The organism is Achromobacter sp. RW408, assembly GCF_003184165.1.
Classification (GTDB): Bacteria; Pseudomonadota; Gammaproteobacteria; order Burkholderiales; family Burkholderiaceae_B; genus Achromobacter; species Achromobacter xylosoxidans.
The window spans coordinates 107,013-164,220 of record NZ_QHHO01000040.1 but is presented as its reverse complement, the minus strand read 5'-3'; the positions used below and the strand labels follow the sequence as shown (position 1 = coordinate 164,220).

50 protein-coding genes, 1 tRNA gene and 1 pseudogene (1 of these 52 running past the window's edge) are annotated in these 57,208 nt (G+C 67.5%); 25 read left to right on the top strand and 27 right to left on the bottom strand.

What is annotated here, in order from left to right; genetic code table 11:
* From ehuB to DK459_RS08330, 5 genes are all read left to right on the top strand, one after another.
* On the top strand, positions 1–131 hold the end of the coding sequence (ehuB, locus tag DK459_RS08350; RefSeq protein ID WP_047991190.1) for an ectoine/hydroxyectoine ABC transporter substrate-binding protein EhuB. It extends 781 nt beyond the left edge of the window; the window shows 131 of its 912 coding nt (coding positions 782–912); its start codon lies beyond the left edge, outside the window; it ends in the stop codon at positions 129–131.
* Between the two features lie 9 nt (positions 132–140).
* Positions 141–794, top strand: a complete 654-nt coding sequence (ehuC, locus tag DK459_RS08345) for an ectoine/hydroxyectoine ABC transporter permease subunit EhuC (protein WP_110134638.1) — start codon at positions 141–143, stop codon at positions 792–794.
* Positions 791–1,462, top strand: coding sequence for an ectoine/hydroxyectoine ABC transporter permease subunit EhuD (gene ehuD / locus DK459_RS08340; protein ID WP_053499655.1), 672 nt, complete (start codon positions 791–793; stop codon positions 1,460–1,462). Before ehuC ends, ehuD begins: the two co-directional genes overlap by 4 nt.
* The gene (gene ehuA / locus DK459_RS08335; protein WP_006383961.1) at positions 1,459–2,229 is read left to right on the top strand and encodes an ectoine/hydroxyectoine ABC transporter ATP-binding protein EhuA; all 771 of its coding nucleotides are present in this window, start codon (positions 1,459–1,461) and stop codon (positions 2,227–2,229) included. The genes ehuD and ehuA overlap by 4 nt, the downstream gene beginning before the upstream one ends.
* Before the next feature lie 123 nt (positions 2,230–2,352).
* Positions 2,353–3,465, top strand: a complete 1,113-nt coding sequence (locus DK459_RS08330; protein WP_110134637.1) for an NADH:flavin oxidoreductase/NADH oxidase — start codon at positions 2,353–2,355, stop codon at positions 3,463–3,465.
* Between the two features lie 67 nt (positions 3,466–3,532).
* Here the strand turns inward: DK459_RS08330 and DK459_RS08325 are convergent, their stop codons facing one another.
* From DK459_RS08325 to DK459_RS08315, 3 genes are all read right to left on the bottom strand, one after another.
* Positions 3,533–4,183, bottom strand: a complete 651-nt coding sequence (locus DK459_RS08325) for a dUTPase (RefSeq protein ID WP_035181018.1) — start codon at positions 4,181–4,183, stop codon at positions 3,533–3,535.
* 95 nt (positions 4,184–4,278) lie between these two features.
* The gene (locus tag DK459_RS08320; protein ID WP_006383957.1) at positions 4,279–4,815 is read right to left on the bottom strand and encodes a hypothetical protein; all 537 of its coding nucleotides are present in this window, start codon (positions 4,813–4,815) and stop codon (positions 4,279–4,281) included.
* A gap of 11 nt (positions 4,816–4,826) precedes the next feature.
* Positions 4,827–5,465, bottom strand: a complete 639-nt coding sequence (locus DK459_RS08315; RefSeq protein ID WP_006383956.1) for a DedA family protein — start codon at positions 5,463–5,465, stop codon at positions 4,827–4,829.
* 105 nt (positions 5,466–5,570) lie between these two features.
* On the opposite strand from DK459_RS08315, the gene DK459_RS08310 reads away from it, so the two are divergent.
* The 6 genes from DK459_RS08310 (at position 5,571) to DK459_RS08285 (ending at position 10,993) form a co-directional block, all read left to right on the top strand.
* Entirely contained in the window at positions 5,571–6,611 is a 1,041-nt protein-coding gene (locus tag DK459_RS08310) for a metal-dependent hydrolase (RefSeq protein WP_006383955.1), read from the top strand.
* Between the two features lie 204 nt (positions 6,612–6,815).
* The gene (locus DK459_RS08305; RefSeq protein WP_006383954.1) at positions 6,816–7,583 is read left to right on the top strand and encodes an IclR family transcriptional regulator; all 768 of its coding nucleotides are present in this window, start codon (positions 6,816–6,818) and stop codon (positions 7,581–7,583) included.
* 90 nt (positions 7,584–7,673) lie between these two features.
* Positions 7,674–8,378 (top strand): dipeptidase PepE, encoded by a 705-nt coding sequence (gene pepE, locus DK459_RS08300; protein WP_006383953.1) that lies wholly within the window; start codon positions 7,674–7,676, stop codon positions 8,376–8,378.
* Complete coding sequence (locus tag DK459_RS08295; protein WP_006383952.1) at positions 8,375–9,304, top strand: DUF1177 domain-containing protein; 930 nt, start codon at positions 8,375–8,377, stop codon at positions 9,302–9,304. The genes pepE and DK459_RS08295 overlap by 4 nt, the downstream gene beginning before the upstream one ends.
* Positions 9,301–9,990, top strand: a complete 690-nt coding sequence (locus tag DK459_RS08290; RefSeq protein WP_054485227.1) for an AroM family protein — start codon at positions 9,301–9,303, stop codon at positions 9,988–9,990. Before DK459_RS08295 ends, DK459_RS08290 begins: the two co-directional genes overlap by 4 nt.
* A gap of 13 nt (positions 9,991–10,003) precedes the next feature.
* On the top strand, positions 10,004–10,993 hold the full coding sequence (locus DK459_RS08285; RefSeq protein ID WP_047991185.1) for a tripartite tricarboxylate transporter substrate binding protein: 990 nt from the start codon (positions 10,004–10,006) through the stop codon (positions 10,991–10,993).
* Positions 10,994–11,099: 106 nt separating this feature from the next.
* On the opposite strand, the gene coaBC is transcribed toward DK459_RS08285, so the two are convergent.
* The 4 genes from coaBC to DK459_RS08265 form a co-directional block, all read right to left on the bottom strand.
* Positions 11,100–12,296 (bottom strand): bifunctional phosphopantothenoylcysteine decarboxylase/phosphopantothenate--cysteine ligase CoaBC, encoded by a 1,197-nt coding sequence (gene coaBC, locus DK459_RS08280; protein WP_006383949.1) that lies wholly within the window; start codon positions 12,294–12,296, stop codon positions 11,100–11,102.
* 154 nt (positions 12,297–12,450) lie between these two features.
* The gene (gene lspA / locus DK459_RS08275) at positions 12,451–12,975 is read right to left on the bottom strand and encodes a signal peptidase II (RefSeq protein ID WP_006383948.1); all 525 of its coding nucleotides are present in this window, start codon (positions 12,973–12,975) and stop codon (positions 12,451–12,453) included.
* A 2-nt stretch (positions 12,976–12,977) separates the two neighbouring features.
* A complete protein-coding gene (gene ileS, locus DK459_RS08270) occupies positions 12,978–15,839 on the bottom strand; it encodes an isoleucine--tRNA ligase (RefSeq protein ID WP_110134636.1) in 2,862 nt (953 codons plus the stop codon).
* On the bottom strand, positions 15,829–16,794 hold the full coding sequence (locus tag DK459_RS08265; RefSeq protein ID WP_026384487.1) for a bifunctional riboflavin kinase/FAD synthetase: 966 nt from the start codon (positions 16,792–16,794) through the stop codon (positions 15,829–15,831). Before DK459_RS08265 ends, ileS begins: the two co-directional genes overlap by 11 nt.
* A gap of 63 nt (positions 16,795–16,857) precedes the next feature.
* On the opposite strand from DK459_RS08265, the gene purN reads away from it, so the two are divergent.
* Together purN and DK459_RS31185 are read left to right on the top strand one after the other, a co-directional pair.
* Entirely contained in the window at positions 16,858–17,523 is a 666-nt protein-coding gene (purN, locus tag DK459_RS08260; RefSeq protein ID WP_006383945.1) for a phosphoribosylglycinamide formyltransferase, read from the top strand.
* Positions 17,524–18,481: 958 nt separating this feature from the next.
* Positions 18,482–19,852 carry an RsmB/NOP family class I SAM-dependent RNA methyltransferase gene (locus tag DK459_RS31185; protein ID WP_047991655.1) on the top strand — a complete coding sequence of 457 codons (1,371 nt, stop codon included), beginning with the start codon at positions 18,482–18,484 and terminating at the stop codon, positions 19,850–19,852.
* A gap of 190 nt (positions 19,853–20,042) precedes the next feature.
* Here DK459_RS31185 and DK459_RS08250 read toward each other — a convergent pair whose 3' ends face one another.
* Positions 20,043–20,327, bottom strand: a complete 285-nt coding sequence (locus DK459_RS08250) for a hypothetical protein (RefSeq protein WP_024069512.1) — start codon at positions 20,325–20,327, stop codon at positions 20,043–20,045.
* 435 nt (positions 20,328–20,762) lie between these two features.
* On the opposite strand from DK459_RS08250, the gene DK459_RS08245 reads away from it, so the two are divergent.
* Genes DK459_RS08245 through DK459_RS08235 form a run of 3 tightly spaced genes read left to right on the top strand, consistent with a single transcriptional unit; the run spans position 20,763 to position 24,570 of the window.
* Positions 20,763–21,971 (top strand): fatty acid desaturase, encoded by a 1,209-nt coding sequence (locus DK459_RS08245; RefSeq protein WP_006384332.1) that lies wholly within the window; start codon positions 20,763–20,765, stop codon positions 21,969–21,971.
* Complete coding sequence (locus tag DK459_RS08240) at positions 21,968–24,259, top strand: UvrD-helicase domain-containing protein (RefSeq protein ID WP_035181277.1); 2,292 nt, start codon at positions 21,968–21,970, stop codon at positions 24,257–24,259. The genes DK459_RS08245 and DK459_RS08240 overlap by 4 nt, the downstream gene beginning before the upstream one ends.
* A 5-nt stretch (positions 24,260–24,264) precedes the next feature.
* Complete coding sequence (locus DK459_RS08235) at positions 24,265–24,570, top strand: chorismate mutase (protein WP_006384334.1); 306 nt, start codon at positions 24,265–24,267, stop codon at positions 24,568–24,570.
* Between the two features lie 119 nt (positions 24,571–24,689).
* On the opposite strand, the gene DK459_RS08230 is transcribed toward DK459_RS08235, so the two are convergent.
* From DK459_RS08230 to dapC, 13 genes are all read right to left on the bottom strand, one after another.
* Entirely contained in the window at positions 24,690–26,009 is a 1,320-nt protein-coding gene (locus DK459_RS08230; RefSeq protein ID WP_054498711.1) for a cytochrome-c peroxidase, read from the bottom strand.
* 189 nt (positions 26,010–26,198) lie between these two features.
* On the bottom strand, positions 26,199–26,861 hold the full coding sequence (locus DK459_RS08225; protein WP_054436823.1) for a hypothetical protein: 663 nt from the start codon (positions 26,859–26,861) through the stop codon (positions 26,199–26,201).
* 126 nt (positions 26,862–26,987) lie between these two features.
* Positions 26,988–29,609: a TonB-dependent receptor gene (locus DK459_RS08220; RefSeq protein ID WP_110134635.1), complete on the bottom strand. Its 2,622-nt coding sequence runs from the start codon at positions 29,607–29,609 to the stop codon at positions 26,988–26,990.
* A gap of 364 nt (positions 29,610–29,973) precedes the next feature.
* Complete coding sequence (locus DK459_RS08215; RefSeq protein WP_131727668.1) at positions 29,974–30,636, bottom strand: hypothetical protein; 663 nt, start codon at positions 30,634–30,636, stop codon at positions 29,974–29,976.
* Positions 30,637–30,819: 183 nt separating this feature from the next.
* Positions 30,820–33,456, bottom strand: a complete 2,637-nt coding sequence (locus DK459_RS08210) for a TonB-dependent siderophore receptor (protein WP_110134634.1) — start codon at positions 33,454–33,456, stop codon at positions 30,820–30,822.
* Positions 33,457–33,647: 191 nt separating this feature from the next.
* Positions 33,648–36,278 carry a TonB-dependent siderophore receptor gene (locus DK459_RS08205; RefSeq protein ID WP_054498715.1) on the bottom strand — a complete coding sequence of 877 codons (2,631 nt, stop codon included), beginning with the start codon at positions 36,276–36,278 and terminating at the stop codon, positions 33,648–33,650.
* Between the two features lie 173 nt (positions 36,279–36,451).
* Complete coding sequence (locus DK459_RS08200) at positions 36,452–37,384, bottom strand: FecR domain-containing protein (RefSeq protein ID WP_038503944.1); 933 nt, start codon at positions 37,382–37,384, stop codon at positions 36,452–36,454.
* Positions 37,381–37,869, bottom strand: coding sequence for an RNA polymerase sigma factor (locus DK459_RS08195; protein WP_006386219.1), 489 nt, complete (start codon positions 37,867–37,869; stop codon positions 37,381–37,383). Before DK459_RS08195 ends, DK459_RS08200 begins: the two co-directional genes overlap by 4 nt.
* Positions 37,870–37,992: 123 nt before the next feature.
* Positions 37,993–39,927 (bottom strand): ABC-F family ATP-binding cassette domain-containing protein, encoded by a 1,935-nt coding sequence (locus DK459_RS08190; protein ID WP_102949865.1) that lies wholly within the window; start codon positions 39,925–39,927, stop codon positions 37,993–37,995.
* The gene (gene prmB / locus DK459_RS08185) at positions 39,924–40,820 is read right to left on the bottom strand and encodes a 50S ribosomal protein L3 N(5)-glutamine methyltransferase (RefSeq protein ID WP_006386217.1); all 897 of its coding nucleotides are present in this window, start codon (positions 40,818–40,820) and stop codon (positions 39,924–39,926) included. The genes DK459_RS08190 and prmB overlap by 4 nt, the downstream gene beginning before the upstream one ends.
* A gap of 10 nt (positions 40,821–40,830) precedes the next feature.
* Entirely contained in the window at positions 40,831–42,048 is a 1,218-nt protein-coding gene (dapE, locus tag DK459_RS08180) for a succinyl-diaminopimelate desuccinylase (RefSeq protein WP_020928398.1), read from the bottom strand.
* Entirely contained in the window at positions 42,048–42,869 is an 822-nt protein-coding gene (dapD, locus tag DK459_RS08175) for a 2,3,4,5-tetrahydropyridine-2,6-dicarboxylate N-succinyltransferase (protein ID WP_006386215.1), read from the bottom strand. Before dapD ends, dapE begins: the two co-directional genes overlap by 1 nt.
* Positions 42,870–42,897: 28 nt before the next feature.
* Complete coding sequence (gene dapC / locus DK459_RS08170; RefSeq protein ID WP_006386214.1) at positions 42,898–44,094, bottom strand: succinyldiaminopimelate transaminase; 1,197 nt, start codon at positions 44,092–44,094, stop codon at positions 42,898–42,900.
* Positions 44,095–44,141: 47 nt separating this feature from the next.
* Here dapC and DK459_RS08165 point away from each other — a divergent pair.
* Together DK459_RS08165 and DK459_RS08160 are read left to right on the top strand one after the other, a co-directional pair.
* A tRNA-Leu gene (locus tag DK459_RS08165) sits at positions 44,142–44,228 on the top strand.
* 228 nt (positions 44,229–44,456) lie between these two features.
* On the top strand, positions 44,457–44,732 hold the full coding sequence (locus DK459_RS08160) for a hypothetical protein (protein ID WP_006386213.1): 276 nt from the start codon (positions 44,457–44,459) through the stop codon (positions 44,730–44,732).
* Between the two features lie 102 nt (positions 44,733–44,834).
* Here DK459_RS08160 and DK459_RS08155 read toward each other — a convergent pair whose 3' ends face one another.
* The 3 genes from DK459_RS08155 to DK459_RS08145 form a co-directional block, all read right to left on the bottom strand.
* Positions 44,835–45,347 carry a hypothetical protein gene (locus DK459_RS08155; RefSeq protein WP_053499299.1) on the bottom strand — a complete coding sequence of 171 codons (513 nt, stop codon included), beginning with the start codon at positions 45,345–45,347 and terminating at the stop codon, positions 44,835–44,837.
* Positions 45,348–45,357: 10 nt separating this feature from the next.
* Positions 45,358–45,717, bottom strand: a complete 360-nt coding sequence (locus tag DK459_RS08150) for a hypothetical protein (protein ID WP_020928346.1) — start codon at positions 45,715–45,717, stop codon at positions 45,358–45,360.
* Between the two features lie 104 nt (positions 45,718–45,821).
* Entirely contained in the window at positions 45,822–46,211 is a 390-nt protein-coding gene (locus tag DK459_RS08145) for a lysozyme inhibitor LprI family protein (RefSeq protein ID WP_053089434.1), read from the bottom strand.
* Positions 46,212–46,433: 222 nt separating this feature from the next.
* Between DK459_RS08145 and DK459_RS08140 the strand changes: the two genes are divergently transcribed.
* From DK459_RS08140 to aqpZ, 6 genes are all read left to right on the top strand, one after another.
* Positions 46,434–47,891 carry a nitrate/nitrite transporter gene (locus DK459_RS08140; protein WP_006386209.1) on the top strand — a complete coding sequence of 486 codons (1,458 nt, stop codon included), beginning with the start codon at positions 46,434–46,436 and terminating at the stop codon, positions 47,889–47,891.
* A complete protein-coding gene (locus tag DK459_RS08135) occupies positions 47,888–49,444 on the top strand; it encodes an FGGY family carbohydrate kinase (RefSeq protein WP_370445589.1) in 1,557 nt (518 codons plus the stop codon). The genes DK459_RS08140 and DK459_RS08135 overlap by 4 nt, the downstream gene beginning before the upstream one ends.
* On the top strand, positions 49,441–51,120 hold the full coding sequence (locus tag DK459_RS08130) for a glycerol-3-phosphate dehydrogenase/oxidase (RefSeq protein ID WP_070541288.1): 1,680 nt from the start codon (positions 49,441–49,443) through the stop codon (positions 51,118–51,120). The genes DK459_RS08135 and DK459_RS08130 overlap by 4 nt, the downstream gene beginning before the upstream one ends.
* Entirely contained in the window at positions 51,117–52,673 is a 1,557-nt protein-coding gene (locus DK459_RS08125; RefSeq protein WP_024069447.1) for an FAD-binding oxidoreductase, read from the top strand. Before DK459_RS08130 ends, DK459_RS08125 begins: the two co-directional genes overlap by 4 nt.
* A 1-nt stretch (position 52,674) precedes the next feature.
* Positions 52,675–53,256 carry a glycerol-3-phosphate responsive antiterminator gene (locus tag DK459_RS08120; protein ID WP_006386205.1) on the top strand — a complete coding sequence of 194 codons (582 nt, stop codon included), beginning with the start codon at positions 52,675–52,677 and terminating at the stop codon, positions 53,254–53,256.
* A 142-nt stretch (positions 53,257–53,398) separates the two neighbouring features.
* Positions 53,399–54,109: an aquaporin Z gene (gene aqpZ, locus DK459_RS08115; protein ID WP_024069446.1), complete on the top strand. Its 711-nt coding sequence runs from the start codon at positions 53,399–53,401 to the stop codon at positions 54,107–54,109.
* Between the two features lie 43 nt (positions 54,110–54,152).
* On the opposite strand, the gene DK459_RS08110 is transcribed toward aqpZ, so the two are convergent.
* The 3 genes and pseudogenes from DK459_RS08110 to DK459_RS30950 form a co-directional block, all read right to left on the bottom strand.
* On the bottom strand, positions 54,153–55,370 hold the full coding sequence (locus DK459_RS08110) for a hypothetical protein (RefSeq protein ID WP_054436808.1): 1,218 nt from the start codon (positions 55,368–55,370) through the stop codon (positions 54,153–54,155).
* A 23-nt stretch (positions 55,371–55,393) separates the two neighbouring features.
* Positions 55,394–55,741, bottom strand: a complete 348-nt coding sequence (locus DK459_RS30955; RefSeq protein ID WP_233256789.1) for a nuclear transport factor 2 family protein — start codon at positions 55,739–55,741, stop codon at positions 55,394–55,396.
* A 48-nt stretch (positions 55,742–55,789) separates the two neighbouring features.
* A pseudogene (locus DK459_RS30950) lies at positions 55,790–56,359 on the bottom strand (HD domain-containing protein); the annotation flags it as partial.
* A gap of 236 nt (positions 56,360–56,595) precedes the next feature.
* Here DK459_RS30950 and kdsA point away from each other — a divergent pair.
* The coding region (gene kdsA / locus DK459_RS08100; protein WP_110134671.1) for a 3-deoxy-8-phosphooctulonate synthase at positions 56,596–57,208 on the top strand (613 nt) is incomplete at its 3' end.

The window sequence follows — 57,208 nt, the reverse complement described above, 5'->3', positions numbered from 1 at the left end:
ATGCCTTCAATGCCGAGCTGGCCAAGTTCATCGGCACCGAGGAACACAAGAAACTGGTGGCGCCGTTCGGCTTCACGCCCGAGGAACTGCCCAAGGACGTCACGGCCGCCAAGCTCTGCGCCGCGAACTAGGGGGCGCCGATGCAGCTCATATCCGAACATATCGCCGAGCTGGTGCCGCCACTGCTGGAAGGCCTGGTGGTGACGCTGGAGATCATGGCGGGCGCCGTGGTGCTGGCGGTGCCGCTGGCGCTGGTGGCCGGGGTGGGGCGCCTGTCGACCGTGCGCCCCGTGCGCTGGCTGGCGTCCATCTACGTCGAGGTGTTTCGCGGCACCTCGGCGCTGGTGCAGCTGTTCTGGTTCTATTTCGTGCTGCCGCTGTTCGGCGTGCAACTGCCGGCCATGCTGGTGGGCATCGTGGTGCTGGCGCTCAATGCCGGCGCCTATGGCGCCGAGGTGGTGCGCGGCGCGATCCGCGCGGTGCCGCCGGGCCAGCGCGAGGCCGGCGTGGCCCTGAACCTGACGCGTGGCCAGATCATGCGCCGCATCGTGGTGCCGCAGGCCATTCCGGCCATGCTGCCGCCGGCCGGCAACCTGCTGATCGAACTGCTCAAGAACACCGCGCTGGTGTCGCTCATCACGATCACCGACCTGACCTTCCGCGGCCAACTGCTGCGCAGCGAAACCCTGCGCACCACCGAGATCTTCACGCTCATGCTGCTGCTGTACTTCGCGGTGGCGCTGCTCATCACCGCCGGCGTGCGCCTGCTTGAACGGAGGGTCCGCGTCCGATGAAACCGATATTCGACTGGTCCTTCGCGCTGGAGATCCTGCCCACGCTGGGCTCGGCGCTGGTCATCACCATCCAGGCCACGGTGCTGGGCATGCTGGTGGCCGTGACGCTCGGCCTGGCGCTGGCGCTGCTGCGGCGCTCGCGCCTGGCGGTGCTGTCCTTGCCCACGGCCTTCGTGATCGAGTTCGTGCGCAGCACGCCGCTGCTGGTGCAGATGTATTTTTTGTTCTACGTGCTGCCCCTGACCGGGGTGCAGATGTCGCCGCTGGCGACCGGCATCGTGGCGCTCGGGCTGCACTACGCCACCTATTGCGCCGAAGTCTATCGCGCCGGCATCGAGGCGGTGCCGCGCGGCCAGCTGGAGGCGGCGCGGGCGCTGAACATGTCGCCGTGGCGCACCGCCGTCGGCGTGGTGCTGCCGCAGGCGATCCCGCCGGTGGTGCCGGCGCTGGGCAACTACCTGGTGGCCATGTTCAAGGACACGCCGCTGCTGTCGGCGATCACGGTGGTCGAGCTGCTGCAACAGAGCAAGATGATCGGCTCCACCACCTTCCGCTACACCGAGCCCCTGACGCTGGTCGGCGTGCTGTTCCTGGCGCTGAGCCTGATCGCGGCCTGGGGCGTGCGCGGCCTGGAGGCCCGCCTGCAACGATATGGAGGAAAGCGATGAGTTCCAGCATCACCATCAAGAACCTGCACAAGCGCTATGGCGAGCTGGAGGTGCTCAAGGGCATCAACCTGGAGATTCCGGCAGGGCAGACCGTGGCCGTGATCGGGCCGTCGGGTTCGGGCAAATCGACCCTGCTGCGCGTGCTGATGACGCTGGACCGGCCGACCAGCGGCGAGATCGAGATCGACGGCGAGCCGATGTGGACCGACGCCCAGGGCCGTCCAGCCGGCCCCAATTCCGAGCACCTGCGCAAGGTGCGCGGCAAGATCGGCATGGTGTTCCAGCACTTCAACCTGTTCCCGCACATGACGGCGCTGGGCAACGCCATGGAGGCGCCGGTGCACGTGCTGGGCCTGCCGCGCGACCAGGCGCGCGAGCGCGCGGTGGAATACCTGGAGATGGTGGGGCTGGGCGACAAGCTCGACGTCTACCCGGCGCAGTTGTCGGGCGGCCAGAAGCAGCGCGTCGGCATCGCCCGCGCGCTGGCGATGTGCCCGGAGATCATGCTGTTCGACGAGGTCACCTCGGCGCTCGACCCGGAGCTGGTGGGCGGCATCCTGCAGATCCTGCGCGACCTGTCGGCGCGCAAGAGCATGACCATGATCATCGTCACCCACCAGATGAAGTTCGCCGAACGCAGTTCCGACCGCACGCTGTTCTTCGACGAGGGCAACATCGTCGAGGACGCCGAGTCGCAGACGCTGTTCAGCGCGCCCAAGGAAGCGCGCACGCGCCAGTTCCTGGACAGCGTGATCGAGGGGCAATAAGCCGCGGTAATAAAGGGCGGGCCTCGTCCCGCCCTAAACCCCCACGCGGGCGTCGGGATTGGCGGCGCGGGCGGATGCCGGCGCTATGCTGTGCATCCGCGTCCATCGCCCGGAGCCTTACGCATGAGTCATCTTTTCAGTCCCACGTCAGTCGGCAATGTCGAACTGGCCAACCGCATCGTCATCGCGCCCATGTGCGAATACTCGGCCGACGAGGGCCGCGCCACCGACTGGCACATGATCCACCTGGGCCACCTGGCCCTGTCCGGCGCGGCGCTGCTGTTTACCGAGGCGACCGCGGTCGAGGCCGATGGCCGCATTTCCCCGGGCGACCTGGGCCTCTGGTCCGACGAGACCGAAGCCGCGCTGGGCCGCGTGGTGCAGGCGGTGCGGCGCTATTCGCCGATCAAGCTCGGTATCCAGCTGGGCCACGCCGGCCGCAAGGCGTCGAGCCATGCGCCCTGGGAGGGCGGCCAACTGGTGCCGCCGGAGCAGGGCGGCTGGCAGGGCTGGGCGCCGTCGGCGCTGCCGCACAAGGCGTCCGAGCCGGCGCCGCGCGCGCTCGACGCGGCCGGCCTGGCGCGGGTGCGCGACGCCTTCGTCGACAGCGCTCGCCGCGCCATCCGCCTGGGTTTCGACGCCATCGAGCTGCATGCGGCCCATGGCTATCTGCTGCACCAGTTCCTGTCGCCGCTGGCCAACCAGCGCGACGACAACTACGGCGGCTCGCTGGAGAACCGCATGCGCTTCCCGCTGGAAGTGTTCCGCGCGGTGCGCGAGGTGACGCCTTCGTCGGTGGCGCTGGGCGTGCGGGTATCGGCCACGGATTGGGTCGAGGGCGGCTGGGATCCGGCGCAGACCGAGGCGTTCGCGCTGCGGCTCAAGGAATTGGGCTGTGAGTTCATCGACGTCTCCAGCGGCGGCGTGTCGCCGCTGCAGAAGATCCCGGTGGCGCCGAACTACCAGGTGCCGTTCGCCGACGCCCTCAAGCGCGCGGTCGGCCTGCCCACCATCACGGTGGGCCTGATCACCGAGGCACAACAGGCCGAGGACATCCTGGCGCAAGGCCAGGCCGACATGGTGGCGCTGGCGCGTGGCATGCTGTACGACCCGCGCTGGCCCTGGCATGCCGCCGCGCAACTGGGCGGGCAGGTCGCCGCGCCGCGCCAGTACTGGCGGTCGCAGCCGCGCGAGCTGAAGGAACTGTTCGGCGAGACGCGCTTCGGCCAGCGCTAGCGGCCGAAGCTGTCGCGCAATGAAAAACGCCGCGTGACGCGGCGTTTTTTTCGGGCGGGCGTTGCGCCTACAGGCGCGAATAGGCCGCTTCCAGTTCGCGGTGCAGGACGTCAGCGAAGTCGGCGCGGGCGGCGTCGTGCTGCGCCAGCAGGCGCGCCAGCACCACGTTGTCTTCCTCGCCGTTCCAGATCTTGATGTAGGTGCCTTCCTTGTAGCCATGCTGCTGGCGGAAGATGTTCAGCACGTTCTTGGAAACGTACTGGGTATAGGCATCGTTCCAGCTCATTTCGCAGGCGGTCATGCTCTGCTCGAGCAGCTTGAAGCTGGCGCGGCCGCACACCGCCAGGCCGCCGATCAGTTCGAGCAGTTCGGGCACGTTCAGGCTGGCCAGCGCATAGCTCTTGCCGTCCAGCGTGATCGAGGCGGGGCCGGCCAGGTCGGCCACCAGCGCGGCGGCGGCGGCGTTGACGTCGCCCTTGGCCTGCACGATGGTGTGCGACAGGTAGAAATGCAGGATGTCGACCAGTTCCATCTGCACCTGGGGCAGGTCGATGGTCTGCTTCTTCCACCACTTCCAGCCGTAGTGTTCCAGGGCCTCGGCCGATTCGACGAAGGCGGCGCGCAGGAAGCGGGCGCCGCCGTTGATCCAGTCCGGATTGATCATGCTGTTCAGGTCGCCTTGCAGCTTCAGCATCGTGGCCGCCTGGGCCTGGTTCAATCCGACAACGTTATTCACTTTCACTCCGGGTATTCATGGGGTCTATGCGAGGGCGGCGGAAATGTTAGCACCATTGCCGCCGAGGCCGGGCCGCTTCAGCCGTCCTTGCGGTACGACGAGGTCTTGAGCGGCGGCAGCTTTTCCAGCGGTCGCTTGCGCGGGTCGCGCGCGCCGCTGGCCGCCTTAAACAGCATCAGCGCGAAAAAGCCCAGGAACACCGCCGGCATGAAGTCGTCCAGGTCGAAGCGCGGCGCGTGCAGCGCCTTGAAGGCGACGTTGACGGCGGCCCAGCCGGCCACGGCGCCGGCGATGGTCAGGAAGATGCCCTGCTTGCGCTGGCGCGCGCGCTTGGCCAGCGAGACCGCTTCGGCGTCGGTCTGGCCCGGGGCGACGGTGGACGGCACGCTGTCGGCGCGGTGCGATTGCGGCGGCGCCGTCTTGCCCCAGGCCAGGTCATTCAGGGATCCCGGGCTCGGGGCGGGCGCCGGCGTGGGCGTGGCGACCGGCGCGGTCGCTTGGCGCCTGGTCTCGGCCTTGCTCGGCACCCGTCCGGGCGTGGCGCCGCCCGCGCGCGACAGGTTTTCGATGTAGCGCGCGAAGTCGCCGTTCTTCGGCTCCATGTCGATGGCCATGCTGTTCTCCGCTAATTGCCGCGACGGATGCGCGCCGGCTGCCGGCGTTTGCGCATCATCGCGACCAGGAGTCCGCATCCTAGCAGCACCGAGAGTCCCGCGCCGATCATCATGGCGATCTGTTGCGCGTTTTCGGCCGCGCCCAGGCTGCGCGCGGTGATGTAGCCGGGCGCCAGCATCAGCGGCATCCACAGGATCGCCGACAGCACGTTGGCCATCTGGAAGCGGCCGTGGGCCATGCCCATGACACCGGCCACCGTGGGGATGGTCGAGCGGATCGGTCCCAGGAAGCGGCCGACCAGCACCGAGGCGAAGCCATAGCGGTAGAAGAACAGGCGCGCCCGTGCCACGGCGGTACGCTGCTGCTTGAGCGGCCAGCGCCGCAGCACGTTGGGGCCGGCCCAGCGCCCCAGCCCGTAGGACAGCGCATCGCCGACGATGGCGCCGGCGATGCCCCATGCCATGATGCTCCACGGATCCAGCGTGCCGGCGCCGATCAGGCCGCCGGTCAGCAGCATCAGCGCGGTGGCGGGAATGAACAGGCCCAGCAGCACCATCGATTCTCCCAGCGTCAGCAGGAAGGTGATGGGGCCGGCCCAGGCCTGGTTGGTCTCGATCAGCACGCCGATCTTGTCGATGTATTGGTCCATGAGGCGGAAGTTGAAAATTAGCTGAACGCAATCGGGTATCTTAACGCCTGCATTGTGGACGCCGCGTGAAAGCGGTGCGCCACAGAAGGCTATCGTCGGAGTTCTATGGATTCGGTTACACAAGCCGTGCTGGGCGCGGGCATACAGGGGGCGCTGCTGGGGCGCGTGCAGGGGCGGCGGGCGCTCATCTACGGCGCGGCGCTGGCCACCGTGCCGGACCTGGACGTACTGATGCGCTACCCGGATCCGGTCTCGCTGATGACCTACCACCGGGGCTTCTCGCATTCGATCTTCGTGTTGACCGGCCTGGCGGCGCTGCTGACATGGTTGATACGCAAGTACTGGCCGCAGGCGCAATACAGCGCGGGGCGGCTGTTCCTGACCCTGTGGCTGGTATTGGTGACGCATCCGCTGCTGGATGCTTTCACCGTCTATGGCACGCAGCTGTTCTGGCCATTGCCATCGATCCCGGAAAGCTGGTCGGCCATCTTCATCATCGACCCCGTCTATACCGTGCCATTGCTGTTGGGGGCGGTGTACGCGGTGATCGTCGGCATGACCCGCAACGCCCGCCGCTTCCTGGCCGGGGCGCTGATCTTCAGCACCGCCTACCTCGGGTTCGGGCTCGCCGGCCGCATCGCCGCCGAACACCGGGTGCGCGATGCGATGCAGGCGCAGGGCATCGCCATTACCGAGCTGCGGGCTATTCCCATGCCGCTCAATACCTTGCTGTGGCGCGTCGTCGCCAAGACGCCCGACGGCCATTACTACGAGGCCGTCAGCAGCTGGTTCGACCGCGAGCCACCGGAATGGCTGCGCCTGCCGCTCAACCCGGAACTGGGACAGGCGCTGGCCGATATGCCGCTGCTGCAGCGCCTGCGCTGGTTCACCGATGATTGGCTGCGTTATGACGCCGTGGGCGATGCGCTGGTGGTGACCGACCTGCGCATGGGCGTGGCCGGGCACTACAACTTCCGCTTCAAGATGGCCGAGCGGCAGGCCGACGGCGGCTGGCGGCCGGTGACCCCGTCCAGTTGGCCGGGCGACCGTGGCGGCTGGGCGGAGTTCAAACTGGTGCTGGGACGCATCCTGCACGCGCAACCGCCGCTGCCGCTGGCGCAATGGGCCGAGACCGCGACGCGCTAGAGCGCGCCGATCGGCGCCATCGGGAAGGCCCGCCCGACATGGCGGGCTTTTTTTCGTCCCGTCGGCATGGGGCCTGGTGAGAGGCCGCGCTTCGCGGACGGTGCTGCCGCCAACCCGAGGGACCGCCCGTATTGACCGGAAATCCGCCGTTGCATTATTCTTGTTCCCGATTAAGGAACAGTAGTTCCTATTATTGGAACAATAATGAGCATTCTCGATGGCGTCCAGCGGGTGTTGGCGCTTTACGCGCAGGGCGAGGCGGAACTGAGCTTCACCGACGTGGCGCAGCGCCTGGCCATGCCCAAAAGCACGGCTTCGCGCCTGTTGAACCAGATGCAGCACTACGGCCTGCTGGACCAGGACGCGGCCACGCGCCGCTATCGCGCCGGCGCCTTGCTGTCGCAGGCGGTGCGCGCCGGGCAGGCCGCGACGCCGCTGGACGAGGCCTGCCGCAAGGTGCTGGCGCGCCTGTCCGACGACAGTGGCCTGACCGCCTACCTGTCCACCCTGAACCAGCGCGAAACCGTGGTGCTGCAACGCCTGAACGGCTCGCATCCGGTGCAGGTGCTGTCGCCGCCGGGTTCGCGCCGCGCCGCCTCGGACACGGCCATGGGACGCGCGCTGCTGTCGCGCCTGACCCAGGACGAGTTCGACGCGCTGTACGGCACCGATCCAGCCCGCCCCCTGCCGATGGAGGGCAAGGATTGCCCGGCCACCGTGGGCGAACTGGCGCAGCGCGTGGCGCAGATCCGCGCCGACCATTACGGCGTCGCCATCGACCAGGCCATGCCTGGCATCGGCGCCGTGGCGGCGGCGGTGCGCGATCCCTCCAGCGGCGAACTGCGCGGCCTGTGCCTGTCCTTCGTGTCGTTCCAGGTCGACGCCGCCCGCGTGGCGGCGCTGCGCGAGTCGCTGACGCGGCAGGTCGCGGCGCTGGGCCGCGAATTGAACGATCCCTATTGGCTGGCCTGACGCGCCGGCGCGAACCCGATTGACCGTATTGCCCTATCCAGCCGCGCGTGCGCGACACCCCGACTTTCCCGATTCCACGGAACTCCACTCATGAACCTTCTGCTTCTCAGCAATTCCAGCAGCGACGCCGGCTACCTGGTGCACGCGTTGCCCGACATCCGCGAACTGATCGCCGCGCTGCCGGCTGGCGCGCCGGCGGTGTTCGTGCCGTACGCGGGCGTCACCCGCAACTGGGACGACTACACCACCTTGGTCACCACGGCGCTGGCCGACGCGGGCCTGGACATCCAGCCGCTGCATCGCGCCGCCGATCCCGTGGCCGCGCTGGAGAATGCCGCCGTCATCATCGTCGGCGGCGGCAACACCTTCAACCTGCTCGGCCAATTGCGCCGCCAGGGCCTGCTGAGCGTGGTGGCGCGCCGCGTGCGCGAAGGCGCCGCCTACCTGGGCTGGAGCGCCGGTTCCAACCTGGCGTGCCCAAGCATCTGCACCACCAACGACATGCCGATCACCGACCCCGAAGGCTTCGATGCGCTCGGCCTGCTGTCCTTCCAGATCAACCCGCACTACACCAATGCCCATCCTCCCGGCCATCGCGGCGAAACGCGCGCGCAGCGCCTGGCCGAGTTCTGCACGCTGAACCCGACCATGCCGGTGCTGGGCCTGCCCGAAGGCGCCGGGCTGCGCGTGCGCGGGGCCGCCATCACGCTTGTCGGCCCGCACGATGCGCCGCTGTTCATCGGCGCCGCCGAGCCGCGCGTGTTCACGCCCGGCCCGCTGGAGATCCCGGCATGAAGCAGGTCATCGACACCATCGAACTGCTGTCTTCGGCCCACATCACGGGCGAGGCGGTGGCACAGGCGCTGCGCGCGGCCGGCGACTGCGAGGTCGAGGTCACGCCGCTGGAGCGCGACGGCGCGGCCACCGAGTTCCTCTCCATCGTCATTCCGGGCGCCGACCCCGCCGCGCCGCAATTGGGCATCGTCGGCCGCCTGGGCGGCATCGGCGCGCGTCCGGCCGTCACCGGCCTGGTGTCCGACAGCGACGGCGCCGTGGTCGCCATCGCCGCCGCGCTCAAGATCATGGCCATGGCGCGCCAGGGCGACGTGCTGCCCGGCACCGTGCGCATCCGCACCCACATCTGCCCGCGCGCCGGCACCCGTCCGCACCATCCCGTGCCGATGATGCGCTCGCCGTTCCCGATGCGCGAAATGATGTCGCACGAAGTCGATCCGCGCATGGACGCGATCCTGTCCGTCGACACCACCCGCGGCAACCGCCTGGTGAACCGCCGCGGCGTGGCGCTGACGCCGGTGGCCAAACAGGGCTATCTGCTGCGCATTCCGGAGACCATGCTGGACGTGATGGGCTGGGTCAGCGGCGAGCTGCCCCTGACGCTGCCGCTGACCACGCAGGACATCACGCCCTACGAAAACGGCCTGTGGCATGTCAATTCGCTGATGCAGCCGGCCATCGTCACCGACGCGCCGGTGGTCGGCGTGGCGCTGACCGCGCAGACCGCCGTGCCGGGTTGCGCCACCGGCGTGACCAACGCCGTCGACGCCGACGTGGCGATGCGTTTCTGCATCGAGATCGCCAAGCTCTTCGGGCAGGGCGCCATGACCTTCTTCGACGCCGCTGAATGGGACGCGCTGCAGGGCCGCTATGGCTCGATGGCGCATCTGCAGACCACCGGCCGCGAACCGGGCGCCGCGCAATGAGCGCGCGTCGCCCGCGCCGCGTGGCGTTCTTCACCATCGGCCAGTCGCCGCGCAGCGACGTGGTGCCGGAAATGGCGCCGCTGCTGGGCGAACACGTGCGCATCGACGAGTTCGGCGCGCTCGACGGCCTGGATGCGGCGGCGCTGGCCGCGCTGGCGCCGCGCCCGGGCGAGTATCGCTTCGCCACGCGCATGCGCGACGGCGCCCAGGTCGAACTGGACGCCGCCGCCGCCGAGGCGCGGCTGGCAGAGGTGATGCGCGAGGCCGACGCCGCCGGCTACGACGTGCTGGTGCCGCTGTGCACTGGCACCGCGATCGCGCCGATGCGCACGCTGGTGGTCGAGCCGCAGCAGGTCGTCGACCACCTGGTCGCCGGTTTGGCGCAGCACTGCCGCAAGGTTGGCCTGGTGGTGCCGCTGCAAGCCCAGGTCGACGCCTTCCACATGGCCGTGCCGCTGGAATGCGCGACCACGGTGGCGCACGCCTCGCCCTACGAGGCCGACGCGGGACGCGCGGCGGCCAGTTTCAAGCAGGCCGGCCAGGACCTGGCCGACTGTGATTTTGTCGTCATGCATTGCATGGGTTACGCCGAGCGCATGCGGCAGGCGGTGGCACAGGCATCGGGTCGCCCGGTGCTGTTGTCCAACCGCCTGGTCGCGCAGGCGCTCGCGCAAATATTGGAATAAGGGAATCGACTTCATGTTCAGCCGTACTTTGCAACGCGCCGCGGGCGCACTGTTCGCCGCCAGCACCCTGGCGGCCGCGCCGGCCCTGGCCGCCGACGCCTGGAAACCGACCAAGCCGGTGCGCTTGCTGGTGGGCTTTGCGCCCGGCGGTTCGGCCGACACGCTGGCGCGCCTGCTGGCCGAGCCGCTGTCGCAGCGCCTGGGCCAGACCGTGGTGGTGGAAAACCTGGCGGGCGCCGGCGGCAACATCATGGCCTTCCGCCTGTCGCAATCGCAGCCTGACGGCTACACCATCGGCATCGCCGCGGCCGGTTCCATGGCCATCACCCACGTGCTCAACGCCAAGGGCACCAGCTACAAGCCGACCGACTTCACGCCCATCACGCTGGCGGCGGTGCAGCCCAACGTGGTCATCGTCAACAAGGACGTGCCGGCCAACAACCTGGCCGAATTGAAGGACTACTTCCAGAAGACGCCGACCGCCACCTACGGCACCGCCGGCGTGGGCATCTCCAATCACCTGATCGCCGAAACCATGCTGTACAAGCTGGGCGTGAAGGTGCCGCACGCGGCCTATCGCGGCGCGGCGCCGGTCATCACCGACCTGCTGGGCGGCCACATCGCGATGACGATGGACAACATCTCCACCGCCGCGCCGCTGGCGCTGCAGGGCAAGGTCAAGGCCATCGGCGTGGCCTCGCTCAAGCGCTCGGCGCAGTTGCCCAACGTGCCCACGCTCGACGAGCAGGGCCTGAAGGGCTTCGATATGCCCACCTGGCAGGGCGTGTTCGCCCCGGCCGGCCTGCCGGCGGACGTGCTGGCTGCCTATTACGCGGCGCTGCAGGACGTGCTCAAGCAACCCGCCGTGAAGGAAAAGATGGCCGGCCTGGGTTCGGAACCCGTCACCGGCATGACGCCCGAGCAGTTCGGCCAGTTCCTGGAGAACGACCGCAAGCAGTGGGCCGACATCGTGCGCGCCGCCAACATCAGCCTGGAGCAATAAGCAGGCTGTCGCGTCCGCCGTTGCCGGCAGGCGCGGCGCGCGCCGCAAACAAAAACGCCAGACTCGCGTCTGGCGTTTTTTTTTGGCGGTTCGCGGATGGGCGGGATCAGGCCGGCAGCCGCGCCGCGATCTCGGCGATCAGGCGGCGCGCGGCGTCCAATTTGTCAGCCGCCGGCAGCGGGTGCGCGCCCTGCGCGTCGAACAGCACCAGTTCGGTGGTGTCCGCGTCCATCACCTTGTGCGCCAGGTTGCCCACCAGCAGCGGGATGCCCTTGCGCTGGCGTTTGGCCTCGGCGTGCTCGGCCAGCTTTTCGGTCTCTGCCGCAAAGCCCACGCACCAGGGCCCGTCCTTCAGTTTGGCTACTTCGGCCAGGATGTCCGGGTTGGGCTCGAACTCCATCTGCGGCGCGCCGCCGCCTTCGCTGGTCTTCTTCAGCTTCTGGTTGCTGACGTTCTTGACGCGCCAGTCGGCCACGGCCGCCACGGCGATGAAGATGTCGGCATCGGCGGCGCTGGCCATCACCGCGTCGTGCATCTGGCGCGCCGTCATGACCGACAGCGCGGTGACGCCGCGCGGCACCGGCAGGGCGGTGGCGCCGGTGATCAGCGTGACGCGGGCGCCGGCCTCGCGCGCGGCGCGGGCCAGGGCGTAGCCGGTCTTGCCCGACGAGCGGTTGCTCAGCACGCGCACCGGATCGACCGGCTCGGAGGTGGGGCCGGCGGTCAGCAGCACGTGGCGGCCGGCCAGCAGCTTGGGCTGGAAGAACGCGATCAGGTCGGCCAGGATCTCGTGGGCTTCGAGCATGCGGCCGTCGCCGGTCTCGCCACAGGCCTGTTCGCCGGCGGCCGGGCCCAGGATGCTGATGCCGTCGGCGCGCAGTTGCGCCACGTTGCGCTGGGTGGCCGGGTTGGCCCACATCTCGCGGTTCATGGCGGGCGCCACCAGCAGCGGGCAGGCGCGCGCCACGCACAGCGTCGACAGCAGGTCGTCGGCCATGCCGTGGGCCAGCTTGGCCATGAAGTCGGTGCTGGCCGGCGCGATCAGCACGGCGTCGGCGCCGCGCGTCAGGTCGATGTGCGCCATGTTGTTGGGCACCCGCGGGTCCCACGCATCCACGAACACCGGGCGGCCGGACAGGGCCTGCATGGTCACGGGCGTGATGAAGTGCGTGGCGGCTTCGGTCATCACCACGTCGACGATGGCGCCTTGTTCGGTCATGCGCCGCACCAGCTCGGCGATTTTGTAGCAGGCGATGCCGCCGGTCAGGCCGAGGACGATGCGTTTGCGGGCGAGGTCGAGCATGGGCGTCGGACGGCGTTTGGATACCGTCGAATCAGGGAACGGACAGTGATTTTATTCCGCATTGCCGCATCGCGCCGTTCGCCATGCATGCAGGGGGGCTCAAATAGACAAAAACCCGGCCGAGGGCCGGGTTTCGAAGGGGTGGGGAGGCGCGTCAGGCGCGCGGCTTGCGGGCCCGCAGCAGCTCGTCCAGCACCAGCAGCACGGCGCCGCAGCTGATGCCCACGTCCGCCAGGTTGAAGGCCGGGAAATACCAGTCGCGCCAGTAGAACAGCAGGAAGTCCACCACGTGGCCATACACCACGCGGTCGATCACGTTGCCGATGGCGCCGCCCAGGATCATCGCCAGCGCCAGGCAGAAGCGCGGCTGGCCGCGGGTGCGGCGCAGGATCACGGTGATGACCACGGCGGCAACGATGCCCAGGCCGGTGAACAGCCAGCGCTGCCAGCCTTCCTCGGACGCCAGGAAGCTGAAGGCCGCGCCGCGGTTGTACAGCAGCGTGAAGTCGAAGAACGGCAGCAGGTTCAGGCGCTCGCCATACTGGTACGAGGTGTTGAAGTACACCTTGGTCAGCTGGTCCAGCACGATGATGGCCAGCGCGATGCCCAGCCAGCGGCCCACCCTTGCGGGGGGCGCGCCGGCGGACGCCGCGGTGGCCGTGCCTTGAGGGCCGGCCATGCTCAGGCCTTGTCGCGGGCTTCGCCCGAGCCGAACAGGTTGGACACGCACCGGCCGCAGATCTCGGGGTGGTCCGGGTCCTGGCCGACGTCCAGGCGCCAGTGCCAGCAGCGCTCGCACTTCTTGTGCTTGGAGGGCGTCACCTCGATGCGCGTCTCGCCTTCGCCGGCGTGCACGGTGGCGCGCGAGACGATCAGCACGAAGCGCAGGTCGTCGCCCAGGCTGGCCAGCAGTTGCTGGTCTTCGCCGCTGGCGTACAGGTCGACCTCGGCCTGCAGCGACGAACCGATGTCGCCGGCCGTGCGCACTTCTTCCAGCTTGCGCTGGACCTCGGCGCGGATGGCGCGCAGGCGCGCCCACTTGGCCGACAGGGCCTCGGCGTCCGCGAACGGCGGCAGCGCGTGGTAGACCTCGGTGAAGATGGTGACGCGGGCCGCGTCGGCCTGGTGCTTCAGGGCCGAGCCGACCAGTTCCTTCCAGGCCTCTTCGGCCGTGAACGACAGGATCGGCGCCATCAGCTTGAGCAGCGTCTGGGTGATGTCCAGCAGCGCGGTCTGGGCCGAGCGGCGGGCCACGCTGTCCACTTTCGAGGTGTACAGGCGGTCTTTCAGGATATCCAGGTAGAACGCGCCCAGGTCTTCCGAGCAGAACGTCTGCAGGCGCGAGACCGCCGGGTGGAAGTCATAGCGCTCGTAGTGGCCCTGCACCTCGGCCTGCATCTGCGCGGTCATGGCCAGCGCATAGCGGTCGATCTCGAACAGCTCGCCGTAGGGCACGGACTGCGACACGGCGTCGAAGTCGGCCAGGTTGGCCAGCAGGAAGCGCAGCGTGTTGCGGATGCGGCGGTAGCCCTCGACCACGCGCTTGAGGATCTCGTCGGAGATCGACAATTCGCCCGAATAGTCGGTGGAGGCGACCCACAGGCGCAGGATCTCGGCGCCCAGCGAATCGGACACCTTCTGCGGCGCGATCACGTTGCCGACCGACTTGCTCATCTTGCGGCCCTGGCCGTCCACCACGAAGCCGTGCGTGAGCAGCGCCTTGTAGGGCGGCTGGCCATACAGCATGCAGCCGGTCAGCAGCGACGAATGGAACCAGCCGCGGTGCTGGTCGGAGCCTTCCAGGTAGAGGTCGGCGGGCCAGCCCAGTTCGGCGCCGTGCGAGCCGGCGAAATCGCCGTCCTTGCCGCCCAGCACGGTGGCGTGGGTGCTGCCCGAGTCGAACCACACGTCCAGCGTGTCGCGGTTCTTTTCGTATTGATCGGCTTCGTCGCCCAGCAGCTCGCGCGGGTCCAGCGTCTGCCAGGCCTCGATGCCGCCTTGCTCGACGCGTTGCGCGACCTGTTCCAGCAGCTCGGAAGTGCGCGGGTGCAGCGCGCCGGTTTCCCTGTGCACGAAGAAAGCCATCGGCGTGCCCCACTGGCGCTGGCGCGACAGGGTCCAGTCCGGACGGTTGGCGATCATGGCGTGCAGGCGGGCGCGGCCCCAGGCCGGGTAGAAGGCGGTGGCGTCGATGCCGGCCAGCGCCGATTCGCGCAGGGTCGGGCCGCCGTCCTTGGGCTTGATGTCCATGCCGGCGAACCATTGGCTGGTGGCGCGGTAGATGATGGGCGTCTTGTGGCGCCAGCAGTGCATGTAGCTGTGCTTGTGCTTTTCCACGTGCATCAGCGCGCCGGCTTCCTGCAGGGCCTCGACGATCTTGGGGTTGGCGTCCCAGATCGACAGGCCGCCGAACAGCGCCAGGCTGTCGACGTACTTGCCGTCGCCCATGACGGGGCTGATGAAGTCGGTGTCCTTCATGCCGTGCTCCTTGCACGAGATGAAGTCCTCGATACCGTAGGCGGGGGCCGAGTGCACCACGCCGGTGCCGGAGTCGGCCGTGACGTAGTCGCCCAGGTAGACCGGGGCCTTGCGGTCGTAGGCGGCTTCGAACTGCGCCAGCGGATGCCGGAATTCGATGCCCGACAGCGCCGCGCCGGGGGCGGTGGCGATGACTTCGCCTTCCAGGTTCCAGGCCTTCAGGCAGGCTTCGACGCGTTCGCGCGCGACCAGCAGCAGCGGGCCGAACTTGGGCGCGGGCGACACGCGCACCAGCGCGTATTCGATTTCGGGGTGCAGGTTCAGCGCCTGGTTGGACGGGATGGTCCAGGGCGTGGTGGTCCAGATGACGATGGCGCCATCGTCGACCTTGTCCAGGCCGAAGGCCTTGGCCAGCTTGCCGTGCTCGGCGAACGGGAAGGCCACGTCCACCGCCGGATCGACGCGGTCGGCGTATTCGACCTCGGCCTCGGCCAGCGCGGAACCACAGTCGAAACACCAGTTCACGGGCTTGAGGCCGCGGAACACGTAGCCCTTGTCCAGGATGCGGCCCAGGGCGCGGATCTCGTCGGCTTCATTGCTGAAGTTCATCGTCATGTAGGGACGATCCCACTCGCCCAGCACGCCCAGGCGCTTGAAGTCCTTGCGCTGGCGGTCGATCTGCTCGAGCGCGTAGGCGCGCGCCTTGGACTGCACCTCGGCCACGGGCAGGTGCTTGCCGTACTTCTTTTCGATCTGGATCTCGATCGGCATGCCGTGGCAATCCCAGCCCGGCACGTAGTGCGCGTCGTAGCCGGCCATGTTGCGGCTCTTGACGATGATGTCCTTCAGGATCTTGTTGACCGCGTGGCCGATGTGGATGTCACCGTTGGCGTAGGGCGGGCCGTCGTGCAGCACGAAGCGCGGACGGCCGCGGCTGGCGGCGCGGATGGCCTGGTAGACGTGGTTTTCCTCCCACTGCGCAATCCAGGCGGGCTCGCGCTTGGCGAGGTCGCCCCGCATGGGGAAGGGGGTATCGGGCAGGTTGAGGGTCTTTTTATAGTCCATGAACGGCAAAATAGGCGCGCGCGTTTCGCGCGTCTTCGGCGATGGCGGCAGTCAGGGAAGGGAGATCAGGAAATTTTTCTTCGTCCCGCAGCTTTTGCAGGAATTCGACACGCACGAGTTTACCGTATGCGTTGACGGTCTCGTCGAGCAGGTGCGCTTCCAGCAGCACGCGGCCGCGGTCCTCGACCGTCGGGCGCACGCCCAGGCTGGCCACCGCGGGCAGGGCGCGTTCGGCCAGGCCGTAGACCTGCACCACGTAGATGCCGGAACGGGCCGCGCAGCGTTCGGCCACCCGCAGGTTCATGGTTGGAAAGCCCAGGGTGCGGCCCAGTTTCTGGCCGTGGATCACGTGGCCGCTGATATGGAAGGGGTGGCCCAGCAGGTGGCGGGCGCGGTCCAGGTCGCCCACGGCCAGGGCGGTGCGCACCTCGGAACTGGAAATGCGGTGGCCGTGGCGGTCGGTGACGTCGGCCAGGGTCTGCACCTCGAAGCCATGGCGCAGGCCGGCTTCGCGCAGCAGGTCGATGTCGCCGCTGCGCTTGTGGCCGAAGCGGAAGTCCTCGCCCACCAGCAGCCACTTGGTATCCATCCCCCGCACCAGCAGGTTCTCGATGAAGGCGTTGGCCGACATTTCGGCCAGGCGGGCGTTGAAGCGCTCGACCACGACCTGGGAAATGCCGTAGCGCGCCAGCGCCGCCAGCTTGTCGCGCAAGCCGGAAATGCGGGTCGGCGCCAGTTCGGGGCGCTGGTTGAGCGTGGCGAAGTACTCGCGCGGGTGCGGCTCGAAGGTCATCACGGCGGGCGTCAGGCCCCGGTCGCGCGCGACCTGGCAGACGCGCGCCAGCATGGCCTGGTGTCCTCGGTGGACGCCGTCGAAATTGCCGATGGTCAGCGCGCTGGGAGCGCGCTGGGCGGGCGGCGGAAGGGATCGGTGGATGCGCAGCGGTGGTTTCACGAGCGAGAGTTTACAATTTTGGATTACGGGATTGTTCGTCATCCCCAATTTGGATCGCTCATCTTGCCGGAAACCTCTACACCACCGCGTCGCATCGTCATCCTGATCTCGGGACGAGGCAGCAACATGCAGGCGCTGGTCCAGGCCTGTCGCCAACAGGGCTGGCCCGCCACGATCGCCGCCGTGATCGCCAGCCGCCCGGACGCCGCAGGCCTGGAATGGGCCGCTGCGCAGGGCATCGCCACCGCGGCCCTCTACCACAAGGACTACGCCAGCCGCGAGGCCTTCGACGCCGCGCTGGCCGCTGAAATCGACCTGCACGCGCCGGATTACGTCATTCTGGCCGGCTTCATGCGGGTGCTGACCCCGGGCTTCGTCAACCGCTACAGCGGCCGGCTCGTCAACATCCATCCGTCGCTGCTGCCGGCGTTTCCGGGGCTGCACACCCACGCGCAGGCGCTGGCCACCGGCGTGCGCGTGCATGGCTGCACCGTGCATTTCGTGACGCCGGTGCTGGACCACGGCCCCATCATCGCCCAGGGCTGCGTGCCGATCCTGGCCGGCGATACGCCGGAAAGGCTGGCCGAGCGCGTGTTGGAAGTCGAACACCAGGCTTTTCCGGCCGCCGTGCGCTGGCTGGCCGAAGGCCGGGTTACCCTGACGAATGACCACCGGGTGGACGTGCAGGGCGATCCCGACCGCCTGTTCACCTGGTCCGCGGCGGCCTGAGCCGACGCCCGCCGCGCAGCCGGGCCGCCGACGGCCCTGAATCGCTTTTATCGGGCGGCACCTGTCCGCCCCACTGGAATACACCATGAGCAAACCCCAATCTCCGCGTTCCCGCCCGGCAGCCCCCGGAGAGCGTGACGGCCGGTCCTTCTTCTCGCGCCCCAAGGGCGAGGCCCGCGCCGCCCAGGAGCGGGCGCCGCGCCCCGAGCGCGCCGCCGGTGGCCGGGAAGGCCGCGAAGGCCGTTCGGACGAGCGCCGCGACAGCCGTCCGACCCCGCGTCCGTCCTACGACGCGCCGCGTGGCGAAGGCCGCGGCGAACGCGGTTCCTTCGGCGGCGACCGGCGCGAAGGCGCGGGCCGCCCGACGCCGCGCCCTTCCTATGACGCGCCGCGTGGCGAGCGTGGCGCGTATGGCTCGGACCGCCGCGAAGGCCAAGGCCGTGGCGGTGAACGGGGTTCCTTCGGCTCGGACCGCCGTGAAGGCCAGGGCCGCCCGGATTCACGTCCCTCCTATGGCTCCCCGCGTGGCGAAGGCCGTGGCGGCGAACGCGGCTCCTTCGGTTCGGACCGTCGCGAAGGCCAAGGTCGCCCGGATTCACGTCCCTCCTATGGCTCCCCGCGTGGCGAAGGCCGTGGCGGCGAGCGTGGTTCCTTCGGTTCGGACCGCCGTGAAGGCCAGGGCCGCCCGGATTCGCGCCCGTCCTACGGCGCTCCGCGTGGCGAAGGCCGTGGCGGCGAGCGCGGCTCCTTCGGTTCGGACCGCCGTGAAGGCCAGGGCCGCCCGGATTCACGTCCCTCCTATGGCTCCCCGCGTGGCGAAGGCCGCGATGGCGAGCGTGGGTTCCACGGTTCCGACCGCCGCGAAGGCCATGGCCAGCGTGACGCCGCCCCGCAGAAGCCGCAATTCAACCGGCCGCGCCTGTCGTATGCCGCCAGCCGCATCGACCAGGTGCAGCGCGTGCTGGGCGAGATCCTGCAATGGACCTACCCGGCCGACGCGGCCCTGTCGCACTGGCTGCGTGGCCATCCCGGCCTGGGCGCGCGCGACCGCTCGGAAGTGGCCGAAGCCGTCTACGATGTGCTGCGCCACCTGCGCCGCTACCGCCAGTTCGGCGAAAGCGGCGTCGGGCCGGCTTCGCGCCGCCTGGCCATCCTGGGCCTGGCCGCCACCCTGGGCAAGGAAACGCTGCAGGAAGGCCTGGACCCGGCCGAAGCCGAATGGCTCCAGCGCGTCCTGCAGATCGACCTGGCGACGCTGCCGCGCGCCGTCCGTGGCAGCATCCCCGACTGGCTCGACGAGCGCCTGGGCGCCATGGACAGCCCCGAAACCCTGATCGAGGCGCTCAACCGCCAGGCCAGCCTGGACCTGCGCGTCAATCCGCTCAAGGTCGAGCGCGACGCCATGCTCGCCGAACTGCAACAGAGCGCCGGCCGCTACGAACCCGTGGCCATGCCGTACTCGCCCTGGGGCATCCGCATGGAAGGCCGCCCGGCCATCAACCGCTGGCCGCAGTTCGAGAACGGCAGCATCGAAGTACAGGACGAGGGCAGCCAGTTGCTGGCCCTGCTGGTGGCCCCGCGCCGCGGCGAAATGATCATCGACTTCTGCGCCGGCGCGGGCGGCAAGACCTTGCTGCTGGGCGCGCTGATGCGGTCCACCGGCAGGCTCTACGCCTTCGACGTCTCGGCCGCCCGCCTGGCGCGCGCCAAGCCGCGCTTTGCCCGCAGCGGCCTGTCCAACGTGGTGCCGGTGGCGATCGACAGCGAAAACGATGCTCGCGTCAAGCGCCTGGCCGGCAAGGCCCAGCGCGTGCTGGTCGACGCGCCGTGCAGCGGCATCGGCACGCTGCGCCGCAATCCCGACCTGAAATGGCGCCAGCACCCCGAAGCGCTGGCCGAGCTTGGCCAACTGCAGGAACGCATCCTCAACAGCGCCGCGCGCTGCGTCGCGCCCGGCGGGCGGCTGGTCTATGCCACCTGCAGCCTGCTGGCCGAGGAAAACGAAGTGCAGGCAGAACGCTTCCTGGCCAGCCATCCGGACTTCGAGCGCCTGGACGCCGCCGAGATCCTGGCGGGCCGTTGCGACAACCTGAAGCTCGAAGGGCCGTACGTCCAGCTGCGTCCGGACGTCCACGGCACCGACGGCTTCTTCGCCGCCGTTTTCGAGCGCCGCAAGAAGAACGCCGCCGCGGGCGAGGACGCGACGCAGGCCGCCATCGAGGCCGATGCCGAGGCGCTGCCGGAAGAAGGGGCCGAAGCGGCGGTTGCGGATGCGGATGAGACTGTCCCCGCAAGCGCTGCCGCCGACCAGGACAAGCCTTCGGCTTGAATCCGCTGCCGGTCAGGCCAACGGCGGGTCCATCGATGGGCCCGCCGGCGGCGGCACGGCCGCCTTCCCGGCGGATGACTTGAGGAAGCGGCGCGGTAGCCGCGCACGGCGGCCATGCGGGGAGGCGCTGAAAGAGCAGCTCAGGGTGCCGCTTACGCACCGCTCGGGGGCGTTCGGGGTGGGGAAGCGCTCAGGGAGCCGGCGCGATGCCGAGCGTGGCGCTGTAGCGGCGTGTTCCCACCGTCTTATTCTGGTATTTGACTTCCCACGCCAGCGAATCGGACCCAGGCTGCCTGGCCTGGTAGACCAATTGCGCTATCGGCACTGTCTTATATGCGCAACGTCCCGAGTCGCTGGACTGGCCGCGGGTCTGCACGATGCTGGCGGTGCCCAGCCGCGGCTGCAGGGTGATGGTCACGCGCGGCGCGCGCAGCGCCAGGCAGTCCGACCCGCGGATCTCGTAATAGGACGCCAATACGGCTATGTCCCCGGTTTTCAGCGACTGCGCGGCGGCCGGTGCAGCCACGGACGCGATTGCGGCGCTCAAGGTGGCAACGAAATGGGGACGGGTTATTTTGCGGAACATCGTATGACGGTGGGAGCAGTGACGGCGGACCGAAGTGTGCGCCAGGCGCGTGGCGCCTGCAAGACAGCGGCCCAGCCTGACAGGAACTTTAATCGCGAAAGAAGGCCAAAACCCAGTGACTGCGCGAAGACGATTCCCTGCCAGGAAAGCGCCAGTCGCGTCGCGAACGGGCCGCCAACCCGGCCGCGAGCTTGCCGTCAAAATGTCAAAAGCAGGGCTTAGTCCTTGATTTCGCTCAACAACTATTTTGAAACTCCGTTGTCATAACGCGGCAAAGGTAAGCTAAACTTCAGGCACTCTTCAAGCGAGGCTCACTACAGCTTTATGGATTACATCCTCTCCTTCATTGCCGGCGGTTTGACCCAAGCCACTTGGTGGCAGATCGTCGTTTTCACCCTGGTCATGACGCACATCACCATTGTGTCCGTCACCGTCTTCCTGCACCGCAGCCAGGCGCACCGGGGCCTGGATCTGCATCCGGCCGTCATGCACTTCTTCCGCTTCTGGCTCTGGATGACGACCGGCATGGTCACCAAGGAGTGGGTTGCCATCCACCGCAAGCATCACGCCAAGTGCGAAAAGGAAGGCGATCCCCATTCGCCCATTCTGTTCGGCATCTGGAAGGTGCTGTTCCGCGGCGCCGAGCTCTACCGCGAAGAATCCAACAACAAGGAAACCATGGCCAAGTTCGGCCACGGCACGCCTGACGACTGGCTCGAACGCAACGTCTACAGCAAGCACAGCCTGTGGGGCGTGCTGACCATGCTTGCCATCGACATCGCCCTGTTCGGCGCGATCGGCGTCACGGTGTGGGCGGTGCAGATGGCCTGGATCCCTTTCTGGGCGGCCGGCGTCGTCAACGGCATCGGCCACTACTGGGGCTATCGCAACTACAACAGCCCGGACACCAGCACCAACGTGTTCCCGTGGGGCATCGTGATCGGCGGCGAAGAGCTGCACAACAACCACCACGCCCACGGCACGTCGGCCAAGTTCTCGGCCAAGTGGTACGAGTTCGACATCGGCTGGTGCTACATCAACATCCTGAAGTTCCTGGGCCTGGCCAAGATCAAGAAGGTCGCGCCCAAGCTCAAGCTGGATGACTCCAAGACCGGCATCGACCTGCGCACGCTGCAAGGCGTGATCACGCACCGCTACGAAGTCATGGCCCGCTACGCGGACGTGATCAAGAGCGCCGCCCGCGAGGAGCTCGCCAAGCTGAAGGCCTCGCGCCAGGACGGCAACGCCGAATGCGGCTGGAACAAGCTGCACAAGGTGCGCCGCGCCATCCACCGCAACGAGGACATCCTGCAACCGGAGCAACTCGAAGCCGTGGACAAGGCCATCGCCCAGAACAAGTCGCTGTCGACGCTGGTGCAGATGCGCCGCGAACTCGGCCGCATCTGGGAAAGCTCCAGCGCCAGCAGCGAACAGCTTCTCCATGACCTGCAGGCCTGGTGCCAGCGCGCCCAGCAAAGCGGCATCGCCGGGCTCGAGCAATTCGCTCAACGTCTGCGCCGCTACGCGGCATGATGCTAGAGAAACTCAATCCTGAACAACGCGCCGCAGTAACGTTAGAACCGCAGCACGCCCTGGTCCTGGCCGGGGCGGGCAGCGGCAAGACCCGGGTGCTCACCACCCGCATGGCCTGGCTGATTCAAACCGGCCAGGCCTCGCCTTTTGGGCTGCTGGCGGTCACGTTCACCAACAAGGCCGCCCGCGAAATGCTGGCGCGCATGTCGGCCATCCTGCCGATCGATACGCGCGGCCTCTGGATCGGCACCTTCCACGGCCTGTGCAACCGCATGCTGCGCGCGCATCATCGCGACGCCGGCCTGCCGCAGACCTTCCAGATCCTCGACGTCACCGACCAGCTCGCCGCCATCAAGCGGCTGATGAAGGCCAACGGCGTCGACGACGAAAAATACCCGCCGCGCGACGTGCAGCGCTTCATCAACGGCGCCAAGGAAGAGGGCCTGCGCCCCGCCGACGTCGAAGCCTATGACGCGCATCGCCGCCGCCTGATCGAGATCTACCAGCTCTACGAAGCCCAGTGCCAGCGCGAAGGCGTGGTCGACTTCGCCGAGCTGCTGCTGCGCGCCTACGAACTGCTGTCGCGCAACGCGCCGGTGCGCGAGCACTACCAACGCCGTTTCCGCCACATCCTGGTCGACGAGTTCCAGGACACCAACACGCTGCAGTACAAGTGGCTGCGGCTGCTGGCCGGCGGCGGCGCGGCGATCTTCGCCGTGGGCGACGACGACCAGTCGATCTACGCGTTCCGCGGCGCCAACGTCGGCAACATGTCCGACTTCGAGCGCGACTACGCGCACGGCACCGTCATCCGCCTGGAGCAGAACTACCGCTCGTACGGCCACATCCTGGATTCGGCCAACGCGCTCATCGGCCACAACAGCGGCCGCCTGGGCAAGAACCTCTGGACCGACCAGGGCGAAGGCGAACCGGTGCGCGTCATCGAGCAGCCCTCGGACGGCATGGAAGCGCAATGGATCGTCGACGAGATCCGCTCGCTGATCCACGAAGGCAGCCTGCGGCGCGAGATCGCCGTGCTCTACCGCAGCAACGCGCAGTCGCGCGTGATCGAACACGCCATCTTCTCGGCCGGCATACCCTACAAGGTGTATGGCGGCCTGCGCTTCTTCGAGCGCCAGGAAATCAAGCACGCGCTCGCCTACCTGCGTCTGATGGCCAATCCGCACGACGACACCTCGTGGATGCGGGTAGTGAATTTCCCCACGCGTGGCATCGGCGCGCGCACGCTGGAACAGCTGGCCGACGCGGCCCGCGCGCACGATTCCAGCCTGTACGCGGCCGTGGCGCTGGTGGCCGGCAAGGGCGGCTCCAACCTGGCCCAGTTCGCCCAGCTGATCCATCGCATGACCGAGGAAACGCGCGACCTGCCGCTGCCCGAAATGGTCGAGCACATGCTCGAGGCCAGCGGCCTGAACGCGCACTACAAGGCCGAGCGCGAAGGCGCCGAGCGCCTCGAAAACCTGAACGAACTGATCACGGCCGCGGCGGTGTTCGCGTCCGAGGAAAACTACGACGGCATGCCCGCCGGCGTGGTGCCCGAGCAGGCCACCTCCAGCACGCTGATGCCCGGGGTGGTCGATGCGGCGCCGGTGGCGTCCGACGGCCTGACGCCGCTGGCGGCCTTCCTGTCGCACGCCGCGCTCGAGGCCGGCGACAACCAGGCCCAGCAGGGCCAGGACGCCGTGCAGCTCATGACCGTGCACGCGGCCAAGGGCCTGGAGTTCGACGCCGTCTTCATCACCGGCCTCGAGGAAGGCCTGTTCCCGCACGAGAACAGCATCCTGGAGCAATCCGGCCTGGAAGAAGAACGCCGCCTCATGTACGTGGCGATCACCCGCGCGCGCCAGCGCCTGTACATCAGCCTGGCGCAAAGCCGCATGCTGCATGGCCAGACGCGCTACGCCATGCGTTCGCGCTTTCTCGACGAAATTCCCGAGCAGCATCTCAAGTGGCTGTCGCCCAAGGCCGGCCTGGCGCCGGCGCTCAGCGCCGGTGGCGGCTGGAACGGCAACCGCGGCGACGCCTTCGGCCGCAAGCCCACCAACACCATTGCGCCGCGTCAACCGCGCGGCACGGCCTCCGGCGTCACCGTCGGCGACAAGCAGTATCGTGTAGGGCAGGGCGTGCACCACGCCCGTTTCGGTGACGGCACCATCGTCAGCCTGAGCGGCGCGGGGCAGGACGCCCAGGCGGAGATCCATTTCCGCGATGTCGGGTCCAAGACGCTGGCGCTGGGCATCGCCAAGCTGGATATCGTTCAAGGTTGAAAGACATGGCCAATCAAGATTCCCCGAAAGCCGAACTGGCATCGCTGCGCGCCGAAGTCGACGAGATCGACCAGCAGATCATCCTGCTGCTGGGGGTGCGCTTTCGCTGCACGGACATGATCGGTGAGCTCAAGCAGGCCAACGACATGGACCTGGTGGATCCGGTGCGCGAGGACCAGCAGGTCCAGCGCATCCGGCGCCTGGCCGAAGAAGCCGGCGTGCCGCCGGCCCTGGCCGAGACCATTCTGCGCGAAGTGATCGACACCGTGGTCGATCACCACACGCGCCTGCGCGAACGTCCCTATTCGTGATGCGCGCCTGACGGCCGCTGTCCGCCAGGGCGCGGCCGTTCGCGCAGCGAAAGGTCCAATGGCCGCGGCTTTTGCCGCGGCCATTCTTTTTTCCAGCGCCGCGCTGTCGGCGGAGCGCACTACAAGGTCTTCAGGAACGCCAGCAGGGCGTCGATCTCGGCCGGGCTCAGGTCGAGCGGCTTGATGTGCGCCGACTTGCGCGGCGCATGCGGGTCCGGGGGATCGGCCGGCGGCGCTTCGCGGCCCATGCCGGCGTTGTACATCCGCAGCAGCCCCCGCAGGTCCGGGAACAGGCCGTTGTGCATCCATGGGCCGGCTTGCGCCACGTTGCGCAGGCTCGGCGTGCGGAACCTGCCCAGGTCGGCGGGATCGCGCGTGGCTTCGTAGCGCCCCAGGTCCTGGTTGCGGCGGCCGTAGAACGACAGGCCGATGTTGTGGAACTGGTGGTCGGTCAATAGCGGGCCGTTATGGCAGTTCATGCAGCGCGCCTGGGTGCGGAACAGGTGCAGGCCCAGCAGTTCGGTGTCGTCCAGCGCATCGGCGCGGCCGGCCAGGAAGTCATCGAAGCGCGTCTTCTCGGGGCGCAGCGAGGCCACGTAGGCGGCCAGTGCGCGCGCCAGGTGGTCGGCGTCGATCGCGGATGCCGGCGTCGATGCCGTCGTGGATGCCGTTGAGGTAGCCGCCGATGAAGCCGATGCAACTATTGGTGAAGCCGATGCAGCCGTTGGAGACGCCGCCACCGGCGCGCCGCCGAACGCCTCCAGGAAGCGCTTGGGATACATGTCGGTCTGCCGCAGTCGCGCCACCGCTCCGGCGGCGTCGTGGTTCATTTCCCGCGGGTCGTGCAGCGGCCCCATCACCTGTTCCCTGAGGCTGGCCGCGCGGCCATCCCAGAACAGCCGTGGCGCGAACGGCGCGGCATACAGCGGCGTGGAGCGGCGTCGGCCCATCAGCTTGTCCTCGCCCACCGCGAGCGGCAGGCCGTCGGTGAAGGCGCGCTGCGGCTGGTGGCAGGAGGCACAGGACACCTCGCCCTTGCGCGACAGGCGGGTATCGAAGAACAGCATCTGGCCCAGCGCCACGACTGCCGGCCGCGCCACGTCGGCGGCCAGTTCGGCCTGGCCGGGATTGGCGGCGGTCCATTGCAGCGGGGGGCTGGCGACGGGAGGGACCGGCGCCCATTCATGCCATTGCACGCCGGCGTCGATGGTGGGCGCGGGCCAGGCGGCCGCGGGTCCGGAATAGCGCGCGCGCAGGCAGGCGATGTTCCAGCCCGTCGGGTCGTGGCAAGCGGCGTTGGACGCCATGCCGGATGGCGTGGAGGCGGGCTGCTGGCCAGAAGCGCTGGACGCGGTGGCCAGCAGGAGGGCCAGCGGGATGGCATGCAGGACGGTGGCCAGGGCGTTCGGCCGGAGCCGGGATTTGCCACGCAGAGGCATCGATACGTTCCGTGTCGCGTTGGTGTCAGGCGTAGGACGCTGCGACGATTGCAATACCTCAGCACGCAATCGATGAATAATCTATATGGATTTCGATTTTTTGATTGATGCGTGAGATTCGATCGATGACCCGTGCCAGGCGCCTTTTGATTGGCGCCCCGTCGTGGCCGGTCCTGCCTTGCCGGTCCCTCATTCGCCAAGAAGACGGAATGCCCCGTCGGGATCCCGTTCGACGATTCCGCGCCGTTCCGCTCGCGACAGCAGGGGTTCCAGGATGTAGTCGATATACGCCATGCCATCCGGGCCCATCTTGATGCATCCCGCGCTGTCACCCGCCACCGGATAGCCGGTGTAGGCCTCGGCGTCGAGCACGAGCGCGCCGGGGCAGGGGGAGGGATGGGCGGCGGTCAGCAACCGGGTGTCGTCGGTGACATGCTTGCGGTAGAGATCGCGCGCGGTGTCCTTGAACAGGACCGGCCCGCCCCGCCCGCCGTGGTGCATGACGAAAACGAATTCCCCCAGCGGCATGTCGTCGGGGATATGGCGATTGGTGGCGGGACTGTGGTACCAGGCCACGTAGGTCGCCAGGTCGGTGTAGAAGGCGGCGATCTGGCTGCCGGGGGCGTCCTTTTCGCCGGCGGCTTGATGGTGCGCGTACCAGGCCTCGTCCGTGTACTGGAACAGGCCCGATGCGCTCGAGCCGGCGTCGGCGGAGCGCGGCGAGGCGCCGAACGCCGATTCGATATAGGCTATGTCCGCCGCGATCTGGATGGTCGGGGGGCTGAAGCCGCGCTGTCGGCCATGGTCCACGATGGCGGCTTTGACTTCGGTCTGGGATCGGCTCAATGCCATGCAAATGCTCCTGCGTGACGGCGCGGCAGGCGTCCCGATGGAGAACCCGCGCCGTGGCCGGTATGGCCACGGCGCATGTTAGGGATGAAGGCTGTGACGCTCCATGGCGCATGGTCTGATTTGTCGTCAGAAGCGGTAGCCGACCTGCAGCCAGAGTTCGCGCCCCGACTGATAGGTGCTGTTGTCGGCCGCCAGGTTGGGATTGCTTGCGACAATCGCGGGCATGCGGTTGAGCAGGTTCAGGATTTCCACCGTCAGTTCCAGGCGCGGCAGGAAGGTCGGCTGCCAGGTGAGCTGCGTGTCCCAGGTCCAATAGGACGGCAGGCCGCCCGACTTGTAGCTGTCCAACAGGTGCGGCGCGGGACCTTTGCCGACATACATGACGCCGTCGCGCTTGCCGCGCCAGTTCAGCATGTTGCTCCAGGCCAGCCCGGCCTTGGGGTAGGTGCCGGTGAGCGCGAGGGTGGCCACCTGGGGCTGGTAGAAACTCCTGGGCGGCAGGTCGATGACACGGATCTCCGAGCCGTTGTAGATCACCCGTTCGTCGGGGCCGCGGGCGTCGCCGCCATAGCCCGTGACCAGATCGGTGTTGGTCTTGCGCTTCTGCCAGCTCCACGAAGCTTGCATGGTCCAGCGGGTGGGGCCGGCATGCCAGGGTTCCAGCGTGTGCAATGTCAGGCTGACGGCGTCGGTGGTGGAGCCGCCGCCGTTGCGGTACTTGAAGCCCGTATTGATCTTGCCGGTCTTGATCCACTGCTGCCGGCCGTTGCGGCGCACATAGCTCAGCGAGCCCTCCAATCCCGCCCCGCGCTGTCGCAGCGCCAGCGCCCATTCGTCGTCATACGGCATGCGCAGGCCGCTGTAGTCGACCGAGAAATCCTGCTCGTCCGCGGGTACCGGCTTGCCCTCGAAGTTCGTCACGCGTTTCAACAACCTCAGGCGCCTGGCCTCGAGCGCGGTTTCCAGGACGGGGCCGCCGTAGTAGCGCGACCAGCCGCCGCTCAGCAAGGTGTTGCCCGACCCGAACACGTCCCAGTCCAGGCGCGTGCGCGGCGCCACGTTGTTGCCGCGGAACAGGCTCTCGTGGTCATAACGCAGCCCGGCATCCAGCGCCAGGCGACGCCACTCGATGCGGTCGGAAAGGTACAGGGCGGCCGTGCGGGAGCGTGCGCGCACGTTGCCCGGCCGCCACAGCGACAGGTTGGTATCGACGTAGGTGTCCGCGCTGCGGTAGGTGCGCGTGTAGGCCGTGGACAGTTGCGGACGCTTGAAGGCCGCGTCGACCTGTTGCATGTCGATCCCCGCGTACACGTTGTGCGTGAACGCTTCGGTGTGCAGCGGATCGAGATCGATACGGCTCTTGAGCACCAGGGTGTCCTGTTGCTTCTGTTCGCGGCCGAAGCCTCCCTTGAAATACGACGGCAACCCATACGGGCGCGTCGTCACCCACTCGCGGCTCATGGAGCGGCGGTTGCTCATGGCGTGGTCCCAGCCGGCTTGCAGCATCAGGCGTCCCGCGCCCAGGCGGTGTTCCAGGTTGCCGCTGACGCCATAGGCGCCAGGGTTGTTGTCCCAATGCGTGTCGCGGAACATGTTGCTGGCCAGCGTTTCACCGCGGTCGCTGTATTTCAGCGTCAGGTCGGCCACCGTGTCGGCGCTGGCATGCACGCTGAATTTTCCCAGGAAATTGTCGATGCGATCGCCATAGATGTTGGGCGTGCGCAGGGGCTTGCCCTTGTCGTCCACGCTCATGATCCAGCGTTCGATCCTGGACTGCCGGTGCGACATGGCCAACACCAGGCCGGCCTTGTCGTTGACGGCGATGTCGGCCACGGCCGAATAGAAGCGTTTTTTCCATCGCGGCGTGAAGCCGGGTTCTCCTTGGGCCCATTTGTTCTCCTGGCCGGGCGAGACGCGCTGTTGGGTCATGCTCGACGTATTCCAGCGGTAATCGAACTTCAGGTGGTTCTCGCCGGAAAAGCGGCGTAGCCGCGCATCGACGACGCCGCCGTTGAAACGCCCGTACTCGACCGGGATGAAACTGTCGCGCACTTGCACGGCTTGCAGCAGACTGGTGTCGATGAAGTACGACTGCGGATTGCTGGGCACGTTGCCCCCCACCTGGGCCAGCTGCTTGTTGGCCGGGTCGACGCGATTGGTGGCGTCGATGCCATCGATCTGGAACAGGTTCTGGTAGGGACTGGCGCCGTGGAACGAAATGTCCTCGACATCGAGCGAGCCGCGATTCCGCGAGCCGGCCGCGCCCGGGTTGGTGCGTACCGCCGGGTGGTTGGCCACCAGCGTGCTCAGGTCGCGGTTGGACGATGGCGTGGCGGCGATCTCTTCCTGGTCGTAGAGGCGCTCGCCGACCTGATCGCCATAGACGCGCACGGGTTCCAGCCGCGAGGTGCTGGCCGGGTCCGGCTTGTCGACGTAGATGATGTAGCGGTTTTCGCCGTCCGCGCGCAGCGCCAGGCCCGAGCCTTCCAGCATCTGGTCAAGCGCCAGTCGGGCCGGAAACCGGCCCCGCACGACCGGCGACATCTTGTTCGCCACCGCGTCGGGCGGGAACGAGATCTCCAGCCCGGATTGGCGGCCCAGTTCGACCAGCGCGTCGCCCAGCGGCAGGGAGGGGATGCACAGGCGCAGGGTGTCGGTCAGCGGCTGGGCGGCCGCGGGAATGGCCAGACCCAGCAAGGTGCAGAAAAGAAGCGTCGATGTGCGTGTGGGGTGGAAATGGCGTGGCATGAGGGCGTCCCTGGCTCCGTGGATGTCGGCAGTGGGACGCAGCAAGCCAGCCAGGACCTCAGTGTGAAGCAACGAACGGTCGGTCATATCGTCCGATTCCGTTGGAAGCGGTAGCCGACTTGCAACCAGAGTTCGCGAGTGGATTCTTGTTGACTGTATCGAGTCAGTTGTTGACATCGACACCTGCGAGCCGGCACAGGTCCCGGCAGAGGCTGGCGCACGGGATTCCTATGTGAGACATGGCCGCCTCGGGCGGGTGCAGTAGGTGATGCAACGGTTTGCGCCGACCATGCATGGCGCGAGGCAGGATTTCTATTGCGTTTCTATCGTGTATCGCGCGTATATATCCAATTGCCGCCAGGCATCATCGGTAGATATAGAAAGAGTTTGTCGGATCGCTGTCGACTATTCCCTGCCGCTCGTCATCCGTGAGGAAGGGTTCGAGGTTGTAGTCGATATACACGATACCGTCATCTCCGCTCTTGATGCACCCCACTCTGTCGTACTGGTCCTTGGCGTAGCCGTCGTCGATGTATGTATCGGCATCTACCGCCAATGCGCCGGGGTATGGTCCGGGATTCGCCAGCCTTATCTCTGGAGGAAGGGCTTTGAGGTGATCCCGATAAACTTTCAGACCGGGGGCGCCAATGAAGTCGGTGGTGGAACGCCCGTCGTGGTGCTTCACGTAGGCGTACTCTCCCAGGGACAAGCCATCCGGGATATTGCCGTTGGTGGCTGGGTCGTTGAACCAGGATGAGTAGGTTTCGAGATCGTTGTACAAAGCTGCGATCTGGTTCATTGGATCAGCCTTGCCCCCCAGGGCGCTGTGAAATGCGTCCCAGGTGCCGTCCGTGTACTGGAATAGGCCCGAAGCGGTTGAGTTGGGATTCGCCAACGATGAGCCAAACGACGATTCAAGATAAGCGATGTCCGACGCTATCTGTATCAGGTCGTCGGAAAACCCGTGTTGTCGGCCATATTCCACGATAGTGGCCTTGGTGTCGGCTTGAGATTCGTTGAGTTCCACTTGCATGCTCCCGCGGGGCATCGCGACGCGATGCGGTCATTCCGGCAGGAGCGCGCGGCGCGTTCCATGTGAGAGCGACCGTATGTGATGGTAGGGGCCGAGGGATCAGTACGCTACGGCATGCGGTCTGATTCCCCCGAGTGCAAGATTCGCCCGGCGCATAGGATGAATGACCAGCCTGGATCAATAGCGGTATCCGACTTGCACCCAGAGTTCGCGCCCAGATTGATAGGTACGATGGTCCGCCGTGAGTCTGGGTCTATTGCCCGTGACTGCTGGCATGCGATTGAGCAAGTTCAGAACTTCGATCGTCAGTTCCAGGTTGCGCGCGAAGGTGGGCTGCCATTTCAACTTGGTGTCCCAGGTCCAGTAGGATGGCAACCTTTCCGATGTGTAGCTGTTGAGAAAGTCCGGAGCCGGTCCTTTGCCTGCATAGAAAATCGCGTCGCGGGCACCGCGCCAGTTGAATGCGTTGCTCCACGTGAGGCCCGCTCCCGGATACGCGCCGGTCACGGTCAAGGTGGCGACTTGCGGTTGGAAGAATGAATTGGTTGGCAGGTCGAAGGCGCGAATCTGCGCATTGTTATAGAGCACCTGTTCATCAGGGTCCCCCGCGTGGTCGTTATAGCCCTTGGCCAACTCGGTATTGGCCCGGCGCCGCTGCCAGCCCCAAGTGGCGCGCATGGTCCAGCGGGTTCTTCCCAGGGCCATCGGATGAAGCGTATGTACGGTCAGGTTGATGCCGTCGGTCGTGGAACGACCATCGCTGTTGTAGCGGGAAGCATTGGCGTCGATGTTGACGTTTGTCCACTGGTCCCGCCCGTCGCGATGCACATAGTTCAGCGCGCCCTCCAAACCCGCCAATCGTTGGCGCAGCGATATCGCCCATTCATCGTCATACGGCGTGCGCAGCCCTTTGTAGTCCACCGTGTACGGTTTGCGGCCATTCGCCCTCGGGTTTCCGTCCTTGTCCGTCTCGTTTATTCTCAGGCGCGCACGCTCCGCCTCCATGGCGATGCCCAGTATCTGTGCGCCGTAGTAGCGGGACCATCCCATGCTCAGCACGGTGTTGTCCGTTCCGAACATGTCCCAATCCAGGCGCGTGCGGGGCGCCAGATTGTTGTTGCCAAGAAAACTGTCGCGGTCGTAGCGCAGCCCGGCATCCAGGGCCAGCCGTTTCCATTCGATACGATCCGACAGATACAGGCTGGCAGTGTGATGCTTTACCTCAGCTGTGCCGGGCAGGTAGTGGGTTCTATTGCTATCTTGGACAGTGCCATCGGGGAACTGGCTGCGGCGGTACGCATACGCGTCCTGAAATCGCTTGAATCGGGCGTGGGTCTGCTCCAGCTCGGAACCTGCGTAGACCGTATGGGTAAACATGCCGGTGCGTCGCGGATCCAGGTCAACGCGACCCTTGAGAACTTCCGTGTCCTGCAGCGTCTGTTCCTTGCCAAAGCCCACCACCGAGTACTGCACTTTTTTGATCGGCGGAGTGAAATAGGATACGAACTCTTCACGAACGGACTGCCGGTGGCTGGTGGCGCGATCCCATCCCGCTTGTAGTGAGAAGCGCCCACCCTGGAATCGATGTTCCAGTTTGCCGTTGACGCCGCGTCCGCTGTGATAATTGTCCCAGGTTGTGTCGCGGAAATAGGCGTCGGCCAGAGCCTGGTGATACTCGCTGTATTTCAGCGTCAGGTCGGCGACGGTGTCTGAGGACGGACGCACACTGAATTTTCCCAGGAGATTATCGATCTGGTTGCTGTAGGTTCCTTCGCGCAACTCCGGTTGGCCCTTGCCGTCAACGCCCATGGCTGCTCGCGTGATGTCGGATTGGCGACGAGATAATGCCAATACCATGCCGGCCTTTTCGCTGAATGCGACATCGCCTAGTGCCGAGTAAAAGCTCTTCTTCCACCTGGGTGAATAGTCGAAGTGGCCCTGTGACCACTTCTGTTCGTCACCATGCGCCGTGCGCTGTTGTGTCATGTTGGAGTTGTTCCAACGGTAGTCCAGTTTCAGATGGTTCTGCCCGGAGAAGCGGCGCAATTTTGCATCCACCACGCCGCCAGTGAAGTGACCGTATTCCACAGGCACAAAGCTGTCATGCACTTGCACCGCTTCCAGCAGACTGGTGTCGACGAAGTAGGACTGCGAATTGCTGGGTACGTTGTTTACGACCAGGTTCGGATTCTTGCTAGCCGGATCAACGCGGTTGGTGGCGTCCATGCCATCGATCTGGAACAGATTCTGGTAAGGGCTGGCGCCATGGAATGAAATGTCCTCGACGTCCAACGATCCCCGATTCTTCGAACCGGCCACGCCCGGGTCGGTGCGCACCGCCGGATGCGTGGCCACCAAGGTGCTCAGATCCCGGTTCGACGATGGCGTTTGCGCGATTTCCTCGCGGCTGTAGACGCGTTCGCCGATCTGCTCGCCATAGATCCGCACCGGCTCCAGCCGCGATACGGAGAACGGATTGGTCTTGTCCACGAACACGATATAGCGGCCCGGTCCGTCGGCGCGCAGCGCCAGGCCGGAACCTGCCAGCAACTGGTTCAGCGCCGCCAGCGCCGAGGTTTCGCCCCGCAGGGCGGACGAGACCTTGCCGGCCACGGCGGCCGGCGGAAACGAAATCTGCAGGCCCGACTGGCGGCCCAGCGCCAGCAAGGCGTCGCCCAGCGGTTGCGCTGGAATGTCGTAGGCGAAGGTGCGGTCGGGCGACTGGGCCAGGGCGGGCGCGGTCGTGGCCAGCATGGCGCAGAAGATCGCGATCGACGCGGAGGGGCGGAAACGGCCGTTGAAAGAGCGGGGCATGCAAGCGTCCTTGGCTGAATGAAAACCAGCCATAGGACGCCGCGGTCGGCGCAGTACCTCAGCGCCAAAACGGCGAATGTGCGCGGTGGCGTGTCGAAGTCAGACCAGATGAATGCTCGCGCCGAATGTAATGCCCATTTGTCAGGTCCGTTTTTCAGGCCCGTTTGTCGGTCCCGCTGGTCAGGCCCGTTTCAGAACCGATATCCCACCTGCAGCCACAGTTCGCGTCCCGACTGGAAGGTGCTGCGGTTGGTCTTCAGGTTCGGGTTGCTGGCGGTGACCGCCGGCATGCGATTCAGCAGGTTCAGCACTTCCACCGTGAATTCCAGGTTGCGCGCGAACGTCGGCTGCCAGGCCAGCTTGGTGTCCCAGGTCCAGTACGACGGCAATTCGCCCGATTCGTAGCGGTCGAGGGATTGCGGCCGCGGGCCGACGCCGACGTAGATGGTGGCGTCGCGCTTGCTGCGCCAGTTCAGCTTGTTGCTCCACGTCAGTCCCATGCGCGGGTAGGCGCCGATCAGTGTGAGCGAGGCGACCTGGGGCTGGTAGAAGGTGCTGGGCGGCAGGTCGATGGCGCGGATCTCCGAGCCGTTGTAGATCACCCGGTCGTCCGGGTCGCGCGCATCGGCGGTGTAGCCCGTGACCAGGTCGCCGTTGGTCTTGCGCTTCTGCCAGCTCCACGATGCCTGCATGTTCCAGCGCGTCGGCCCCAGGCGCCAGGGCTCCAGCGTGCGCAGCGTCAGGCTGACGCCGTCGGTGGTGGAAAAGCCGTCGTTGGCATAGGTGTAGCCGGCCGCGTCGGTGCCGCTCTTGGTCCATTGGTCGCGGCCGTTGCGATGCACGTAGCTCAGCAGGCCTTCGATGCCCGCCATGCGCTGGCGCAGCGACACCGCCCATTCGTCGTCATACGGCATGCGCAGGCCGCGGTAATCGACGAAGTACTCCTTGCCGCCATCGGCCACGGGCCTGCCCTTGCTGTCGAGCACCTGGCGGCGCAGGCGGCTGCGTTCGGCCTCCAGCGCCGTCTCCAGCACCTCGCTGCCGTAGTAGCGCGACCAGCCCGCGCTCAGCAGCGTGTCGCCGGAGCCCAGCACGTCCCACTCCAGGCGGGTACGCGGCGACACGTTGGTGTTGCCAAGGAAGGTCTCGCGGTCGTAGCGCAGCCCGGCGTCCAGCGCCAGCCGTTGCCACTCGATGCGGTCGGACAGGTACACGCTTGCCATGCTGTATTTCACGTTGACCGTGCCGGGCAGATAGTGGACCTTGCTGAAGTCCTGGTAGGCGCCCTTGTTGTCGTAGACGCGGCGGAACGAATACGAGTCCTGGAAGCGCTTGAAGCCCGCCTCGACCTGCTGCAGGTCAGCGCCCGCGTACAGGCTGTGGGTGAAGATGCCGGTGCGCACCGGATCCAGGTCGACGCGGCCCTTGAGGGTCCAGGTGTCCTGCCGCGTCTGCTCCTTGCCGAAGCCGCCCGCGGTGTATCGCGGCAGCCTGTAGGGTTGGTAAGTCACCAGCTCGTCGCCGACGGACTGCCGGTCGCTGGTGGCGTGGTCCCAGCCGGCCTGCAGCGCGAAGCGCCCGCCCTGGAACAGGTGCTCGAGGTTGCCGCTCAGGCCGTAGGCGCCGTGGTTGTTGTCCCAACGGGTGTCGCGGAACAGGTAGCTGGACAGGGTCTCGCTGCGGTCGCTGTATTTCAGCGTCAGGTCGGCGGTGGTGTCGGCGCTGGCGCGCACGCTGAACTTGCCCAGGAAGTTGTCGACGCGGTCGCGATAGGTGTCCTGGCCCTGCTGCGGCTGGCCGTCGTCGTCCACCCCCATGTTCCAGCGCGTGATGTCGGATTCGCGGCGCGACATGGCCAGCACCACGCCGGCTTTGTCGTTGAAGGCGAAGTCGCCCACGGCCGAATAGAAGCGTTTCTTCCATTCGGGGGAATAGCCCGGCTGCCCCTGCGCCCAGCTGTTCTCCTCGCCCTCGGACACGCGCTGTCGCGTCATCTTCGACGTGTTCCAGCGGTAGTCGAACTTCAGGTGGTTCTCGCCGGAAAAGCGGCGCAGCCGCGCATCCACCACGCCGCCGGTGAAGCGGCCGTACTCGACCGGCACGAAGCTGTCGTAGACGCGCACCGATTCCAGCAGGCTGGTGTCGATGAAGTACGACTGCGGATTGCTGGGCACGTTGCCGACCTGCAGGTTCAGGTTCTTGCTGGCCGGGTCGACGCGGTTGGTGGCGTCGATGCCGTCGATCTGGAACAGGTTCTGGTAGGGGCTGGCGCCGTGGAAGGAAATGTCCTCGACGTTGAGCGAGCCGCGATTCTGCGAACCGGCGGCGCCCGGGTTGGTGCGCACCGCCGGATGGTTCGCCACCAGTGTGCTCAGGTCGTGGTTGGAGGAGGGCGTGGTGGCGATCTCCTCCTTGTCGAAGACGCGTTCGCCGGTCTGCTCGCCATAGACGCGCACGGGCTCCAGCCGCGAGGTCGAGAATGGGTTGGCCTTGTCGACGAACACGATGTAGCGGCCAGGACCGTCGGCGCGCAGGGCCAGGCCGGAGCCGGCCAGCAGGCGATCCAGCGCCAGCAGCGCCGAATATTCGCCGTGCAGGGCGGGGGCCATTTTGCCGGCCACCGCGGCCGGCGGGAAGGAGATTTCCAGGCCGGACTGGCGTCCCAGCGCGAGCAGCGCATTGCCCAGGGGCTGGGCCGGCATGTCGTAGGTTTGCGTGCGCGCCGGCGGCTGGGCGCCAACGGGCGCGGCAATGGCCAGCATGAGGCAAAGAAGGGCGGCCGGGACGCCGGACCGGCGCCTGCCGTCAAGAGGAAAAGGCATGAAAACGTCCTACGCTGTGGTGATGTCAGCCGTAGGACGCGACGTAGGACGAAACCCCTCATTGCGGAATTGATGAATAATTTATATTGATTCTTATTTACCGATTGGGAAATGCCCGCCATGCCCGCGACGGGAATCGCCGCCGGCCGGGAAGGCCCGCGGCGGAGCCGTGGTCAGCGCAGGATCAGAAGGCCGGGCAGGTCGGTGATCTCGACCTTGGTCTGCGCCAGCAGCAGGTCGAGCGCGCGCCTGGGATCGGCGATGCCGGCCGTGCCGGACACGCGCGTGGCGCGCGCCCGCTCGCCCCATACCAGGATGCGCTTGCCGGTGTAGCGCGCCAGCTGCGCGGCAGCGTCGGGCAGCGCGGTGTCGTTGAAGGCCAGCAGCCCCTGGCTCCAGGCGGGCGCGGTTTCGGGCGTTGCCGGGTCGCGATCGATGCCGTTGGCCGAAACCCTCATGCGTTGCCCGGCGTCCAGTGTCTGCGGTTGCCGGTCCGCGCAGGCCAGGCATTGCACCGCCACCTGGTGCGTGTAGACGGTGATGCGGGTTGTGTCGCTGTCGCGAGCGACCGTGTAGCGGGTGCCCAGGGCCGTGGCGGTGGCGTCCGCCGTGACGACGGTGAAGGCGGGGCCGTCGGCGCTGCGCGGCGCGGCCTCGAACAGCGCCCGGCCGGCCAGCAGGCGCACCTCGCGCCTGGCGGGGCCGAAGTCCAGGGCGATCGCCGAATGCGCGTCCAGGATGGCGCGTGAACCGTCGGGCAGGGCGACGCGCAGCGGCTGCGTGTCGCTCGCGTAGTCGGCGCCGGGCTGGAAGTCGCGCAGCGTATAGGCGGTGATGCCGGCGGCGGCGACGAGCGCCAGCGCCAGCGCCGTGCGGCGCTTGCGGGGCGGGCGCGCGGCCAGCTTGCCACGATCGATCTCGCCCATGCGGCGCCACACCCGCGCCAGCCGCTCGTAGGCGGCGGCATGGCGCGGATCGGCGTGATACCAGGCGTCGAATTCGGCCTGCGCCTGCGGGTCCAGCGGCTGGCCGCTGCGGCGGATGACCCAGCGCGAGGCCTGCTCGTCGGCGCTCGCGGCGGGGCCAAGGGCGTCAGTCCTGCTCACGCCGACAGCGCCAGGTCGCAGGCCAGCAGGATGCGCATCATGTGTTTCTCGACCGCGCTGACCGAGATCGCGAGGCGCTCGGCGATGGCGCGGTAGGTCAGCCCTTCGTGGCGATGCAGGACGAACACGTCGAGGCTGCGGCGCGGCTGGCGCAGCAGCGCCGCTTCGAGCCGGCGCAGCAGCTGGTTGGCCGAGGCCACTTCCAGCGTGTCGGCCTCGAAGGCCGGCGGCTGCGCCGCGGCGTAGTCGGCGACCGTGCTCAGTTCGCGGCCGCGGCGCCGGTGCCAGTCGGTGGCGATATTGGCCGCCACGCGAAACACATAGGCGCGGTCGTTGTCCGGCAGGGTCTTGTCCTGGAACTCTGCCAGCTTGATCCAGGTGTCCTGGGCGCAGTCCTGGGCCACGTCGCGCGAGCCCGTGCGCATGGCCAGAAAGCCCAGCACTTCGCGGTAGTGCCGGAGAAATACGTCGGTAAGCGAAGACATGTCGCTGACGCCTCGCGCCAGATAGAGTCAGATTCGCGTCAAATTATAAATGATAATTATTATTGTTATTGAGTATTGCCTGCCGATGGCAAGGGCGGACGGCGCATGCCGTCCGCCCGCGGCTCAGGCTTCGCCCTGCTCGATCTCTTCAAGCGAGCCCTGCAGCTCCAGCCACTGTTCTTCCAGCGTTTCCATGCGCTTGCCGTGTTCGCCATGTTCGGCCATGACCTTCTGGCGCTCGGCGCGGCGCGCGTCGGAATACAGGTCCGGGTCGGCGATGACGCCGTCCAGCGCCTGCAGCTTGGCCCGCAGTTTCTCCATCTCGGCCTCGACCTTGGCCAGCTTGGCTTCCAGCGGCTTGCGCAGCGCCGACAGGCGCTGGCGCTGCTCGGCCTCGGCGCGGCGTTGCGCCTTGCGGTCGACCACGGCCTCGCCGTTCTCGGCGTTTTCGCGGGCGGCCTCGGCGCGTTCGCCGGCGTTGCGGGCCGCCAGCCAGTCGCGGTAGTCCTCCAGGTCGCCGTCGAATTCGCGCACGGCGCCGTCGGCCACGATCCAGAAGCTGTCCACGGTGGTGCGCAGCAGGTGGCGATCGTGCGACACCAGCAGCATGCTGCCGCCGAACTCGGCCAGCGCCGCGGCCAGGGCCTCGCGCGTTTCGACGTCCAGGTGGTTGCTGGGCTCGTCCAGCAGCAGCAGGTTGGGCTTCTGCCAGACGATCAGCGACAGGGCCAGGCGGGCTTTCTCGCCGCCCGACATGGGGCCGACCTTGCTGTTGACCGTGTCGCCCGAGAAGCCGAAGCCGCCCAGGTAATTGCGCAATTCCTGCTCGCGCGTTTCCGGCGACAGCCGCGCCAGGTGGGCCAGCGGCGTGCTGTCCACGTCCAGCATGTCGAGCTGGTGCTGGTGGAAGTAGCCGATCGCCAGCCCGCGCGAGGCGCGGCGTTCGCCGGCCTGCACCGGCAGTTCCTCGGCCAGGGTCTTGATCAGCGTGCTCTTGCCGGCGCCGTTGGCGCCCAGCACGCCGACGCGGCTGCCGGCGCGCACCATCAGCGTCACGTCGCGCAGGATCGGCACCTCGTTGCCGGCCGCGTCGGTGTAGCCGGCCGACAGGTGCTCCAGCGTCAGCAGCGGATCCGGCACCTGCTCGGGCGAGGGGATGCGGATGTCGATGCCGGCCTCGGCGTGCAGCGGCGCCAGCACCTGCATGCGCGCCAGGGCCTTGACCCGGCTCTGGGCCTGCTTGGCCTTGGAGGCCTTGGCCTTGAAGCGGTCGATGAAGCCTTGCAGGCGCGCCGCTTCGCGGGTCTGGCGTTCGTAGGCGATGTTGGTCTGGCGCAGGCGCTCGGCGCGTTGCGTCAGGAAATCGCCGTAGCCGCCGCGGTAACGCACCAGCTTGGCGTGGTCGAAATGCAGGATGGACTTGGCCACCGCGTCCAGGAACTCGGTGTCGTGGGATATCAGCATGACGGTGCCGGGATAGGCGGCCAGCCATTTCTCCAGCCACAGCATGGCGTCCAGGTCCAGGTGGTTGGTGGGTTCGTCCAGCAGCAGCAGTTCGGACGGCGCCATCAGCGCGCGCGCCAGCGCCAGGCGCATGCGCCAGCCGCCGGAGAAACTCGCCACCGGCTGGCTCCATTCGGCCGGCTTGAAGCCCAGGCCGGCCAGCAGTTGCTCGGCGCGCGAGGCCGCGCTCCAGGCGCCGGCCTCCACCAGCGCCGCCTCGACCTCGGCGATCTGCGTGCCCTGGTCGTCGGTCAGCTCGGCGCGGCGCGCCTGCAGGGCGCGCAGCGGCGTGTCGCCGTCGATGACGAATTCCCGCGCGGGGCGGTCGTCGGCATGCAGTTCCTGTTCGACGCTGGCGATGCGCCAGCCGGCCGGCAGCGCCAGGTTGCCGGCGTCCAGGTCCAGCGCGCCGGTCAGCAGCGCGAACAGCGACGACTTGCCGGCGCCGTTCTTGCCGACGATGCCGACGCGTTCGCCGGGGTGCACCACGAATTCGGCGTCGTCCAGCAGCACCTTGGTGCCGCGACGCAGGGTCAATCCAGAGGCGCGGATCACGTCGTCAACTGCTCGCGGGTCAGCAACAGCAACTGGTCGGAGGCTTGCTCCGTATCCAGCCACACCGGCGACAGTTCAGGGAAGGCGGCTTCGAAGAAATCGCGCTCGTGGCCGATCTCCAGCACCAGCACGCCGTTCTCCGACAGGTAGCGCGGGGCCGCCTGCAGGATGCGGCGCACCAGGTCCATGCCGTCGGCGCCGCCGGCCAGGGCCAGCTGCGGCTCATGGCGGTACTCCTGCGGCAGCACGTCCATCGAGCCGCTGTTGACGTAGGGCGGGTTGCAGACGATGACGTCGTACTGGCGTTCGGGCAGGCTGTCGAACAGATCGCTCTGGTGCAGCGCCAGCCGGTCGGCCAGGCCGTAGTCGTCGACGTTGCGGCGGGCGACCTCGAGCGCGTCGGGCGACACGTCGACGGCGTCCACCTGCGCGTACGGGAAGGCCAGCGCCGACAGGATCGCCAGGCAGCCCGAGCCGGTGCACATGTCCAGCACGCTGTCGACGGCCTGCGCGTCCTGCACCCAGGGCGACAGGCCTTCGTCCAGCAGTTCCGCGATGGGCGAGCGCGGCACGATGACGCGCGCGTCCACGTAGAAGCGATGCCCGCGCAGCCAGGCCTCGTTGGTGAGATAGGCGGCCGGCACGCGCTCGGTGACGCGGCGGTCGATCAGGTCCAGCACGCGGTTGCGTTCTTCGTCGAGCACGCGGGCATCCAGGAAGGGTTCCAGCGTGTCCAGCGGCAGGTGCAGCGCGTGCAGGACCAGGTAGACCGTCTCGTCCCAGGCGTTGTCGCTGCCGTGTCCCAGCGCCACCTGGGCGGCGTTCAGGCGCGATACGCCGTAGCGGATCAGGTCGCGCAGGGTCAGCAGTTCTTGGCGGGCGTTTTGAGGCATGAGAGGCTTTTTACTTGGCGGGCAGGAGGAGGTTTTCCAGCGTGCGCCGATAGATGTTCTTGAGCGGGTCCAGCGAGGCCAGCTCGATACGCTCGTTGACCTTGTGGATCGTGGCGTTGCACGGGCCGAACTCGATGACCTGCGGGCAGATCTTGGCGATGAAGCGGCCGTCGGACGTGCCGCCGGTGGTCGACAGCTCGGCCGTCACGCCGGTCTCGTCGCGGATGGCCTTGACCAGCGCATCGGTCAGCGAACCGCGCGGGGTCAGGAAGGGCTCGCCGCCCAGTTCCCAGTCCAGCGTGTATTCCAGGCCATGGCGGTCCAGCACTTCGTGCACCCGCGCCTTCAGGCCTTCCGGCGTGCTGGCGGTGGAGAAGCGGAAGTTGAACAGCGCCACCGCCTCGCCCGGCACCACGTTGGTGGCGCCCGTGCCCGAGTTCAGGTTCGAGACCTGGAACGTGGTCGGCGGGAAGTATTCGTTGCCCTGGTCCCATTCGATCGCGACGATCTCGGCCAGCGCCGGCGCCAGCTGGTGCACCGGGTTGCGCGCCAGGTGCGGGTAGGCCACGTGGCCCTGGATGCCCTTGACCGTGAGCTTGCCCGACAGCGAGCCGCGGCGGCCGTTCTTGCAGGTGTCGCCGAGCACGTCGCCCGAGGTGGGTTCGCCGACGATGCAATAGTCCATCTGCTCGCCGCGCGCCTTGAGCGCGTCACAGACGATGGCGGTGCCGTCGATCGACGGGCCTTCCTCGTCGGACGTGATCAACAGGGCGATCGAGCCGCCGTGCCGCGGGTTGGCCGCCACGAATTCCTCGGCCGCCACCACGAAGGCGGCGATCGAGCTTTTCATGTCGGCGGCGCCGCGGCCATAAAGGTAGCCATCGCGCTCGGTGGGCACGAACGGATCGCTTTCCCACTTCTCGCGCGGGCCCGGCGGCACCACGTCGGTGTGGCCGGCGAAGACCGCCAGCGGCGCCGTGTCGCCACGGCGCGCCCACAGGTTGGTGACGCCGCCCTGGGCGATGGTCTCGCAGGTGAAGCCGATGCGCGCCAGGCGCGCGGCCAGCGTCGCCTGGCAATCGGCGTCCGCCGGGGTGACCGACGGACGGGCGATCAGGTCCTTGACCAGATCCAGAACAACCGAGGGAGGTTGGCCCTCCTGCCGCTGCGCGGCTGCCTCCCCAAGGGAGGGTGCACGCCCTTCGGGCGGCCGTGCGGTCGTGCGCATTACGCCCTCAGCAGATCGTTGATGCTGGTCTTGGCGCGGGTCTGCGCGTCGACACGCTTGACGATGACGGCGCAGGCCAGGCTGTGCGAGCCGTCGGCCGAGGGCAGCGAGCCCGGCACCACCACCGAACCCGACGGCACGCGGCCGTAGGTGACCTTGCCCGTGGCGCGGTCATAGATCTTGGTGCTTTGCGACAGGTACACGCCCATGGCCAGCACCGAGTTCTCTTCGACGATCACGCCTTCCACGACTTCCGAGCGGGCGCCGATGAAGCAGTTGTCTTCGATGATGGTGGGGTTGGCCTGCAGCGGCTCGAGCACGCCGCCGATGCCGACGCCGCCGGACAGGTGGACGTTCTTGCCGATCTGGGCGCACGAACCGACGGTGGCCCAGGTGTCGACCATGGTGCCTTCATCGACGTAGGCGCCGATGTTGACGTAGGAGGGCATCAGCACCACGTTGCGGCCGATGAAGGCGCCGCGGCGGGCGACGGCGGGCGGCACCACGCGGTAGCCGCCTTGCTTGAAGGCGTTGTCGCCGTATTCCGAGAACTTGAGCGGCACCTTGTCGTAGAACTGCAGCGGGGCCTGGCCCATGATGGCGTTGTCGTACAGGCGGAACGACAGCAGCACGGCCTTCTTGATCCACTGGTGCACGACCCAGTCGTCGTTGATTTTCTCGGCCACGCGCAGGCGGCCCAGGTCCAGCCCGTCGATGGTGTGTTCGACGGCTTCGCGCACTTCGGCGCTGGCGTCGACGGGCGACAGGTTGGCCCGGTCGTCCCAGGCTTTTTCGATGGTGGTCTGCAGGTCGAGAGTCATAGCGGCTCAGCTTTTCAAAAAAGGTTGATCAAACAGAAGTATGTACGAAATGGGCGATGCGTTCGGCCGCCTGCACGCAGTCGGCCAACGGCGCCACCAGGGCCAGGCGGATGCGGCCCTGTCCCGGATTCACGCCATGCGCTTCGCGCGCCAGGAAGCTGCCCGGCAGCACGGTAACACCGGTACGGCCGTACAGGTCGCGCACGAAGGCGGTATCCGAGCCCGGCGTGGCCGCCCACAGGTAGAACGAGGCTTGCGGCCGCGAGACGTCCAGCACGTTCTGCAGGATCGGCAGCACGGCCTCGAACTTCTCGCGGTACAGGCGGCGGTTGTCCTTGACGTGGGTCTCGTCGGTCCAGGCGGCGATGCTGGCGGCCGACACCAGCGGGCTCATGGCGCTGCCATGATACGTGCGGTACAGCAGGAAGCGGCCGATCAGCGCGGCATCCCCGGCCACGAAGCCCGAGCGCAGCCCCGGCACGTTGGAACGCTTGGACAGGCTGGAGAACGCCACCAGGTTGCGGTAGTCGTCGCGGCCCAGGCGGCGCGCCGCCTGCAGGCCGCCCAGCGGCGGATTGCCTTCGTCCAGGTAGATCTCGGAATAGCACTCGTCGGAGGCGATCACGAAGCCGTAGCGGTCCGACAGGGCGAACAGGTCCTTCCATTCGTCCAGCGACATGACGTTACCGGCCGGGTTGCCCGGCGAGCAGACGAACACCAGGCGGGTCTTTTTCCAGATGTCTTGCGGCACCTGGTTCCAGTCGCAGGCGAAATTGCGCAGCGCGTCGGCGTTGACGTAGTAGGGCGTGGCGCCGGCCAGCAGGGTGGCGCCTTCGTAGATCTGGTAGAACGGGTTGGGGCAGATCACCACCGATCCGGCCGACGGATCGATCACCGTCTGGGTGAAGGCGAACAGGGCCTCGCGCGAGCCCAGCGCCGGCAGCACCTGGGTCTCGGCATCGGGCGCCGGGATGCTGTAGCGCCGCGCCAGCCAGTCGGCGATGGCCCGGCGCAGTGCGGGATCGCCCTTGGTTGACGGATACACCGACAAGCCGCCAAGATGATCGCGAATGGCCTGCCCCACGCGCTCGGGCGCGGCGTGCTTGGGCTCGCCGATCGACAGGTTGATGGGCGTCAGGCCGTCCGGCTGCGCGCTGGCCGAGGCCAGCAGGGCGCGCAATTTTTCGAACGGGTAGGGGTGCAGGGCATCGAGGCGCGGATTCATGACGCAAGATTTTAACAAGCAAGCTACAATAGCGGGCTTGGCTTAACGCGAAGGTGGCGAAATTGGTAGACGCACCAGGTTTAGGTCCTGACGCCGTAACAGGTGTAGGGGTTCGAGTCCCCTCCTTCGCACCAACCCCATTCAGGCACTGATCTGGCGATACGCCGGCAGCAGTGTCCCCCAAACCCCGAGACATCCTTGTGTCCCGGGGTTTTTCATTTGGCGGGCCATCTGCCGCTCTTGAATCCCCGTATTGAGGGCCGGAGCCCCGCGCCGGACCCAGCGCCGGACCCAGCGCCTGTACCGCCGATCCCCTGCTTGTTATAAAGAGCCCTGAAGCTTTTCTTGTCGAGCGAGGATAAATGTTGTCGATTCAAATGCTTAGCCGCGGCGGCCTGTTGTTGCTTGTCGCGCTCCTGTCCGGCTGTTCCTCCTCGTCCATCAATCCCTGGTCTTCGCCCGCTGCCCCCGGTTCCGGCTCCGACTCGTCACGGGTCAGCCTGGAATGCCGGGTCAGCCGCAGCAGCTGCATCTATGAAGGCAAATACGAGGCGGGCGAGCGTGACTATGCCGAAGACGAGGCCAAGCGCTTGAATCGGGCCGAAATGGAACGGTTGCGCCGCGCTTTCGGCGGTTGAGCCGGGGGGGTGAAAATGCCCGCCGGCTGGCGGGCGTTGATGCCGCCATCGGCGGCGCGCCGCATGCGGCGCCTTCGGAAAGGTCGAAGGCGGGGCCGGCGCTCAAGCGGCCGCGGGGGCGGTGGCTTGCGGCTTGCCGTAGAACACCCGAGCGCAGACCACGCCGCTTATCAGTCCGGGCACGCCGCCCAGGAACAGCGGAAAGCCCAGTTCGGACAGCGTGTTCTCGCGCACGGCGAAGCCCGCGAGGAAAACGAAGGCATAGAGACCGCCCAGCAGCCCCGGCCAGCAATACGAGCGCCATGTCACGACGGCGGGCCGGCAGGCGCCCGTCACCAGGCCGCACAGCAGCGCGGGCACGCCGCCGTACAGGTACGACCAGGGCACCAGGAAGACCGACGTGAACAGCGATTCCAGGCTCATCGCGGCGGTGGCCAGAAACAGCGCGAACACCAGGGTGCCTACGGGGGGACCCAGCGCGGCGAACAGGGCGGCGCCAGCGGCGCCTGCGCGGGCAATGTCGCCGCGCGTCTTGCCAGCGGGCCGGCGCACGATGCGCCACGTCAGCACGCCCAGCGACGCGGCGGCCAGCACACATACGGATAACAACAGCACGGCGTGCCTTTCAAGTGTCGGTGGGTCGGTTGGGGAACAGGTTCAATGACAGGATGGCATCGGGATAGGTCGCCAGCAGCATCCCCGACAGGTGGCCGTGCAAGGCGCCGAACAGCGGCCAGCTCAGCGCCTCGCTGCCGGGCAGCAGGTCCAGCAGCATCAGCTGGCCGGTGCGCACGGTGCCGACGAAATAGGCGCGTTCGTCATGCTGGCCGGTGGGCGTGGCGCGATAGATCTTGGTGGCTCGGCCGCTGTCGTCCTTGCGCCAACTGTTGCCGCTGGTCGTGGCGCGGGCGCCGATGGGGGCGATGTCCGCCTGGATGGTTTCCCAAAGGGCGCGGGCGTTGGCGGCGTATACGACGATGGTCATGGTGGGCGCTGTCCTATGCGAAAAATTGGGAACGCGAGGCCGGGCACGGCAAAGTTACCAACGTGGCCGTGGCACGGCAAGCGCCGGCGCGTTGCGCCGCGGGCTCAGTCGCCCGCCAATTCCCGCAGTTCGTCGGCGCGGTTGATGTTCAGCAGCATCGGGCAATACTCATACATGGGTGAACCGACATGCGCCCCGGCCAGCGCGCAATGGCCGTTGCGGTACGCCAGCCAGGCCTTCTGGGTCTGTTCCAGCTTGGCGGCGTCGTCCGGGTAGTCGATGGCCAGGCGTGCCTGGACCCGGGCGTAGAGCGTGTTGATTTCACGTTTGGCCGCCGCCGAGACGCCTTCTGCGCAGGCGCCGACGGTGCCGTTGTTGGTGACGCCGGCATCGCGCAGGCAGCGGTCGTACTGGCCCATGTAGTCCGGTGTGGAGGCGCCCAGGACCAGGGCGGGAGACAGCATCAGGGAAAGCGCGAGGGCGTGTCGGATCATGGTGGCGCGAAGGTGGAAGTGAACGGATCGGGTGCGCTGGAAGTGGCGCGCAGCGCAAGCATACCGCCAGTCCCGGCTTGGTGTTTTCCCGGTTGACACTATGCTGGATAGTCCATAAAGTCACTCGCACAGATCTAGATAAAAGACCATCTGTAAGATGGTCTTTTATCGCGCGCACGCTGCGTCGACCTCTTACAGAAATAATTCCAAGAGGAGACCGCCGTGCAATCATTACCCGTCAAGCTGCGTGGCATCGACGATGTCATCGCGTATATCGATTCATGTCCGGGCATCGTCGGCCGGGCCGGCCTGATATGGTGGCTCGCCCTGGGCGGATTGTTCCTGGATGCGTTCGCCAATTCCGCGCTCAGCGCGGGCCTGGGGCCCATGACGCGCGACCTTGGCCTGAGCGCGGGCCAGGTCGCGTTGATGACGTCCTTCGCGTCCTGGGTGGCCATCGCCTTCAATCCCATCGGCGGCTGGATGGCGGATCGCTGGGGCCGCATGCGGCCTCTCATCACGGCCAAGCTGCTGGCGCTGATCGGCGCGCTGCTGGTGGTGTTCGCGCCGTCGTTCGACGTCATCCTGGCGGGCCGTTTCTTCGTGGGCGCGGCCTACGGCATCGACTTCGCCATCGCGATGGCGGTGCTGGCGGAATTCACGCCCGTCAGGCTCAAGAGCCGCCTGAACACCTGGCAGGGCATGTGGTACACGGCGGTCTGCTCCAATCTGCTGCTGGCGCTGCTGTTCCATTCATGGGAAGTGGGCGACGCGATCTGGCGCTATTCGGTCGCGGCCACCGCGGTGTTCGCGCTGGCCATCCTGGTGCTGCAACTGCGCTACATGGTCGAAAGCCCGATCTGGCTGGCGCGCAAGGAGCGCGTCGACGAGGCGGCCGTGGCGATGACCCGCATCTACGGCCAGCCGTTCACGGCGGCGCCGCCGCACGAGCGCGTGCCGGTGGTCAACCAGGCGCGGCGCGGCCTGGCCAATGTGCTGCTGATCTTCCGCGGCGTGTACCTGCCGCGCACGATACTGGCGGCCACGGTGCAGATCGGCCAGTCCATCCAGTATTTCGCGGTGGGCTGGTACCTGCCGCTCATCAGCGCGGCACTGTTCGGCAAGGACTTCGTCTACGCCACGGTGGGCGCGCTGGTGTTCAACATCTTCGGCATCTTCGGCGGCTTCATGTCGCCCTACATCGGTCGCAAGCTGGGCCTGCGGCGCGCCTCGGCGTTCGGCTTTGCGGCCGTCTTCCTGATGCTGCTGATCCTGGGCACCTTCCACGGCAAGATGCCGTTGTGGCTGGCGGTGGCGGTGCCGTCGCTGTTCATCCTGTTCCATTCAGGCGGTCCGGGCGCCAACGGCAAGAGCCTGTCGTCGCTGTCGTTCCGCGGTGAATTGCGGGCGGGCGCCAACGGGGTCATCGGCGCGCTCGGCTCGATCGGCGCGGCGGTTGGCCTGCTGGTGTTCCCGCTGTTCCGCGAAAGCTATGGCCTGGAGAAGACCTTCCTGATCCTGTCTGCCGTCCCGCTGGCGGCCAGCATCATCTGCTTTGCCATCAAATGGGATCCCACCCGCAGCGGCATCAATCCGGACAACGAAGCCGGCGCGCCGCAGTTCAAGGGGGACGAGAACCTGCCCGCGCTCGATCCGGCGCTGGGGAAAACCGCAAGATGACGCACGGAGACAACATGTCGAACAACGTGATCCTGGCCATCGACGCCGGCACCTCGGGGACACGCGCCGCCCTGGTGTCGGGCGACGGCCACGTGTCGGGCCAGGAATACCTGGCCCTGCAGGTCGATACGCCGCGCCCCGGCGTGGTCGAGCAGGATGCCGATGCGATTCTCGAAAGAACGCTGCAGGTGTGCCGCAAGGTGATCGCGCAGGCGCGTCGCGACGGCCAGGCCATCGTGGCGTTGGCATTGGCCACGCAGCGCGCCACCGCGGTGCTGTGGGATACCGCCACGGGCCGCGCGCTGGTGCCGGCCATGGTGTGGCAGGACACGCGCTATGTCGATGAACTCGATCGCCTGGCGCCCGCCTGGAACCCGCGCCTGCTGGAGCAGGTGGGCCGCCCGGCCGGTGTGCGTTCGCCGTATCTGTGGGCGGCGCGCCACCTGCGCGATTCACCGGCCGTGGCACAGGCCTGGCGCGAGCGCCGGCTGGCGTTCGGTACCGTCGACACCTGGCTGCTGTGGCATATGTCGGACCGCCGCGAATGCGTGACGACGCCCACCAATGCCACCTCGGCCGGCGCCTATGTTTTGTCCGGGCACCGCTACTACCTGGACTGGATCGACGCGCTGGAGTTTCCGCGCGAGCTGCTGCCGGCCTTGCGCCAGGAAGCCGACGATTTCGGCCAGACGCGCGCGGACCTCCTGGGCCTTGCCGTGCCGATACGGGCGTCGGCCGGCGACCAGCACGCGGGCGCGGTGGGCCTGGGCTGCCTGGATCGCGGGCAGGCGATGTGCGTGCATGGCACGGGCAGTTTCGTCGACCTGATCATCGGCCCCGAGGCGCCCGTCAACAGCGGCCGCTACGAAGGCTCGCTGACGATGACGGCGCGGCGCCAGGACCAGGTGTCGCATTTCGCGGTCGAGACCTTCGTCGCCACCACCGGTTCGGCCTTGAACTGGGTCTGCGACAAGCTGAAGTGGTTCAGGAACGCGCAGGAGATCAGTGAACTGGCCGCCACCGCGCAATCGGCGGGCGGCGTGACATTCATCCCGGCCTTGACCGGGTTGCGCGTGCCGCGCATGGCGGCCGGCGCGCGCGCCTCGCTCACCGGCATCTCCATGGCTACCACGCAGGCCGAAGTGGCCTACGCGATCCTGGAAGGCATCGCCCATTCGGTGGCCAGTTGCATCGAGGCGGACGAGGAAGTATCGGGCGTGCAGGTGTCGGAACTGGTGGTGGGCGGAGGCCTGTCCAGCAGCGATCCGTTGCTGCGCATCCAGGCGGACCTGCTGGGGATACCGATCCGCCGCATGCAGGAGGCCGATCGCGCCAGCCTGCGCGGCGCGGCGTTCCTGGCGGGGGCGTCGGGCCTGCTGTGGCCATCGTTGCAGGCCGCGCGCCAGACCGCCGCCACCGATGCGGTATTCCAACCCACCCTGGCGGCCGAGGCCCGCGCCCGCCGCCGCGCGCTGTGGCATTCGCGCGTCGAATCCGAACTGGCCCACGCGGGCCTGTATTCCCAGGACAAGCAGGAGGCATTGCGGACATGATCGGGTTGCCATCGAGAAAGCCCAGGAAGGATCGGGCCGGCATGACCCGCGGCGAACCGTTGCGGCTGGCGCGGCAGGAACAGGCGGACCGGCTGGGCGGCGAACACTTCGACATGCTCATCGTCGGCGGTGGCATCACGGGCGCCTACGCGGCGCTGGACGCCAGCCTGCGCGGCTACCGCGTCGCGCTGGTCGAAAAGGACGACTTCGCCTCGGGCACCTCGTCCAAGTCGTCCAAGATGGTGCATGGCGGACTGCGCTACATCGAGCAGGGCAACCTGGGCCTGGTGCGCCATTCCCTGCACGAACGCCAGCGACTGCGGCGCAACGCCCGCCACCTGGTGCAGCGCCTGCCGTTCCTGTTTCCGCTGCTGGAACGCGACGGCGTCTTCGACAAGCGGCTGGCCAAGGCGTTCGAGAGCCTGCTCTGGACCTACGACCTGGCCGGCGGCTGGCGCGAGGGCATCCTGCACCAGAAGCTGACCCCCGAGGAAGTGCTGTCGCATTGCCCCACCTTCAAGCAGGACGGCCTGCTTGGCGGCTTCCTGTATTTCGACGCGCGGGTCGATGACGCGCGCCTGACGCTGGCGGTGGCGCGCACCGCGGCGTTCCACGGCGCGGCGGTGCTGAACCACGCCCGGGCCATTGAAGTCACGCGCGACACGCATGGCAAGGTCGACGGCGCCATCGTGCACGCCGGGCAGGCCGAGATCCGCGTGCGCGCCAGCGTGGTGATCATGGCCACCGGCGTCTGGCTGCGCGACTGGAACGGCAGCCGCAAGGGCGATCCCCAGGCCTTGCACATCCGCCCCGCCAAGGGCGTGCACGTGGCCGTGCCCTGGCTGAAGGTGCGCAACGACTGCACGGTGACGATCCCGGTGCCGGGCCGCAGCCGCCGCGCCACCATCACGCGCTGGGGCAATGTCTCGTACCTGGGCACCACCGACGAAGACTACGCGGGCGACCTCGACGATGTCCATTGCACCCGCCGCGAACTCGATTTCCTGCTGGAAGGGGCGCGTTCGGCGCTCAAGACCGACCTGCGCGCCGAGGATGTGGTGGGCAGCATCGCCGGCTGCCGGCCGCTGGTCGCGCCGCCGGGCGGCAAGACGCTGGAGATCAAGCGCAACCACGAAATCCGGATCGCGGCCGATGGCCTGGTCACCATCGTCGGCGGCAAGCTGACGACCTCGCGCCACATGGCCGAGCAGACCATCGACGCCGCGCAGAAGGTGCTGGGGCGCAAGGCGCGCTGTGTCACGGCCAGCGCCTTCCTGCTGGGCGCGGCCGGCTACGACCCGCAGGCCATCGTGGCCTCGGGCGGCCTGTCCGCGCACCTGGGCGAACGCTATGGCACCGAGGCGCGCTTCGTCAGCGACCTGATGCAGCAGACGCCGGCGCTGGCGGCGCCGCTGGTGCCGGGGTTGCCGTACACCGAGGCCGAGGCGCTGTACGCCGTGCGCCACGAGCTGGCGGCCACGGTCGAAGACGTGCTCTCGCGCCGCATGCGGGCAAGGCTGATGGCGCGCGACGCCTCCGCCGAGGCCGCCGAACGCGTGGGCAAGATACTGCAGGCCGAACTGGGCCTGTCCGACGCCGCGGTGGCGCAACAGGTGCGCAGCTACCGCGCCGCCATCGAGCATGAAAAGTCCGTACTAATGGGAGACGACTCGTGATCAGTAAAGAAGCTATCAAGCGCGGCTACAACCGCGGCAACTACGTAGTGGGCGCGCACACGCCGCCGGCCTACGCGGCGGGCCTGACGCAGGCTGGCACCGAGCCGGGCCTGCAACGCGATCCCGTGTCCGTATCGGCCGCGCAGGTCGAGGCGCTGCGAGCGGCCGCCGACGAGGTGTTGACCACCACCGCCGACGCCGTGGCCTGGACGCGCGATTGGTGGGCCGGCTCGATGATGACCGAGACCGCCGGCCGCCCGGCCACGCCGCACGCGGTGATCGTCAAGGTGTCGACGGTGGAGCAGGTGCAGGCCGTGATGCGCATCGCGCACGCGGCCGCCATTCCCGTCACCGTGTCGGCGGGGCGCAGCAACGTCACCGGGGCGGCGCTGCCGCTGCGCGGCGGCATCGTGCTGGACGTCTGCCAGTTGAACCGCTTCATCGGGATTGACCGCGAAAGCCAGATCGTCGAGGTCGAGGCGGGCATGTTCGGCGACGTGTTCGAGCAGGCCATCCAGCGCGAGCATGGCTTGACCATGGGCCATTGGCCGTCCTCGTTCGGCATCAGCACCGTCGGCGGCTGGGTCGCATGCCGCGGCGCGGGACAACTGTCCACGCGCTACGGCAAGATCGAGGACATGGTGTTCGGCATGGACGTGGTGCTGGCCGATGGCAGCCTGATCACGGTGGGCGGTTATTCGCGCGCGGCGCTGGGCCCCGACCTGCTGCAGCTGTTCATCGGCTCCGAGGGCACGCTGGGGGTGGTGGTGCGGGTCCGCCTGAAGCTGCATCGCCTGCCCGATTACGGCCGCGCCATCGCCTACGGCTTCGAGACCTTCGCGGCCGGCCTGGATGCCTGCCGCCAGATCATGCAGCGCGGCGCCAACCCCGCCGCCTTGCGACTGTACGACGCGCTGGAAAGCGGCGTGCAGTTCAACCGGCCCGACCTGAACGTGCTGCTGGTGGCCGACGAGGGGCCGCGCCCGATCGTCGACGCGGTCATGGGCATCAGCGAAGAGGTCTGCCGCGAATCCGGCGTGGCGCTGGATGGCAATGAGGTGTTCGAGCGCTGGCTGGATACGCGCTACCTGACCGGCAAGAGCGCCGAAGGCTTCAAACGCAGCCCCGGCTTCGTGGCGGACACGCTGGAGATGGCGGGGCGCTGGAGCGACCTGTCCGCCATCTACGACGAGGTCGTTGCCGCGGTCAATGCCGTGCCCGGCACGCTGGCCGGTTCGGCGCACCAGTCGCATGCCTACGTCGATGGCGCCTGCCTGTATTTTTCGCTGCGCGGCGAGGTCGCGGTCGACGAGCGGGCACAGTGGTATCGGCGCGCCTGGGACGCGGCCAACGCGGTGTTGATCAAATACAATGCCGCGCTCAGCCACCACCATGGCGTGGGCCTGCTGCGCTCGCCCTACATGCGCGAATCGCTCGGGCCGGCCTTCGCCGTGCTGCATGCCGTCAAGCAGGCGCTGGATCCGCACAATATCCTCAACCCCGGCAAGCTCGGCCTGACGGACGAAGGCCCCTACGATCAAGGCAGGCGATAACATGGACAGGTCACTCGGCGCATGCCTGGCGCGGCATCCGGTCATTGCCACGCTCTACGGACCGGAGCAGGTCAACGCCTTCGTCGGCAGCGTGGCCGAGATCGGCATCGTCGCCAATGTCGAGCTGCGCCGGCTTGCGCCGGTGATCTCCGCCCTGAACCGGGCGGGCAAGTACGTCATTGTCAATATCGACAGCTGCGAAGGCCTGTCGCAGGACAAGGGCGGCGTCGAATACCTGGCGGACATCGGCGTGGCGAGCCTGGTGTCGACCCGTGTGGCCACCATCCAGCGCGCCAACCGCGCCGGCATGGTGACGATGCAGAAGGTGTTCGTGACCGACCGCTCCACCTGGCCGCGCAGCGTCAAGGCGCTGGAGCAGAGCGATCCCAACCTGGTGCAGATCATGCCGGCGCCGATGCTGGCCCACATGGCGCCGCAGGACCTGAAGGCACTGCCGCCGATCGTGGCGTCGGGCTTCGTCTGCAACCAGGCCGACGTGGCGGCCGCATTGCGCCAGGGCGCGGTGGCGGTGTCGACCAGCGACGTCGCGTTGTGGAGCGTGGACCCCAGAACGCCGCGATGAGCGGGGCTCGCGCGACGCCGGCCGGCCCGATACCGGCCGACATCGTCAAGCAACGTCAAGAATCGCGCGGAATTTGCATTGCTTTGAAATCGTAACGCCCGCGCCGCGCTACCTTCGCGTTTTCAATCGCGGAGGGCGAAACATGTACCCACTATCCAAGCGCTGCGGCGCGGAATTCTTCGGCACCTTCTGGCTGGTGCTGGGCGGCTGCGGCGCGGCGGTGCTGGCGGCGGGGTTTCCGCAACTGGGCATCGGCTTTGCCGGCGTCGCGCTGGCGTTCGGCCTGACGGTGCTGACCATGGCGTTCGCCGTCGGCCACATTTCGGGCGGGCACTTCAATCCCGCGGTCACGGTCGGCCTGGTTGCCGGCGGGCGTTTCCCCGCCCGCGAAATCCTGCCCTACGTGGTGGCGCAGGTGCTGGGCGCCATTGCGGCGGCCGCGGTGCTGGCGGTGATCGCCAATGGCCAACAGGGCTTCGACCTGCAGGCCAGCCGTTTCGCCGCCAACGGCTTTGACGCCTATTCGCCGGGCAAGTACTCGATGGCTGCCGCGCTGGTCACCGAAGTCGTGATGACGGCCGGTTTCCTGTTCGTGATCCTGGGCGCGACCTCCAAGCGCGCGCCGGCCGGCTTCGCCGCGATTCCGATCGGCCTGGCGTTGACGCTGATCCACCTGGTCAGCATTCCGGTCACCAACACCTCGGTCAACCCGGCGCGTTCGACCGGCCCGGCGCTGTTCGTGGGCGGCTGGGCGCTGGAGCAGCTGTGGCTGTTCTGGGTGGCGCCGATCGTGGGCGCGATCATCGGCGCGATCGCCTATCGCCTGGTGAGCCAATCGGAAGCGCAGCCCTGAGGTGATGATGCGCCCGCCGGACGGGTCGACCGTCCGGTTGCGCTCAATCCGCTTCGGGCAATTGCGCCAATTGCGCGTCGCTGGGAAATCCCCGGGTGCGGTAGCGCGCCGGATAGAGATCTTCGGGTTCGAGCAACGGCGCCAGCACCGGCGCCGCCTGCTCCCAGCTGACAACCCGCACTTCGCCGATATCGTCGTTGGCCTCCGGGCGCACCAGCGCCAGCCGGTCGACCTTGGGCAGGGAGGTGTCCACGCCGCGCGTCCAGGTCGCCAGCGAGAACGACGTGGCGGAATCGTCGTTCTGCATGAACAGATTGTAGGTGGCGACGAACACATCGATGCCCCGTTCCTCGTGCAGGCGGTCCAGCGCTTCCTTCTGCGCGTCGTAATCGCCCTGCGCCAGCACTCGCGCCAGGTGCGCCTGCAGGTGGATGATGCGCTCCTGGCGCGGCAGGTAGCGTTCGACGCCGGTTTCGCCATAGTGGTACATGTATGGCGACACCGGGCGGCCGTGGGCCACCACCTGCTGGCTCAGTTCCATCATCTTCAACAGGCCGGCGTCGTCGTTGTCGCCGCTGACCAGCAATAGATCCCGCGTGGGCATCATGAACACCGGACGCCCGCGGACCGCGACGCGTTCCAGCATGTCCGGCAGCAGCGCGCGGCTGATGTCGTAGCCGTCTTCCCAGGCCCCGCCATGCACGCCCGGCGCCACTTCCACGAAGTGGTCGGCCGAGTCACGCAGGTTGTCGATGGCGATGGCCAGCGACTGCTCGAACGACAGGCCCCAGTCGGCATCGGGGCCGTTGGTGAGCGTGGCGATGGATTCCGGATGGTCTAGCGCCAGCAGCACCACGCAGTCGTCGCCGAACGGCCGCAGGGCGGGGCGGAAGTCGGTGTCGTTGCCGTCCGTGCGCAGGTGGTGCATGCGGATCGCCTCGATCATGGCCCGGGCCCGGATCACCGGCCGCAGCAGCGGGCGGGCCTCGGCCAGCGAGGCCGGCCTGGCCTGGTCGCTGGTCAGCAGGGTCGAGACATAGCCCTGCAACGCGCCGTGGCGCTGGCCGCTTCGGGCTTCGCAATAGGCGTTATAGGCGTTGTGCAGGTTGAAGTACGAGCCTTCGCCGTGAAGCAGCCGGAATTCATCCGCTTTGTAGTCCAGCGTGCCGGTGTAGCCCCGCTGCCGGACGGCGTCGATGAAAAGCCGGGCGAACTGGTCTTGCGTGGGCTTGCGCCGGAACAGCGAGTCGAGTAATCCCATGCTTTTCCCGGGCCTTGCGGCCGCTATGCGGGCCCGCCGTGCAGTCGCGGCGCGCCCAGCCTGAACCAGGCCTTGGCGATCTGGCCGTCGCGCACTTCGTAGATCGCGACGACGTCGACTTCACCGCGGCCGTCGGCGAAGTTGCGGGTGACGACTTCCTGGTCCACCACCATGTCGCCGTTGACCATGCGATGGACCAGCCTGCCGTGCAGATCGGGTTCCTTGAAACGTTCGAGGTGACGTTCGCGGACCTGGGCGCTGCCACGCGCCAGCAGGGTGTCGGGGAACGCGTAATACTCGCAGTCCTGCGCCCATGCCGGCATGAAGGCATCGATGTCCCGGGCATTGTAGGCGTCCAGCTGGCGCTGCACGACATCGGCCGGCGAGGGCGAGGGCGCGGGCCGCGCGGCGCGTTCGGCGGCCTGCTGGCGGATGCGCGCTTCGGTATCGGCATCCAGCAGCCGGCGGATCTCGCGGAACAGCGGCAGGGCATCGGTGTGCTTGCGGCCGTAGTCCAGGTTGAACGCGTAGTCGAAGTCCGGCGCGTTGGCGCCCTGGTTATGTTGCAGCAGCGTCTCCAGCTTGTCCATGGCCTTGACGGCGCGGGCTTCGGGCGAGGCGGCATTCTCGTAGTCGTCCCACAATGCCAGCAACCGCTCGCGCGCCGGGGCATCGAGCGGGCTGGCCAGTTGCAGCAGGTCCAGCCGTTCCTGGGCGCCCTTGCCGGCGCCGGGGGACTGTTGCGTCGCCGGAATGTCGCCGTGGATGGCTTCGCCCAGGTCATGGATCACGCACAGGCGCAGGATGCGGGTGAAATCCAGGTCCGCCAGGTCTTCCTCCAGCATCATGGCCATGAGGCAGAGGCGCCAGGTGTGTTCGGCGGTGCTTTCCTGGCGTCCGCCCGAACTGCGGGCGCTGCGCAGCACGTCCTTGAGCTTCTCGGCTTGCCGCAGGAATTCGAGTCGGCGGGACAGGGTGTCGGTGTCCATGAATCAGGTCGTCGTAAGTCCGTTGTCAATACGCTCGCGGGTATCGTCCCCCGTCAGCGAGTGTATCTTGCGTTCGTCCCGACCGCGCGGATCGGACGGCGCAGCGCCGCGGCGGCGCCACATGGCGTCCTGTCGCCGGACCGAGGCAAAAAAGCGGCGGCGGCGGCCGGAACCGGGGTGGGCAGGTTGTACATTACGCACTATTACCTGCTTCATCCCTACAGGACAGCCCCATCATGACCGCCCCGGAAGTCATCATTTCGCCCTCGATCACGTGCGCCAACGACCAGCCTTTCGTGCTGTTCGGCGGGATCAACGTGCTGGAATCCAAGGACCTGGCGCTGCGCGCCTGCGAGGAATACCAGCGCGTGACCACCAGGCTGGGCATTCCCTACGTGTTCAAGGCGTCGTTCGACAAGGCCAATCGTTCCTCGATCCATTCCTACCGGGGGCCGGGGCTGGAAGAGGGCATGAAGATCTTCGAGGCGGTCAAGCAGAACTTCGGCGTGCCGGTGATCACCGACGTGCACGAGCCCTGGCAGGCGGCGCCGGTGGCGGAGGTCGCGGACATCCTGCAGTTGCCGGCGTTCCTGGCCCGCCAGACCGACCTGGTGGTGGCGCTGGCCAAGACCGGCCGCGTCGTCAACATCAAGAAGCCGCAGTTCCTCAGTCCTACCCAGATGCTCAATATCGTCGAGAAATTCACCGAGGCCGGCAACCAGCAGATCATCCTGTGCGATCGCGGCACCAGCTTCGGCTACGACAACCTGGTGGTGGACATGCTGGGCTTCGGGGTCATGAAAAAGGTGACAGGCAACCGGCCCGTGATATTCGACGTCACCCATGCCC

What these genes read in the sequence shown, in the direction of transcription:
- ehuC (WP_110134638.1), top strand. Translation starts at nt 141, where the DNA reads ATGCAGCTCATATCCGAACATATCGCCGAGCTGGTGCCGCCACTGCTG.
- ehuD (WP_053499655.1), top strand. Translation starts at nt 791, where the DNA reads ATGAAACCGATATTCGACTGGTCCTTCGCGCTGGAGATCCTGCCCACG.
- ehuA (WP_006383961.1), top strand. Translation starts at nt 1,459, where the DNA reads ATGAGTTCCAGCATCACCATCAAGAACCTGCACAAGCGCTATGGCGAG.
- DK459_RS08330 (WP_110134637.1), top strand. Translation starts at nt 2,353, where the DNA reads ATGAGTCATCTTTTCAGTCCCACGTCAGTCGGCAATGTCGAACTGGCC.
- DK459_RS08320 (WP_006383957.1), bottom strand. Translation starts at nt 4,815, where the DNA reads ATGGCCATCGACATGGAGCCGAAGAACGGCGACTTCGCGCGCTACATC.
- DK459_RS08315 (WP_006383956.1), bottom strand. Translation starts at nt 5,465, where the DNA reads ATGGACCAATACATCGACAAGATCGGCGTGCTGATCGAGACCAACCAG.
- DK459_RS08310 (WP_006383955.1), top strand. Translation starts at nt 5,571, where the DNA reads ATGGATTCGGTTACACAAGCCGTGCTGGGCGCGGGCATACAGGGGGCG.
- DK459_RS08305 (WP_006383954.1), top strand. Translation starts at nt 6,816, where the DNA reads ATGAGCATTCTCGATGGCGTCCAGCGGGTGTTGGCGCTTTACGCGCAG.
- pepE (WP_006383953.1), top strand. Translation starts at nt 7,674, where the DNA reads ATGAACCTTCTGCTTCTCAGCAATTCCAGCAGCGACGCCGGCTACCTG.
- DK459_RS08295 (WP_006383952.1), top strand. Translation starts at nt 8,375, where the DNA reads ATGAAGCAGGTCATCGACACCATCGAACTGCTGTCTTCGGCCCACATC.
- DK459_RS08290 (WP_054485227.1), top strand. Translation starts at nt 9,301, where the DNA reads ATGAGCGCGCGTCGCCCGCGCCGCGTGGCGTTCTTCACCATCGGCCAG.
- DK459_RS08285 (WP_047991185.1), top strand. Translation starts at nt 10,004, where the DNA reads ATGTTCAGCCGTACTTTGCAACGCGCCGCGGGCGCACTGTTCGCCGCC.
- coaBC (WP_006383949.1), bottom strand. Translation starts at nt 12,296, where the DNA reads ATGCTCGACCTCGCCCGCAAACGCATCGTCCTCGGCCTGACCGGCGGC.
- lspA (WP_006383948.1), bottom strand. Translation starts at nt 12,975, where the DNA reads ATGGCCGGCCCTCAAGGCACGGCCACCGCGGCGTCCGCCGGCGCGCCC.
- ileS (WP_110134636.1), bottom strand. Translation starts at nt 15,839, where the DNA reads ATGGACTATAAAAAGACCCTCAACCTGCCCGATACCCCCTTCCCCATG.
- DK459_RS08245 (WP_006384332.1), top strand. Translation starts at nt 20,763, where the DNA reads ATGGATTACATCCTCTCCTTCATTGCCGGCGGTTTGACCCAAGCCACT.
- DK459_RS08240 (WP_035181277.1), top strand. Translation starts at nt 21,968, where the DNA reads ATGATGCTAGAGAAACTCAATCCTGAACAACGCGCCGCAGTAACGTTA.
- DK459_RS08235 (WP_006384334.1), top strand. Translation starts at nt 24,265, where the DNA reads ATGGCCAATCAAGATTCCCCGAAAGCCGAACTGGCATCGCTGCGCGCC.
- DK459_RS08230 (WP_054498711.1), bottom strand. Translation starts at nt 26,009, where the DNA reads ATGCCTCTGCGTGGCAAATCCCGGCTCCGGCCGAACGCCCTGGCCACC.
- DK459_RS08225 (WP_054436823.1), bottom strand. Translation starts at nt 26,861, where the DNA reads ATGGCATTGAGCCGATCCCAGACCGAAGTCAAAGCCGCCATCGTGGAC.
- DK459_RS08220 (WP_110134635.1), bottom strand. Translation starts at nt 29,609, where the DNA reads ATGCCACGCCATTTCCACCCCACACGCACATCGACGCTTCTTTTCTGC.
- DK459_RS08210 (WP_110134634.1), bottom strand. Translation starts at nt 33,456, where the DNA reads ATGCCCCGCTCTTTCAACGGCCGTTTCCGCCCCTCCGCGTCGATCGCG.
- DK459_RS08205 (WP_054498715.1), bottom strand. Translation starts at nt 36,278, where the DNA reads ATGCCTTTTCCTCTTGACGGCAGGCGCCGGTCCGGCGTCCCGGCCGCC.
- DK459_RS08195 (WP_006386219.1), bottom strand. Translation starts at nt 37,869, where the DNA reads ATGTCTTCGCTTACCGACGTATTTCTCCGGCACTACCGCGAAGTGCTG.
- prmB (WP_006386217.1), bottom strand. Translation starts at nt 40,820, where the DNA reads ATGCCTCAAAACGCCCGCCAAGAACTGCTGACCCTGCGCGACCTGATC.
- dapE (WP_020928398.1), bottom strand. Translation starts at nt 42,048, where the DNA reads ATGCGCACGACCGCACGGCCGCCCGAAGGGCGTGCACCCTCCCTTGGG.
- dapD (WP_006386215.1), bottom strand. Translation starts at nt 42,869, where the DNA reads ATGACTCTCGACCTGCAGACCACCATCGAAAAAGCCTGGGACGACCGG.
- dapC (WP_006386214.1), bottom strand. Translation starts at nt 44,094, where the DNA reads ATGAATCCGCGCCTCGATGCCCTGCACCCCTACCCGTTCGAAAAATTG.
- DK459_RS08160 (WP_006386213.1), top strand. Translation starts at nt 44,457, where the DNA reads ATGTTGTCGATTCAAATGCTTAGCCGCGGCGGCCTGTTGTTGCTTGTC.
- DK459_RS08150 (WP_020928346.1), bottom strand. Translation starts at nt 45,717, where the DNA reads ATGACCATCGTCGTATACGCCGCCAACGCCCGCGCCCTTTGGGAAACC.
- DK459_RS08145 (WP_053089434.1), bottom strand. Translation starts at nt 46,211, where the DNA reads ATGATCCGACACGCCCTCGCGCTTTCCCTGATGCTGTCTCCCGCCCTG.
- DK459_RS08135 (WP_370445589.1), top strand. Translation starts at nt 47,888, where the DNA reads ATGACGCACGGAGACAACATGTCGAACAACGTGATCCTGGCCATCGAC.
- DK459_RS08130 (WP_070541288.1), top strand. Translation starts at nt 49,441, where the DNA reads ATGATCGGGTTGCCATCGAGAAAGCCCAGGAAGGATCGGGCCGGCATG.
- DK459_RS08120 (WP_006386205.1), top strand. Translation starts at nt 52,675, where the DNA reads ATGGACAGGTCACTCGGCGCATGCCTGGCGCGGCATCCGGTCATTGCC.
- aqpZ (WP_024069446.1), top strand. Translation starts at nt 53,399, where the DNA reads ATGTACCCACTATCCAAGCGCTGCGGCGCGGAATTCTTCGGCACCTTC.
- DK459_RS08110 (WP_054436808.1), bottom strand. Translation starts at nt 55,370, where the DNA reads ATGGGATTACTCGACTCGCTGTTCCGGCGCAAGCCCACGCAAGACCAG.